58 protein-coding genes (2 of these 58 cut by a window edge) are annotated in these 55,694 nt (G+C 70.6%); 46 read left to right on the top strand and 12 right to left on the bottom strand.

The window, feature by feature from the left end:
* A protein-coding gene (locus tag ACFVJX_RS15220) for a DUF4188 domain-containing protein (RefSeq protein ID WP_384133426.1) crosses the window boundary here: on the top strand, positions 1 to 325 show its 3' portion. Its footprint begins 173 nt before the window's first position; 325 of the gene's 498 nt are visible here — the last part of the coding sequence; its start codon lies off the left edge, out of view; the stop codon is at positions 323 to 325.
* Positions 326 to 387: 62 nt separating this feature from the next.
* On the opposite strand, the gene ndgR is transcribed toward ACFVJX_RS15220, so the two are convergent.
* The gene (gene ndgR, locus ACFVJX_RS15215) at positions 388 to 1,104 is read right to left on the bottom strand and encodes an IclR family transcriptional regulator NdgR (protein ID WP_024490257.1); all 717 of its coding nucleotides are present in this window, start codon (positions 1,102 to 1,104) and stop codon (positions 388 to 390) included.
* A 174-nt stretch (positions 1,105 to 1,278) separates the two neighbouring features.
* Between ndgR and leuC the strand changes: the two genes are divergently transcribed.
* The 4 genes from leuC to ACFVJX_RS15195 all read left to right on the top strand — a co-directional run bounded on the left by leuC (position 1,279) and on the right by ACFVJX_RS15195 (position 4,491).
* Positions 1,279 to 2,742 (top strand): 3-isopropylmalate dehydratase large subunit, encoded by a 1,464-nt coding sequence (gene leuC / locus ACFVJX_RS15210; protein WP_384133429.1) that lies wholly within the window; start codon positions 1,279 to 1,281, stop codon positions 2,740 to 2,742.
* Positions 2,743 to 2,747: 5 nt separating this feature from the next.
* On the top strand, positions 2,748 to 3,341 hold the full coding sequence (gene leuD, locus ACFVJX_RS15205) for a 3-isopropylmalate dehydratase small subunit (protein WP_384133432.1): 594 nt from the start codon (positions 2,748 to 2,750) through the stop codon (positions 3,339 to 3,341).
* A 104-nt stretch (positions 3,342 to 3,445) separates the two neighbouring features.
* On the top strand, positions 3,446 to 3,673 hold the full coding sequence (locus ACFVJX_RS15200) for a hypothetical protein (RefSeq protein WP_145765789.1): 228 nt from the start codon (positions 3,446 to 3,448) through the stop codon (positions 3,671 to 3,673).
* 143 nt (positions 3,674 to 3,816) lie between these two features.
* Positions 3,817 to 4,491, top strand: coding sequence for an HU family DNA-binding protein (locus ACFVJX_RS15195; protein WP_384133436.1), 675 nt, complete (start codon positions 3,817 to 3,819; stop codon positions 4,489 to 4,491).
* Between the two features lie 89 nt (positions 4,492 to 4,580).
* Here ACFVJX_RS15195 and ACFVJX_RS15190 read toward each other — a convergent pair whose 3' ends face one another.
* Both ACFVJX_RS15190 and cofC read right to left on the bottom strand, forming a co-directional pair.
* Entirely contained in the window at positions 4,581 to 4,784 is a 204-nt protein-coding gene (locus tag ACFVJX_RS15190; protein WP_384133439.1) for a hypothetical protein, read from the bottom strand.
* A gap of 10 nt (positions 4,785 to 4,794) precedes the next feature.
* Positions 4,795 to 5,412, bottom strand: coding sequence for a 2-phospho-L-lactate guanylyltransferase (gene cofC, locus ACFVJX_RS15185; RefSeq protein WP_384133442.1), 618 nt, complete (start codon positions 5,410 to 5,412; stop codon positions 4,795 to 4,797).
* Between the two features lie 225 nt (positions 5,413 to 5,637).
* Here cofC and ACFVJX_RS15180 point away from each other — a divergent pair, with 225 nt between their 5' ends.
* From ACFVJX_RS15180 to ACFVJX_RS15170, 3 genes are all read left to right on the top strand, one after another.
* Entirely contained in the window at positions 5,638 to 6,390 is a 753-nt protein-coding gene (locus ACFVJX_RS15180; protein WP_384133445.1) for a lysophospholipid acyltransferase family protein, read from the top strand.
* Positions 6,387 to 7,397: an NAD(P)H-dependent glycerol-3-phosphate dehydrogenase gene (locus ACFVJX_RS15175; RefSeq protein WP_384133448.1), complete on the top strand. Its 1,011-nt coding sequence runs from the start codon at positions 6,387 to 6,389 to the stop codon at positions 7,395 to 7,397. The genes ACFVJX_RS15180 and ACFVJX_RS15175 overlap by 4 nt, the downstream gene beginning before the upstream one ends.
* Before the next feature lie 70 nt (positions 7,398 to 7,467).
* Positions 7,468 to 8,625, top strand: coding sequence for a D-alanine--D-alanine ligase family protein (locus ACFVJX_RS15170; RefSeq protein ID WP_384133451.1), 1,158 nt, complete (start codon positions 7,468 to 7,470; stop codon positions 8,623 to 8,625).
* Positions 8,626 to 8,673: 48 nt separating this feature from the next.
* Here ACFVJX_RS15170 and ACFVJX_RS15165 read toward each other — a convergent pair whose 3' ends face one another.
* Both ACFVJX_RS15165 and ACFVJX_RS15160 read right to left on the bottom strand, forming a co-directional pair.
* A complete protein-coding gene (locus tag ACFVJX_RS15165; RefSeq protein WP_384133454.1) occupies positions 8,674 to 9,162 on the bottom strand; it encodes a DUF3515 domain-containing protein in 489 nt (162 codons plus the stop codon).
* A 20-nt stretch (positions 9,163 to 9,182) separates the two neighbouring features.
* Positions 9,183 to 9,416, bottom strand: coding sequence for an Lrp/AsnC family transcriptional regulator (locus tag ACFVJX_RS15160; RefSeq protein ID WP_064070330.1), 234 nt, complete (start codon positions 9,414 to 9,416; stop codon positions 9,183 to 9,185).
* Positions 9,417 to 9,736: 320 nt separating this feature from the next.
* On the opposite strand from ACFVJX_RS15160, the gene ACFVJX_RS15155 reads away from it, so the two are divergent.
* Together ACFVJX_RS15155 and thiD are read left to right on the top strand one after the other, a co-directional pair.
* Complete coding sequence (locus ACFVJX_RS15155; RefSeq protein ID WP_024490269.1) at positions 9,737 to 10,708, top strand: thiamine-phosphate kinase; 972 nt, start codon at positions 9,737 to 9,739, stop codon at positions 10,706 to 10,708.
* A 10-nt stretch (positions 10,709 to 10,718) separates the two neighbouring features.
* Positions 10,719 to 11,528, top strand: a complete 810-nt coding sequence (gene thiD, locus ACFVJX_RS15150; RefSeq protein WP_384133457.1) for a bifunctional hydroxymethylpyrimidine kinase/phosphomethylpyrimidine kinase — start codon at positions 10,719 to 10,721, stop codon at positions 11,526 to 11,528.
* Positions 11,529 to 11,621: 93 nt separating this feature from the next.
* Here thiD and rpmB read toward each other — a convergent pair whose 3' ends face one another.
* Positions 11,622 to 11,807 (bottom strand): 50S ribosomal protein L28, encoded by a 186-nt coding sequence (rpmB, locus tag ACFVJX_RS15145; protein ID WP_003965989.1) that lies wholly within the window; start codon positions 11,805 to 11,807, stop codon positions 11,622 to 11,624.
* A gap of 259 nt (positions 11,808 to 12,066) precedes the next feature.
* On the opposite strand from rpmB, the gene ACFVJX_RS15140 reads away from it, so the two are divergent.
* The 9 genes from ACFVJX_RS15140 (at position 12,067) to mutM (ending at position 21,328) form a co-directional block, all read left to right on the top strand.
* Positions 12,067 to 13,701 (top strand): DAK2 domain-containing protein, encoded by a 1,635-nt coding sequence (locus tag ACFVJX_RS15140; RefSeq protein WP_384133459.1) that lies wholly within the window; start codon positions 12,067 to 12,069, stop codon positions 13,699 to 13,701.
* A 174-nt stretch (positions 13,702 to 13,875) separates the two neighbouring features.
* Positions 13,876 to 16,092 carry an ATP-dependent DNA helicase RecG gene (gene recG, locus ACFVJX_RS15135; RefSeq protein ID WP_384133462.1) on the top strand — a complete coding sequence of 739 codons (2,217 nt, stop codon included), beginning with the start codon at positions 13,876 to 13,878 and terminating at the stop codon, positions 16,090 to 16,092.
* A 108-nt stretch (positions 16,093 to 16,200) separates the two neighbouring features.
* Entirely contained in the window at positions 16,201 to 16,785 is a 585-nt protein-coding gene (rsmD, locus tag ACFVJX_RS15130; protein ID WP_384133464.1) for a 16S rRNA (guanine(966)-N(2))-methyltransferase RsmD, read from the top strand.
* Positions 16,786 to 16,811: 26 nt separating this feature from the next.
* Positions 16,812 to 17,291: a pantetheine-phosphate adenylyltransferase gene (gene coaD / locus ACFVJX_RS15125; protein ID WP_384133522.1), complete on the top strand. Its 480-nt coding sequence runs from the start codon at positions 16,812 to 16,814 to the stop codon at positions 17,289 to 17,291.
* A 98-nt stretch (positions 17,292 to 17,389) separates the two neighbouring features.
* Positions 17,390 to 18,469, top strand: a complete 1,080-nt coding sequence (locus ACFVJX_RS15120) for a cell division initiation protein (RefSeq protein WP_384133467.1) — start codon at positions 17,390 to 17,392, stop codon at positions 18,467 to 18,469.
* A gap of 159 nt (positions 18,470 to 18,628) precedes the next feature.
* Positions 18,629 to 19,294: a YceD family protein gene (locus ACFVJX_RS15115; RefSeq protein WP_384133470.1), complete on the top strand. Its 666-nt coding sequence runs from the start codon at positions 18,629 to 18,631 to the stop codon at positions 19,292 to 19,294.
* A 2-nt stretch (positions 19,295 to 19,296) separates the two neighbouring features.
* Positions 19,297 to 19,470, top strand: coding sequence for a 50S ribosomal protein L32 (gene rpmF, locus ACFVJX_RS15110; RefSeq protein WP_003965982.1), 174 nt, complete (start codon positions 19,297 to 19,299; stop codon positions 19,468 to 19,470).
* A gap of 19 nt (positions 19,471 to 19,489) precedes the next feature.
* Positions 19,490 to 20,314: a ribonuclease III gene (rnc, locus tag ACFVJX_RS15105; RefSeq protein ID WP_384133473.1), complete on the top strand. Its 825-nt coding sequence runs from the start codon at positions 19,490 to 19,492 to the stop codon at positions 20,312 to 20,314.
* 150 nt (positions 20,315 to 20,464) lie between these two features.
* Positions 20,465 to 21,328, top strand: a complete 864-nt coding sequence (gene mutM / locus ACFVJX_RS15100) for a bifunctional DNA-formamidopyrimidine glycosylase/DNA-(apurinic or apyrimidinic site) lyase (protein WP_384133476.1) — start codon at positions 20,465 to 20,467, stop codon at positions 21,326 to 21,328.
* A 48-nt stretch (positions 21,329 to 21,376) separates the two neighbouring features.
* On the opposite strand, the gene ACFVJX_RS15095 is transcribed toward mutM, so the two are convergent.
* Complete coding sequence (locus ACFVJX_RS15095) at positions 21,377 to 21,799, bottom strand: winged helix-turn-helix transcriptional regulator (RefSeq protein WP_384133478.1); 423 nt, start codon at positions 21,797 to 21,799, stop codon at positions 21,377 to 21,379.
* A 108-nt stretch (positions 21,800 to 21,907) separates the two neighbouring features.
* Positions 21,908 to 22,885 carry a CAP domain-containing protein gene (locus ACFVJX_RS15090; protein WP_384133481.1) on the bottom strand — a complete coding sequence of 326 codons (978 nt, stop codon included), beginning with the start codon at positions 22,883 to 22,885 and terminating at the stop codon, positions 21,908 to 21,910.
* Between the two features lie 145 nt (positions 22,886 to 23,030).
* Here ACFVJX_RS15090 and ACFVJX_RS15085 point away from each other — a divergent pair, with 145 nt between their 5' ends.
* The 4 genes from ACFVJX_RS15085 to ACFVJX_RS15070 all read left to right on the top strand — a co-directional run bounded on the left by ACFVJX_RS15085 (position 23,031) and on the right by ACFVJX_RS15070 (position 29,672).
* Positions 23,031 to 23,312: an acylphosphatase gene (locus ACFVJX_RS15085; RefSeq protein WP_384133484.1), complete on the top strand. Its 282-nt coding sequence runs from the start codon at positions 23,031 to 23,033 to the stop codon at positions 23,310 to 23,312.
* A 440-nt stretch (positions 23,313 to 23,752) separates the two neighbouring features.
* A complete protein-coding gene (locus tag ACFVJX_RS15080; RefSeq protein ID WP_024494492.1) occupies positions 23,753 to 23,965 on the top strand; it encodes a hypothetical protein in 213 nt (70 codons plus the stop codon).
* A gap of 324 nt (positions 23,966 to 24,289) precedes the next feature.
* On the top strand, positions 24,290 to 28,045 hold the full coding sequence (locus ACFVJX_RS15075) for an AAA family ATPase (RefSeq protein WP_384133488.1): 3,756 nt from the start codon (positions 24,290 to 24,292) through the stop codon (positions 28,043 to 28,045).
* Positions 28,046 to 28,253: 208 nt separating this feature from the next.
* Complete coding sequence (locus tag ACFVJX_RS15070) at positions 28,254 to 29,672, top strand: sugar porter family MFS transporter (RefSeq protein WP_384133491.1); 1,419 nt, start codon at positions 28,254 to 28,256, stop codon at positions 29,670 to 29,672.
* Between the two features lie 72 nt (positions 29,673 to 29,744).
* On the opposite strand, the gene ACFVJX_RS15065 is transcribed toward ACFVJX_RS15070, so the two are convergent.
* Entirely contained in the window at positions 29,745 to 30,710 is a 966-nt protein-coding gene (locus ACFVJX_RS15065; protein WP_384133494.1) for an LLM class flavin-dependent oxidoreductase, read from the bottom strand.
* 76 nt (positions 30,711 to 30,786) lie between these two features.
* Positions 30,787 to 32,178 carry a cytosine permease gene (locus tag ACFVJX_RS15060; protein ID WP_384133497.1) on the bottom strand — a complete coding sequence of 464 codons (1,392 nt, stop codon included), beginning with the start codon at positions 32,176 to 32,178 and terminating at the stop codon, positions 30,787 to 30,789.
* A 139-nt stretch (positions 32,179 to 32,317) separates the two neighbouring features.
* Here ACFVJX_RS15060 and ACFVJX_RS15055 point away from each other — a divergent pair, with 139 nt between their 5' ends.
* Positions 32,318 to 32,593 carry a hypothetical protein gene (locus ACFVJX_RS15055; protein WP_384133500.1) on the top strand — a complete coding sequence of 92 codons (276 nt, stop codon included), beginning with the start codon at positions 32,318 to 32,320 and terminating at the stop codon, positions 32,591 to 32,593.
* A gap of 72 nt (positions 32,594 to 32,665) precedes the next feature.
* Positions 32,666 to 33,844 (top strand): signal recognition particle-docking protein FtsY, encoded by a 1,179-nt coding sequence (gene ftsY / locus ACFVJX_RS15050; RefSeq protein ID WP_384133503.1) that lies wholly within the window; start codon positions 32,666 to 32,668, stop codon positions 33,842 to 33,844.
* A gap of 99 nt (positions 33,845 to 33,943) precedes the next feature.
* Here the strand turns inward: ftsY and ACFVJX_RS15045 are convergent, their stop codons facing one another.
* Positions 33,944 to 34,603, bottom strand: coding sequence for a bifunctional DNA primase/polymerase (locus tag ACFVJX_RS15045; RefSeq protein ID WP_384133506.1), 660 nt, complete (start codon positions 34,601 to 34,603; stop codon positions 33,944 to 33,946).
* 426 nt (positions 34,604 to 35,029) lie between these two features.
* On the opposite strand from ACFVJX_RS15045, the gene ACFVJX_RS15040 reads away from it, so the two are divergent.
* The 5 genes from ACFVJX_RS15040 to ffh all read left to right on the top strand — a co-directional run bounded on the left by ACFVJX_RS15040 (position 35,030) and on the right by ffh (position 42,783).
* Positions 35,030 to 36,505, top strand: coding sequence for a hypothetical protein (locus tag ACFVJX_RS15040; protein WP_384133509.1), 1,476 nt, complete (start codon positions 35,030 to 35,032; stop codon positions 36,503 to 36,505).
* Between the two features lie 432 nt (positions 36,506 to 36,937).
* Entirely contained in the window at positions 36,938 to 38,290 is a 1,353-nt protein-coding gene (locus ACFVJX_RS15035) for an ammonium transporter (RefSeq protein ID WP_384133512.1), read from the top strand.
* A complete protein-coding gene (locus tag ACFVJX_RS15030; RefSeq protein WP_136330688.1) occupies positions 38,287 to 38,625 on the top strand; it encodes a P-II family nitrogen regulator in 339 nt (112 codons plus the stop codon). Before ACFVJX_RS15035 ends, ACFVJX_RS15030 begins: the two co-directional genes overlap by 4 nt.
* A 31-nt stretch (positions 38,626 to 38,656) precedes the next feature.
* A complete protein-coding gene (locus ACFVJX_RS15025) occupies positions 38,657 to 41,110 on the top strand; it encodes a [protein-PII] uridylyltransferase (protein ID WP_384133516.1) in 2,454 nt (817 codons plus the stop codon).
* Between the two features lie 131 nt (positions 41,111 to 41,241).
* Positions 41,242 to 42,783: a signal recognition particle protein gene (ffh, locus tag ACFVJX_RS15020; RefSeq protein ID WP_384133519.1), complete on the top strand. Its 1,542-nt coding sequence runs from the start codon at positions 41,242 to 41,244 to the stop codon at positions 42,781 to 42,783.
* 84 nt (positions 42,784 to 42,867) lie between these two features.
* Here ffh and ACFVJX_RS15015 read toward each other — a convergent pair whose 3' ends face one another.
* Positions 42,868 to 43,722: a methyltransferase domain-containing protein gene (locus ACFVJX_RS15015; protein ID WP_384136855.1), complete on the bottom strand. Its 855-nt coding sequence runs from the start codon at positions 43,720 to 43,722 to the stop codon at positions 42,868 to 42,870.
* A gap of 526 nt (positions 43,723 to 44,248) precedes the next feature.
* Here ACFVJX_RS15015 and ACFVJX_RS15010 point away from each other — a divergent pair.
* The 16 genes from ACFVJX_RS15010 to dprA form a co-directional block, all read left to right on the top strand.
* Entirely contained in the window at positions 44,249 to 44,842 is a 594-nt protein-coding gene (locus ACFVJX_RS15010) for a hypothetical protein (protein WP_148021155.1), read from the top strand.
* A gap of 158 nt (positions 44,843 to 45,000) precedes the next feature.
* On the top strand, positions 45,001 to 45,444 hold the full coding sequence (gene rpsP, locus ACFVJX_RS15005; RefSeq protein ID WP_384136853.1) for a 30S ribosomal protein S16: 444 nt from the start codon (positions 45,001 to 45,003) through the stop codon (positions 45,442 to 45,444).
* A gap of 2 nt (positions 45,445 to 45,446) precedes the next feature.
* Positions 45,447 to 45,686: an RNA-binding protein gene (locus ACFVJX_RS15000; RefSeq protein ID WP_024492228.1), complete on the top strand. Its 240-nt coding sequence runs from the start codon at positions 45,447 to 45,449 to the stop codon at positions 45,684 to 45,686.
* Between the two features lie 79 nt (positions 45,687 to 45,765).
* Entirely contained in the window at positions 45,766 to 46,347 is a 582-nt protein-coding gene (gene rimM / locus ACFVJX_RS14995) for a ribosome maturation factor RimM (RefSeq protein ID WP_384136851.1), read from the top strand.
* The gene (gene trmD / locus ACFVJX_RS14990) at positions 46,347 to 47,168 is read left to right on the top strand and encodes a tRNA (guanosine(37)-N1)-methyltransferase TrmD (protein WP_384136849.1); all 822 of its coding nucleotides are present in this window, start codon (positions 46,347 to 46,349) and stop codon (positions 47,166 to 47,168) included. The genes rimM and trmD overlap by 1 nt, the downstream gene beginning before the upstream one ends.
* Positions 47,169 to 47,295: 127 nt before the next feature.
* Positions 47,296 to 47,646: a 50S ribosomal protein L19 gene (rplS, locus tag ACFVJX_RS14985; RefSeq protein ID WP_384136847.1), complete on the top strand. Its 351-nt coding sequence runs from the start codon at positions 47,296 to 47,298 to the stop codon at positions 47,644 to 47,646.
* A 45-nt stretch (positions 47,647 to 47,691) separates the two neighbouring features.
* Positions 47,692 to 48,462 carry a signal peptidase I gene (gene lepB, locus ACFVJX_RS14980; RefSeq protein WP_384314384.1) on the top strand — a complete coding sequence of 257 codons (771 nt, stop codon included), beginning with the start codon at positions 47,692 to 47,694 and terminating at the stop codon, positions 48,460 to 48,462.
* Positions 48,455 to 49,531: a signal peptidase I gene (gene lepB / locus ACFVJX_RS14975; protein ID WP_384131429.1), complete on the top strand. Its 1,077-nt coding sequence runs from the start codon at positions 48,455 to 48,457 to the stop codon at positions 49,529 to 49,531. The genes lepB (ACFVJX_RS14980) and lepB (ACFVJX_RS14975) overlap by 8 nt, the downstream gene beginning before the upstream one ends.
* Positions 49,428 to 50,330: a signal peptidase I gene (lepB, locus tag ACFVJX_RS14970; RefSeq protein ID WP_384131537.1), complete on the top strand. Its 903-nt coding sequence runs from the start codon at positions 49,428 to 49,430 to the stop codon at positions 50,328 to 50,330. Before lepB (ACFVJX_RS14975) ends, lepB (ACFVJX_RS14970) begins: the two co-directional genes overlap by 104 nt.
* 145 nt (positions 50,331 to 50,475) lie before the next feature.
* The gene (gene lepB, locus ACFVJX_RS14965; RefSeq protein WP_384131540.1) at positions 50,476 to 51,384 is read left to right on the top strand and encodes a signal peptidase I; all 909 of its coding nucleotides are present in this window, start codon (positions 50,476 to 50,478) and stop codon (positions 51,382 to 51,384) included.
* Between the two features lie 49 nt (positions 51,385 to 51,433).
* Complete coding sequence (lepB, locus tag ACFVJX_RS14960) at positions 51,434 to 52,183, top strand: signal peptidase I (RefSeq protein ID WP_384131431.1); 750 nt, start codon at positions 51,434 to 51,436, stop codon at positions 52,181 to 52,183.
* A complete protein-coding gene (locus ACFVJX_RS14955; protein WP_384131434.1) occupies positions 52,173 to 52,661 on the top strand; it encodes an NUDIX hydrolase in 489 nt (162 codons plus the stop codon). Before lepB (ACFVJX_RS14960) ends, ACFVJX_RS14955 begins: the two co-directional genes overlap by 11 nt.
* 63 nt (positions 52,662 to 52,724) lie before the next feature.
* Entirely contained in the window at positions 52,725 to 53,033 is a 309-nt protein-coding gene (locus tag ACFVJX_RS14950) for a DUF2469 domain-containing protein (protein WP_003965949.1), read from the top strand.
* 84 nt (positions 53,034 to 53,117) lie between these two features.
* Entirely contained in the window at positions 53,118 to 53,477 is a 360-nt protein-coding gene (locus tag ACFVJX_RS14945; RefSeq protein ID WP_384131437.1) for a YraN family protein, read from the top strand.
* The gene (locus ACFVJX_RS14940) at positions 53,477 to 55,108 is read left to right on the top strand and encodes a YifB family Mg chelatase-like AAA ATPase (RefSeq protein WP_384131439.1); all 1,632 of its coding nucleotides are present in this window, start codon (positions 53,477 to 53,479) and stop codon (positions 55,106 to 55,108) included. The genes ACFVJX_RS14945 and ACFVJX_RS14940 overlap by 1 nt, the downstream gene beginning before the upstream one ends.
* Positions 55,105 to 55,694, top strand: the beginning of a protein-coding gene (gene dprA / locus ACFVJX_RS14935; protein ID WP_384131442.1) for a DNA-processing protein DprA. The gene runs 685 nt beyond the window's last position; the window shows 590 of its 1,275 coding nt (coding positions 1-590); its start codon is at positions 55,105 to 55,107; the stop codon falls past the right edge of the window. Before ACFVJX_RS14940 ends, dprA begins: the two co-directional genes overlap by 4 nt.

Genomic DNA, 55,694 nt, shown 5'->3' with positions numbered 1-55,694 from the left:
GCTCGGCTACACCCTGCTGTCCGGCTCACCGCGGACGTACTACGTCGTCCAGTACTGGGAGTCGAAGGAGAAGCTGTACGCGTACGCGTCGGCGCCCGACATGTTCCACCGCAAGGCGTGGGCGATGATCAACCGCAAGGAGAAGAAGTCACGTCAGCACGTGGGGCTCTGGCACGAGAGCTACATCGTGCCCGAGGGCGGCTACGAGTCCATCTACGCCGATATGCCGCTGTACGGACTGGCCGCGGCGACCGGGTCGCTGCCGATCGAGAAGCGGGGGCGCCGGGCGGCGGACCGTTTCGCGCACCGCTCGCCGGCGAAGTGAGGTTCTGAAGGGGGCCGCCACGGCGCTGGGGCGGCCGGTCGGGAACAGGCGGGGGAGCAGGGTCAGCCCGTGCGGCGCAGTGCCTCGCTCAGCCTGGCGGCCGAGTCGATGATGGCCTGGGCGTGCATCCGGCCCGGGTGGCGGGTCAGCCGTTCGATCGGACCGGAGACCGAGACCGCCGCGACCACCCGGTTCGAGGGGCCGCGCACCGGTGCGGAGACCGAGGCGACGCCCGGCTCGCGCTCACCGATCGACTGGGCCCAGCCCCGGCGCCGGACTCCGGAGAGCGCGGTCGCGGTGAACCGGGCGCCCTGGAGGCCGCGGTGCAGGCGCTCCGGCTCCTCCCAGGCCATCAGGATCTGGGCGGAGGATCCCGCCTTCATGGTGAGCGTCGAGCCGACCGGCACGGTGTCCCGCAGACCGGACAGCCGCTCCGCCGCCGCCACGCAGATCCGCATGTCGCCCTGCCGGCGGTAGAGCTGAGCGCTCTCGCCGGTGATGTCGCGCAGGTGTGTGAGCACCGGTCCCGCCGTGGCCAGGAGCCGGTCCTCGCCCGCCGCCGCCGCGAGTTCCGACAGCCGGGGGCCGAGAATGAAACGGCCCTGCATGTCCCTCGCCACCATGCGGTGGTGTTCCAGTGCCACGGCCAGTCGATGTGCCGTGGGTCTTGCGAGCCCTGTCGCCGCGACCAGCCCGGCGAGGGTGGCCGGACCGGACTCCAGGGCGCTCAATACCAGAGCTGCCTTGTCGAGAACGCCGACGCCGCTAGAGTTGTCCATACGACGATACTCGCGTCTCACTCTGTGAAACGCAAGTTCAATTTTCCGGGGAAGTTGCGAACCTGTGGGGGCGGCCCCACAACGGCCCGTAGCCACCGCCCCGCACGGGGGTCCGGACGGGGGCGCACCGAATCTCTAGTTGGGCCGGCGACGACGCCGGCCGGAGGGAAAGCGATGGGTAGGACACTCGCGGAGAAGGTTTGGGACGACCATGTCGTCCCCAAGGTCTCGACTTCGATCGACCAGGGGAGCTCCGAGGGGCGCGCCGAAGGTGAGCCCGACCTCCTCTTCATCGATCTGCACCTGCTGCACGAGGTGACCAGCCCGCAGGCCTTCGACGGTCTGCGCCAGGCCGGACGCCCGGTGCGGCGCCTCGACCTCACCATCGCCACCGAGGACCACAACACCCCGACCCTCGACATCGACAAGCCGATCGCCGACCCGGTCTCCCGCGCCCAGCTGGAGACCCTGCGCAAGAACTGCGCGGAGTTCGGCGTCCGGCTGCACCCGCTCGGCGACGTCGAGCAGGGCGTCGTGCACGTGGTCGGCCCCCAGCTGGGGCTGACCCAGCCCGGCACCACGGTCGTCTGCGGCGACTCCCACACCTCCACACACGGTGCCTTCGGCGCGCTGGCGTTCGGCATCGGCACCAGCCAGGTCGAGCACGTACTGGCGACCCAGACGCTGCCGCTGGCACGCCCGAAGACGATGGCGATCACCGTCGACGGCGAACTGCCCGACAGCGTCACCGCCAAGGACCTGATCCTCGCCATCATCGCGCGGATCGGCACCGGCGGCGGCCAGGGCTACATCCTCGAATACCGCGGTTCCGCCATCGAGAAGCTCTCGATGGAGGCCCGCATGACCATCTGCAACATGTCGATCGAGGCCGGTGCGCGGGCAGGCATGATCGCCCCCGACAGGACCACCTTCGACTACCTGCAGGGTCGCGACCACGCCCCGCAGGGCGCCGACTGGGACGCCGCAGTGGCCTACTGGCAGACGCTGCGTACCGACGACGACGCCGTCTTCGACGCCGAGGTGGTCATCGACGCCGCCGAACTGGCGCCGTTCGTCACCTGGGGCACCAACCCCGGACAGGGCGCGCCGCTGTCGGCCAACGTCCCCGATCCCGCTTCGTACGAGGACGCCTCGGAGCGCTTCGCCGCCGAAAAGGCCCTGGAGTACATGGGGTTGACCGCCGGACAGCCGCTGCGCGAGATCAACGTCGACACCGTCTTCGTAGGTTCGTGCACCAACGGCCGGATCGAGGACCTGCGCAACGCGGCCGCGATCCTGGACGGCCGCAAAGTCGCCGACGGTGTGCGGATGCTGGTCGTCCCCGGTTCCGTCCGGGTCGCCCTGCAGGCCGTCGAGGAGGGCCTGGACAAGGTCTTCAAGACCGCCGGCGCCGAATGGCGGCACGCGGGTTGCTCGATGTGTCTGGGTATGAACCCCGACCAGCTGGCCCCCGGCGAGCGCTCCGCCTCCACCTCGAACCGTAACTTCGAGGGCAGGCAGGGCAAGGGCGGCCGTACGCACCTGGTCTCCCCGCAGGTCGCCGCCGCCACCGCCGTGCTGGGCCATCTGGCCTCGCCGGCCGACCTGTCCGACGACCGCACGCCCGCCGGAGTCTGAGAATCATGGAAGCTTTCACCGCACACACCGGCCGGGCCGTCCCGCTGCGCCGCAGCAACGTCGACACCGACCAGATCATCCCCGCCCACTGGCTGAAGAAGGTCACCCGGGACGGCTTCGAGGACGGTCTCTTCGAGGCCTGGCGCAAGGACGAGAACTTCGTCCTCAACCGCCCGGAGCGCAAGGGCGCCACGGTGCTGGTGGCCGGGCCCGACTTCGGCACCGGCTCGTCCCGCGAGCACGCCGTCTGGGCCCTGCAGAACTTCGGCTTCAAGGCCGTCGTCTCCTCCCGGTTCGCCGACATCTTCCGCGGCAACTCGCTGAAGAACGGGCTGTTGACCGTGGTCCTGGACCAGAAGGTCGTCGACGCCCTCTGGGAGCTGACCGAGGCCGACCCCACGGCCGAGATCACGGTCGACCTGGAGAAGCGCCAGGTCCTCGCCGAAGGCATCACCGCCGACTTCGAGCTCGACGAGAACGCCCGCTGGCGGCTGCTGAACGGGCTGGACGACATCAGCCTCACCCTGCAGAACGAAGCGGACATCGCGGCTTACGAGGCCACCAGGCCGGCCCACAAGCCACGCACAATTAACGTCTGAGCAGCACGTTTCCAGCACTGCGCCCCCTGCCTTCTGGTAGGGGGCGCAGTCGCTTGTTGAGACCCCGTCGGGCGACAACTCGCCCCAGATGGCACAATCGGTGCATGGAACGCGACAGCCAACTCAAGCTTTACGGCCAAGTCGCCGACCGATTGAAGGAAGCGCACTCGCGAGTGCGTGCACTGCAAGTCCCGGAGGGCGTAAGGATGGCGCTGTCCCGGAAGCTGCTGGTCGTCACGGCCGCGGCGAAGCACGATCTCCCAGATGCAGCAAGGCGTCTGGACCGGTTGATGAAGGACCTCGATGAGGGCCGATTCCCCGAAGGTGACTGACTCTGCGGAACTGCGCAGCGGTCGACTTCGTTGCGGCACTAGGGTGATTAGCCCGTTTCGTGTTTGATTTGCGGTATATATCTGCCTAACGTGCGAAAAAGCTTGAACACTTTCGTTCTGGCTATGTCTCCGAAGGGGAAGACGTGAACAAGGCGCAGCTCGTAGAAGCGATTGCCGACAAGGTCGGCGGCCGTCAGCAGGCCGCGGACGCCGTCGACGCGGTGCTCGACGCGGTCGTCCGCGCAGTCGTCGCAGGTGACCGCGTTTCGGTCACCGGCTTCGGCTCGTTCGAGAAGGTCGACCGCCCGGCCCGCTACGCCCGCAACCCGCAGACGGGTGAGCGCGTGCGGGTCAAGAAGACCTCCGTGCCCCGTTTCCGTGCGGGACAGGGGTTCAAGGACCTGGTCAGCGGCTCGAAGAAGCTCCCCAAGAACGACGTGGCCGTGAAGAAGGCGCCCAAGGGCAGCCTGTCGGGCGGTTCTTCCACCCGTACGACGGCCAAGGCCGCCGCCAAGAAGGCGACCGCGAAGAAGGCCGTGGCGAAGAAGGCCACCGCGAAGAAGACCACGGCAGCGGCCAAGAAGACCACGGCCCCCGCCAAGAAGACCACCGCGAAGAAGACGTCCGCGGCGGCCAAGAAGACCACCACGGCGGCCGCGAAGAAGGCGACCCCCGCGGCGGCGAAGAAGACGACCGCCAAGAAGGCCGTCGCCAGCAAGACCGCGCCCGCCAAGAAGACCACGGCGAAGAAGGCGCCCGCGAAGAAGACCACGGCGCGCAAGACCACGGCCAAGAAGGCCACTGCACGGAAGAAGTGAGACCGAGCAGCACAGGGCTCCTCACACGCGCCGGGCCGGGCTCCCCTCGGGGAGCCCGGCCCGCGGGCTGTTCAGGAGGTGCCGCGGGCTCAGAAGGTCTGTAGCGTCACCAGGCTGATCCGCAGCCCGGCCCCCTCGCCCCGGCCCTCGATCCGCACCCGCTGGCCCGGACGCAGCAGCCGCAGGCCGCCGGCGTCGAAGGCCGCGGCGTCGAAGTCCACCGGGGTGCCGTCGTCGAGCAGCACGCTGCCGGTGCGGGTATCGGGGTCGTACGTGTACGAGGTCGCCTGCATGAGCGGCAGCCTATCGGTCCATCGAGGGGACCCCGGCGGCCCAGCGCCCCGCCGTGTACGGGCCCACTCCCAGCGCCAGAGCGGCCCGCAGATCATCGCCGGTGTCCACGTCCTGGCGGACGGAATCGATGCCGGCGAGCATGATTTCCGCGGCGCCGGACGCGAGATGCGCGGCCCTGGACGGACCGCCGAAAACGGGGCGCAATTCCACTCCTGGCCCAGCGGACAGAAATGTCGTTCCGATTCCCGCCGCATCGGTCACGAATGCGCGGGGAAAATCGGCCGAGGATTCGAGGACCCGGGCCAATTCCGTGGGGCGCAATGCGGGCAGATCCGCGTTGAGCGCGGCGACCGCCGCCCGGGGCCGGGTCGCACGCACCGCCCGCTCACCGTGCGCGAGGGCGGCGTTGAGCCCGGCGGCGGGGGAGTCGGGCACGATGCGGGCGCCGAGCGCCGTCAGGGCGGCCCCGGCCGTCCTGTCGTCCGTGACGACCACCACATCGGCCACCGCCGGGCAGGCCAGCGCGGCGTGCACGGTGTCCTGGGCGAAGGCCAGGGCCAGCCGGGGCCGCAACAGGGCGCCCGAGGCGGGCATCAGCCTGCTCTTGGCCCGCGCCAGGGGCTTCAACGGGACGACCAGGGACCAGCGGCCGGTCGGGTCGGTGTTCGTGGCGGTCTCCCCCTCGATGTGCGTGGCCGCCTATTCTCGCCTGCCGGTGCGACAACCCGGAGGGTCCCTCCCGATGGCGAGGCGTACGGTGTTCTCGACAGAGCAGGGGCCTGGGGCGAGACTTGACCGTCGGTAGTCAGGCAGTACAGCTCCACCGTCAGGTCCATAGAGGAAGGTGTCCGGGTGTCCCGCCGCAGAATCGGCTTCTGGTACCGCTTGGCAGCGGTCATCGCGAAACCGCCGCTGGTGGTTCTGTTCAAGCGCGACTGGCGGGGAATGGAACACATTCCGGCCGACTGCGGATTTATCACTGCGGTCAATCACAACTCTTATCTGGACCCGCTCGCGTACGGGCACTTCCAGTACAACACCGGCCGGGTGCCGCGGTTCCTCGCCAAGGCCGGCCTCTTCAAGGCCCCCTTCGTCGGAATGATGCTGCGAGGCACCGGCCAGATCCCCGTGTACCGCGAGACGACCAACGCGCTCGACGCGTTCCGGGCGGCCGTCGCCGCCATCGAGCGCGGCGAGTGCGTCGCCTTCTACCCGGAGGGCACCCTCACCAGGGACCCCGAGATGTGGCCGATGGGCGGAAAGACCGGCGCCGCCCGCGTCGCGTTGTTGACCAGGGCCCCGGTCATCCCCGTCGCCCAGTGGGGCGCCAACCTCGCGATGCCGCCCTACGCCACGGACAAGAAGCTCCGGCTCTTCCCCCGCAAGACCCTCCGGGTCCAGGCCGGTCCGCCCGTCGACCTCTCCCGGTTCTACGACAAGGAGGCGACGCCCGAGGTCCTGCGCGAGGCCACCGAGGTCATCATGCACGCGGTAACCGAGCAGCTGGCCCAGATCCGCGGACAGCAGGCCCCCACCGAGCTCTACGACCACCGCAAGGCCCGCGCGGAACAGCGGCGCAAGTCCGAAGGAGAGGGACCCAAGTGACGCACCCCGTAAAAGCAGCCGTCTTCGGAACCGGCTCATGGGGTACGGCCTTCGGCATGGTCCTCGCGGACGCCGGCTGCGACGTCACCCTCTGGGGACGCCGCGCCGAGGTCGCCGAGGCCGTCAACACGACCCGTACCAACCCCGAGTACCTCCCGGGCATCGAACTCCCCGCATCGGTCCGGGCGACCACGGACGCCGCCGAGGCGCTGCGCGGCGCCGACTTCGCCGTGCTCGTCGTGCCCTCCCAGACGCTCCGCGCCAACCTCGCCGACTGGGCCCCGCACCTGGAGTCGCAGACGGTGCTGGTCTCCCTGATGAAGGGCGTCGAACTCGGCACCGCGAAGCGGATGAGCGAGGTCATCAGGGACGTCACCAAGGTCTCCGCCGACCGCATCGCCGTCATCACCGGACCGAACCTCGCCAAGGAGATCGCCGAACGCCGCCCCGCCGCGGCCGTCGTCGCCTGCCAGGACGAGTCCGTGGCCCGCCGCCTCCAGGCCGCGTGCCACACCCCGTACTTCCGCCCGTACACCAACACCGACGTGGTCGGCTGCGAGCTCGGCGGCGCGATCAAGAACGTCATCGGGCTGGCCGTCGGTATCGCCGACGGCATGGGGCTCGGCGACAACGCCAAGGGCTCGCTCATCACCCGGGGCCTCGCCGAGACCACCCGGCTGGGCCTGGCCATGGGCGCCGATCCGCTGACCTTCGCCGGACTCGCCGGACTCGGCGACCTGGTGGCGACCTGCTCGTCGCCGCTCTCGCGCAACCACACCTTCGGCACCAACCTCGGCCGCGGCATGACCCTCCAGGAGACGATCGCGGTCACCAAGCAGACCGCGGAGGGCGTCAAGTCCTGCGAATCGGTGCTCGATCTGGGACGCCGGCACGGTGTCGACATGCCCCTCACCGAGACGGTCTTCGGCATCGTCCACGAGGGAAAGCCCCCCATGGTCGCGCTCAAGGAGCTCATGTCGCGCAGCGCCAAGGCCGAGCGGCACTGAGCGGGTTCACCCGGCGGACGGCACCGCTGACGCTGACGCGACCCGTACCAGCAGGTACGCTCATCGCGATATGAGCAGCGAGAACCTCCCCCAGAACACGGAGCACCAGCTCCGCAAGCCGCGCGTGGCCGTCGTGTTCGGCGGCCGCAGCTCCGAACACGGCATTTCGGTGGTCACGGCCGGTGCCGTCCTGAGCGCCATCGACCGGACGAAGTACGACGTCCTGCCGATCGGCATCACGACGGACGGCCGCTGGGCGCTCACCGCCGACGAACCCGAACGCATGGCCATCACGGACCGCAGGATGCCGGACGTGGCCCAGCTGGCCGAGTCCGAAGAGGGCGGCGTGGTGCTCTCCGTCGACCCCGGCAGCCGTGAAGTGGTCTACAGCGAGCCCGGCTCCGTCCCCAAGGCGCTCGGCGAGGTCGACGTCGTCTTTCCCGTCCTGCACGGCCCCTACGGCGAGGACGGCACGCTACAGGGCCTTCTGGAGCTCTCCGGCGTGCCGTACGTCGGCGCGGGTGTACTCGCATCGGCGGTCGGCCAGGACAAGGAGTACATGAAGCGCGTCTTCACCTCCTTCGGCCTGCCCGTCGGCCCGTACGCCGTCGTGCGCCCCCGGGAGTGGGACCAGGACCCCGGGGCCGCCCGTAAGCGCATCGTCGACTTCGCCGGCGAACACGGCTGGCCGCTCTTCGTGAAGCCGGCCCGGGCCGGCTCGTCGATCGGCATCACCAAGGTCGAGGACGCCTCCGGCCTCGACGGGGCGATCGAGGAGGCCCGCCGCCACGACCCCAAGTTCCTCGTCGAGTCGCTGCTGCGGGGCCGCGAGATCGAGTGCGGGGTGCTGGAGTTCGAGGACGGACCGCGCGCCAGCGTGCCGGCCGAGATCCCGCCCGTCACCGCACACGACTTCTACGACTTCGAGGCCAAGTACATCGACTCGGCGTCCGGGATCGTGCCCGCCCCGCTCACCCCCGAACAGACCGCCGAGGTGCAGCGGCTCGCCGTGGACGCCTTCGAGGCGGCCTCCTGCGAGGGCCTGGTGCGCGCCGACTTCTTCCTCACCGATGACGGCGGCTTCGTCATCAACGAGATCAACACCCTGCCGGGCTTCACCCCGATCTCGATGTACCCCCGGATGTGGCAGGAGAGCGGCGTCAACTACCAGCAGCTCGTGGACCGGCTCATCCAGGCGGCATTGGACCGGCCGACCGGACTGCGCTGAAACGGACCGACGGCCGGGGGGCGTGTGCTCCGCTCCGGAACACACGCCCTACAGGCTGTTGGGAATCGTCTTCCTGACCGCCGGGGCGAAGGCCGCCAGCGGGCTCGCGTCATGCGCGTACGCCTCCGACAGCGTCACCTCGACGTACGCCTTGCGGAAGGTGGTCGTGAAACGCGGACCGTCGTCCTCCCGTTGCTCCAGCATCCACTTGACGCCGCTCGCGTCGATCGCCTTCGACTGGGCGTCGTCCATCTTCGCGGGGCGCGGGACACCGCAGCGCAGTACGATCGCCCCGTCCCCCCACCCGGCGGTCAGCTCCGAGCCGGGCCCGGGGTCACTGCGCCTCTGACCGGCGACGGAACTCGGCAGCTTCGCGTGCAACGCACGGCAGTAGGCTGCGGCTTCCGGCGACGGGGTGGGAACCGCGACCGATGCCGAGGCGTCACCGGAGGAGCAGCCCGCCGCGGCCATGAGCAGCAGGGCAGCGGACGGACCGAGGAACACGGGGCGGGGGAGCCGGCGGCGGATGAACGTCACCGGCCCAGCGTAGACGGGGGTTACAGGTGCACGACCGGGCAGGTCAGCGTTCTGGTGATGCCGTCCACCTGCTGGACCTTGGCGACCACCATGCGTCCGAGTTCGTCGACCGTGTCGGCCTGCGCGCGCACGATCACATCGTAGGGGCCGGTGACGTCCTCTGCCTGGATCACTCCCGGGATCTTGGCGATGGTCTCGGCGACTGTCGACGCCTTGCCCACCTCTGTCTGAATAAGGATGTACGCCTGTACCACGGAACCTCCAGGGCGGCCACGAGGATCATGTGGGGGAAAGGGACGCCACGGTATCGCGTTGCCGCGGGCCGCGGGGAGACCTGCGGGCCGGATGCCGCCCACAGCGTGGCGTACAGCACACACAAGTTGACGTATCTCTTGACAGTACCGACAGCAGTGACGGCCCGCGACCGCAAGCTCAGCGGTGCGGACGGGGGACAGGCATGCCTGTGACCACCAGGACGGACGGCCCCGCGGGGCGGGTCCGCTGCCGGGACGCCGGCGGGCCGACGGAACAGGCCGGACGCCCGTCCGGCGCGATAGATGAGGGGTGAGACTCGGTGAAGGGAACCGTGGGCGAGTTGGGGGAGTTCGGCCTCATCAGAGAGCTGACGTCCCGGCTCACCACCACTCCGGCGGTACGGCTGGGGCCCGGCGACGACGCCGCGGTCGTGACCGCTCCCGACCGCAGGGTCGTGGCCAGTACCGACATCCTGCTGGAGGGACGGCACTTCCGGCGTGACTGGTCGACGGCGTACGACGTCGGCCGCAAGGCCGCCGCGCAGAACCTCGCCGACATCGCCGCCATGGGAGCCGTGCCCACCGCGCTGCTCCTCGGCCTCGTCGTCCCCGCCGAACTTCCGGTGACCTGGGCCGGGGAGCTCATGGACGGCATCCGTGACGAGTGCCAGGTCGCGGGGGCGGCCGTGGTCGGCGGGGACGTGGTGCGGGGCGACACCATCACCGTCGCGATCACCGCGCTCGGCGATCTGCGCAACCACGAACCCGTCACCAGGGCAGGCGCCCAGCCCGGCGACGTCGTCGCGGTCACCGGCTGGCTCGGCTGGTCCGCCGCCGGATACGCGGTGCTCTCCCGCGGTTTCCGCTCGCCGCGCGCCTTCGTCGAGGCCCACCGGCGGCCCGAACCGCCGTACCACGCGGGCCCCGCGGCCGCCGGGCTCGGTGCCACCGCGATGACCGACGTCAGCGACGGGCTCGTCGCCGACCTCGGGCACATCGCCGAGGCGAGCAAGGTCCGCATCGACCTGCGCTCGGGACGCATCGACATCCCGTCCCAGATGTCCGACATCGGACAGGCCGTCGGCGTGGACCCCCTCCAGTGGGTGCTCACCGGGGGAGAGGACCACGCGATCGTCGCGACGTTCCCGCCGGACGTGAAGCTGCCGGCCCGCTGGAAGGTGATCGGCGAGGTCCTCAATCCCTCGGCGCTGCCGCAGGTGACGGTCGACGGGGCGCCCTGGACCAGCAGACACGGCTGGGACCACTTCGGGGACATCGAGGACGCCCAGTAGATTGCGGGTCATGCCCATACCCTCCGACGTACCTCCCCGTGTGCTCACCGTCGCCGGATCCGACTCCGGCGGCGGTGCGGGCATCCAGGCCGACCTGAAGACGATGCTGGCACTCGGCGTGCACGGCATGAGCGTGCTGACAGCCGTCACCGCCCAGAACTCCCTGGGGGTGCAGGGCGCCTGGGAACTGCCGGTGGAAGCCGTACGCGCCCAGTACCGCAGCGTCGTCGACGACATCGGTGTGAACGCGGTCAAGACCGGCATGCTGTCCTCGGCCGTACTCGTCGAGACGGTCGCCGCGCTCATCGCCGCGACGGACGCCCCCGCCGTCGTGGACCCGGTGGGTGTCTCCAAGCACGGCGATCCGCTGCTCGCCGCCGAGGCGCTGGACTCCGTACGCACGAAGCTGCTGCCCGTCGCGACCGTGGCGACCCCGAATCTCGACGAGGTGGCGCAGATCACGGGGGTCACGGTCACCGACGAGGCCGGGATGCGGCGGGCCGCCGCCGAGATGCTCGGCCACGGGCCGCGCTGGGTGGTCATCAAGGGCGGGCACCTGCCCGGCGACCCCGTCGACCTGCTGACGGACGGCTCCGAGGAGCACTGGCTGCGCGCCCCCCGCCACGACAACCGCCACACGCACGGCACGGGCTGCACCCTCGCCTCCGCGATCGCCTGCGGGCTGGCCCGGGGCGAGGACGTGCCGACAGCGGTACGGGCCGCGAAGGCCTACGTCACCGGGGCGGTCGCGGCGGGCTTCCCGCTCGGCGCGGGGATCGGCCCGGTCGACCACGGGTGGCAGCTGCGCGGGACCCCCTGACCACCCGGCCCGGAACGGGCACAGCAAAAAGCCGGTCCACCGAGGTGGACCGGCTTTTTGGGCAACCGGTAAGGCTGCGCTACGACGGGAACGTCAGCGCGCGACCTTGCCGGCCTTGATGCACGAGGTGCAGACGTTGAGCCGCTTCGGCGTCCGCCCGACCACGGCACGCACGCGCTGGATGTTGGGATTCCAGCGACGGGACGTACGGCGGTGCGAGTGCGAAATGCTGTTGCCGAAGCTCGGCCCCTTGCCGCAAACGTCGCAGTTGGCAGCCACGGGTCACTCCAAAGACTTCAGGTGCACTTACAGTGAATTCCGGCACGCCGGATTCAATGTCTGAAGTGGCGGTACCGGGGGAATGTCCCGACTCTCGTCGGGCAACCGAAGCAGCATACAACGGCTGCGTCGGAGATACGAAACTACCATGGGTTCCACTACCGCCTGCCCCGCCCCTGACCCCGCCGGGCCCGACCGGCCCGGTCTACCCTGCGGTGCAGCCCGCCGCCCCGGGCCCCGTTCCGAGGAGGACCATCAGGTGCCGCAGACCGCCGACGACCTGGACGCCGTCGCGGTGCGTACCTGGTGCTCACTGGCGCTGGACGCACTCGGCCGGGAGCGCGAGGCGATCGACGCGATCAACGTCTACCCCGTCGCCGACGGGGACACCGGCACCAACCTCTACCTGACCGTGGAATCCGCGGCGGCGGCGGTCGAAGCGGTGTTCGCCGCCCACGAGACCGGTACCTCGGTGCCCTCCACCGCCGACGCGGTGCGCGCCATGGCGCACGGGGCGCTGATCGGGGCCCGCGGCAACTCCGGCACGATCCTGGCCCAGCTGCTGCGCGGAATGGCCGGGGTGCTGGCCGACGAGGCCGGTACGGACCGGCTGGGCCTCGCTCTGACCCGGGCCGCCGCCTCGGCACGCGAGGCGGTCGCGCACCCCGTCGAGGGCACGGTCCTGACGGTGGCCACCGCCGCCGCCGAAGCCGCTGGTCGCGCGGTGGGCGGCGCCGGTGCGGCCGTGGTGGCGCAGGCGGCGTACGAGGGGGCGCGCACCGCCCTGGACGCGACCCCCGGACAGCTCGCCGTCCTCGGCAGGGCCGGGGTCGTGGATGCCGGGGGGCGCGGACTGGTCGCGGTTCTCGGCGCGCTGGTCGAGGCCGTCTCGGGACGGGCGCCGGAGCACGTGTACGAGCCACCGGCCGCACCCGTTCCGTTCGTCGCCGCGGTGGGGGACTGCCCCGCTGCGGACGATCCCGAGGGCGGACCGGCCTTCGAGGTCATCTACCTGCTGGAAGCCGTGGACGAGGCCGTGGAACGGCTGCGAACCCGGCTGGACGCCCTGGGCGACTCCCTCGTGGTGGTGGGGGGCGACGGACTCTGGAACGTCCATGTGCACGTCGACGACGCGGGAGCTGCGGTGGAGGCCGGCGTCGAGGCGGGACGCCCGTATCGCATCCGGATCACCCACTTCGCCGCCGACCGGGTGCACGCCCGCCCCGAACCGGCGCAGCGCGCGGTGGTCGTGGTGGTCCCGGGCGACGGCCTCGGCGGCCTGTGCACGGAGGCCGGGGCTACGACGGTGCTCGCGCGCCCCGGGGAGCCGCCCGCCAGCGGCGAACTGGTCGACGCCATCCGCCGCGCGCACGCCCGCGAGGTGGTGCTCCTGCCCAACGACGGGGAGCTGCGCCACACGGCCGCGGCCGCCGCCGAACAGGCCCGCGCCGAGGGCGTCCGGGTCGCCCTGATCCCCACCCGCGCCGCGGTCCAGGGCGTCGCGGCCCTGGCCGTCCACGAACCGGACCGCAGCTTCGACGAGGACGTGGTCGCGATGACCGCGGCGGCCGGCGCCACCCGCTACGCCGAACTGGCCGTCGCCGAGCGGCAGTCCTGGACCATGGCGGGGATCTGCCAGGCCGGCGACATCCTGGGCCTGATCGACGGCGATGTGGCCGTCATCGGCGAGAACGTCCTGGAGACGGCCCGCAAGGTACTGGACCGGATGCTGGCGGCCGGCGGTGAACTGGTCACCCTGGTCCTGGGCGAGGACGTCCCCGACGCACTTGCCGCGACGCTGGAGGAACACGTCCGCGAGGGCTACCTCGCGGTGGACACGGTGATCTACCGAGGCGGCCACCAGCGCGCCCCGCTCCTGATCGGCGTGGAATAGGACGGGCCGGCCAAACCACGGGCCGTGCGGGCAGAACCACGGGCCGGGCCGGCGAAATCGAGCCCGTCCGGCGATCGAGGACGAGGCGGCGCGCCGGACGACCCCGGCGCCTCGCCCCCCGTACGGCCCCAGAACCGCGGCCGCGCCGGACAACTGTCAGTGGCATGGTGTGCAATGGACCGCGTGTCTGCGTTCGACGAACCCCTCAAGAAGCTGCTCGGCGGCGCCACCGCGAAGGTGATGGCCGAGCACCTCGACCTGCACACGGTCGGCGATCTGCTTCACCACTACCCGCGGCGGTACGAGGAGCGCGGCCGGCTCACCGCGCTGACCGACCTCCCGCTCGACGAGCACGTGACGGTCGTCGCCCAGGTCGCCGACGCCCGCGTCATGGCGTTCAACAACGGCCGGGGCAAGCGCCTGGAAGTGACCCTCACCGACGGCCACGGCCGGCTCCAGCTGGTCTTCTTCGGCCACGGCGTCCACAAGCCGCACAAGGAACTCCTGCCGGGCCGCCGCGCCATGTTCGCCGGCAAGGTCTCCGTCTTCAACCGGAAGATGCAGCTGGCCCACCCCACGTACCAGCTCCTGGACGCCGAGTCCACGGACGAGGCCGGTGCCGCCGAGGCGGTGGACGCCTTCGCCGGCAAGCTGCTGCCGATCTACCCCGCCTGCAAGCAGCTCGACTCCTGGCGCATCGCCAAGGCGGTCGACGCGGTGCTGCCCAGCGCCCAGGAGGCCGTCGACCCGCTGCCGCCGGCGCTGCGCGAGGGCCGCGGATTCACCCCGCTCCCCGAGGCGCTGCTGAAGATCCACCGCCCGCAGACCAAGGCCGACGTCGCGGCGGCCAGGGACCGGCTGAAGTGGGACGAGGCCTTCGTCCTCCAGGTAGCCCTGGCCCGCCGCCGGTACGCCGACACCCAGCTGCCGGCCGTGGCCCGCAGACCCGCCCCCGGCGGGCTGCTCGACGCCTTCGACGCCAAGCTCCCGTTCACCCTCACCGACGGCCAGCTCAAGGTCTCCAAGGAGATCTTCGACGACCTGGCGACCGAGCACCCGATGCACCGGCTGCTCCAGGGCGAGGTGGGCAGCGGGAAGACCATGGTCGCGCTGCGCGCCATGCTCGCGACGGTCGACGCGGGCGGTCAGGCCGCCATGCTCGCGCCCACCGAGGTGCTCGCCCAGCAGCACCACCGCTCCATCACCGAGATGATGGGTGAGCTCGCCGAGGGCGGCATGCTGGGCGGGTCCGACCAGGGCACCAAGGTCGTCCTGCTCACCGGCTCGATGGGCACGGCCGCCCGCCGTCAGGCACTCCTGGACCTGGTCACCGGCGAGGCCGGGATCGTGATCGGCACGCACGCGCTGATCGAGGACAAGGTGCAGTTCCACGAGCTGGGCCTGGTCGTGGTCGACGAGCAGCACCGCTTCGGAGTGGAGCAGCGTGACGCCCTGCGCTCCAAGGGGAAGCAGCCGCCGCACCTGCTCGTCATGACCGCCACCCCCATCCCGCGCACGGTCGCCATGACCGTCTTCGGCGACCTGGAGACCTCAGTCCTGGACCAGCTGCCGGCCGGCCGTTCGCCGATCGCCAGCCATGTCGTCCCCGCCAAGGACAAACCGCACTTCCTCAGCCGGGCCTGGGAGCGGGTCCGCGAAGAGGTGGAGAACGGGCACCAGACGTACGTGGTCTGCCCCCGCATCGGTGACGACGAGGACGAGGCGGCCAAGAAGAAGGGGAAGAAGGCTGCCGAGGCGGAGGAAGGCGGGGACAAGCGCCCGCCGCTCGCGGTTCTGGACACCGCCGAACAGCTCGCCAAGGGGCCACTGAGCGGTCTGCGTATCGAGGTGCTGCACGGCAGGATGCACCCCGACGACAAGGACGACGTGATGCGCCGCTTCGCCGCCGGTGACGTCGACGTCCTGGTCGCCACCACCGTCATCGAGGTCGGGGTCAACGTCCCCAACGCCACCGCGATGGTGATCATGGACGCCGACCGGTTCGGTGTCTCCCAGCTGCACCAACTGCGCGGCCGGGTCGGCCGGGGATCGGCCCCCGGGCTCTGCCTGCTGGTCAGCGAGGCCCATGAGGCGAGCCCCGCCCGCGCCCGGCTCTCCGCGGTCGCCGCCACGCTCGACGGCTTCGAGCTGTCCCGGATCGACCTGGAGGAGCGCCGCGAGGGCGACGTCCTCGGACAGGCCCAGTCCGGCGTCCGCTCCTCGCTCCGCGTCCTCAGCGTCATCGACGACGAGGAGGTCATCGCGGCCGCCCGCGAGGAGGCCGTCACCGTCGTCGCCGCCGACCCGGAGCTGGAGCGCCTGCCCGAGCTGCGCCTCGTCCTGGACGCACTCCTGGACAAGGAACGGGAGGAGTACCTCGACAAGGGGTGAAGTGCGGGGCGTCCGCCCCGGGGAGCCCCGTCGGCGACGACGCCATATCGTGGGTGGTACGGCGCCGCAGCACCCTGTGCGCCGCCCCGACCCGAGGATCAGACACCCATGACCCGCGTGATCGCAGGCGTGGCCGGTGGACGCCGTCTGGCCGTCCCGCCCGGCACCGGCACCCGCCCCACCTCCGACCGCGCGCGCGAGGGACTGTTCTCCACCTGGCAGGCGCTCCTCGGCACGCTCGACGGCATCCGGATCGCCGACCTCTACGCGGGCTCGGGCGCCGTCGGCCTCGAAGCGCTGTCCCGGGGCGCGGCCCACGCGCTGCTCGTCGAGGCCGACGCCAAGGCGGTCCGCACCGTCCGGGACAACGTCCGCACCCTCGGTCTGCCGGGCGCCGAGGTCCGTACCGGCAAAGCCGAACAGATCGTGACGGTTCCGGCGCCCGCGGACCCCTACGACGTGGTGTTCCTGGACCCGCCGTACGCCGTCACCGACGAGGATCTTGGCGAGATACTGCTCACACTCCGTGCCCAGGGGTGGCTCTCCGCGGACGCGCTCGTCACCGTGGAGCGCAGCACCAGAGGCGGAGAATTCAGCTGGCCCAAGGGATTCGAGCCATTGCGGGCCCGTCGCTACGGCGAGGGAACGCTTTGGTACGGTCGCGCCGCCGCTACGTGCGAAGACGCACGATGACCGGACCGGAGAGCGAGGGAATCAAGTTGCGCCGCGCCGTCTGCCCGGGGTCGTTCGACCCCATCACCAATGGACATCTCGACATCATCGGTCGTGCCTCGAAGCTGTACGACGTCGTACATGTCGCGGTGATGATCAACCAGTCCAAGAAGGGACTGTTCACGGTCGACGAGCGGATCGACATGATCCGCCAGGTCACCGCGGACTTCGGCAACGTCCAGGTCGAGTCCTTCCACGGACTGCTGGTCGACTTCTGCAAGCAGCGCGACATCCCGGCGATCGTGAAGGGCCTGCGGGCCGTCAGCGACTTCGACTACGAACTGCAGATGGCCCAGATGAACAACGGCCTCTCGGGCGTCGAAACGCTCTTCGTGCCGACCAACCCGACCTACAGCTTCCTGTCGTCCTCCCTGGTCAAGGAGGTGGCGACCTGGGGCGGCGACGTCTCGCACCTGCTGCCGCCACTGGTCCAGGAAGCACTGGCGAAACGTCTCGCCCGGAGTTGAGGCGCTGACGGACCGTCACCAGGTGTCGGACGGGCGCCGACTGGCCGTACAGTCGTTCCGTCCGTCTCCAATCGGCAGTAGAGAGTGGCGAGCACACGGTGGACGTGCAGAAGAAGCTCGACGAGATCGTCGAAGCGGTCGGGAACGCCCGGTCGATGCCCATGTCGGCGTCCTGCGTGGTCAACCGCGCCGAACTGCTCGCGATGCTCGAAGAGGTGCGCGAGGCCCTGCCCGGCTCGCTCGCACAGGCCGCGGAGCTCATCGGCGGCCATGAGCAGCTGGTCGAGCAGGCCCGCCAGGAGGCGGGGCGGATCATCGAGACCGCCCACGCCGAGCGCGGCTCCCTGATCTCCGACACCGAGATCGCCAGGCGCTCCCAGGCCGAGGCGGACCGGATCCTCGGTGAGGCCCGCAAGGAGGCCGACGAGATCCGCGCCGAGGCCGACGAGTACGTCGACAGCAAGCTCGCCAACTTCGAGGTCGTCCTCACCAAGACCATCGGCTCCGTCGACCGGGGCCGCGAGAAGCTCCTCGGCCGCGGTCAGGGCTTCGACGAGCAGGGCTACGAGGACCCGGACTTCGCCGAGGCCCCCGAGCGCAGCGCCGACCCGGCCACGCTCCAGCGCCGGGCCGACGAGTACGTGGACACCAAGCTCGGCGCCTTCGAGGCGGTGCTCGCCAAGACGCTGGAGGCGGTCGGCCGTGGCCGGCAGAAGCTGCACGGCCGGGTCGCCACCGACGACCTGGGCGCACACATCGCCGCCCAGGACGCCGCGGGCGGCCAGGGCCACACCAGTGACGAGGACCACTGGGCGGGACTGGCCGAGATCGCCACCCCGGAGCCGCTCCAGGTGCCCTATCAGCCGACCGAGCCCCAGTACCCCGCGCAGGCGGAGCCGCAGTACGCGCAGACGTACGCCTACCAGGACCAGTCGCACCAGGACGTGTACGGCTACCAGCAGCAGCCCGATCCGTACGCGGCGTACCAGCAGCAGGGCTACGACCAGGGCCAGGTCCAGATGCCGGCGCAGGGCTACGACACCTGGCAGCAGCAGCCGGTGCAGGCCCAGCAGCAGCCCCTCCAGCAGCACGGCGAGGGTTCCCTGGACGAGACCAGTCTGTTCGACACCGGCATGATCGACCTGGAGCAGCTCCGCCGGTACGAACAGGAGCGCTGACCGGCCGGGACCGCAGGGGGACAACCACTCACAGGACCGGATTGGGAGCTGAGCGGTGCGTCAAGTATCCTGGTTCTTCGGTCGCGCGTATGTCCGCGATCCAGGCTGCCCGCTTCGGCTCCGAAGCCGGTCGGCCCTTCCCCACCACGCGTGATGCGCATGATTTCGAAAGCAGGAAAAGCCCTGAACGGCCACCTCGACCACCGAAACCCTCTCGTGTTCGATACGCACGAGCTGGGTCGGCGTCCCGGTGCCATGAAGCGGCTGACCCGCTCGGTGGATGCCCCCAAGGACTTCGGTATCGACGGGGTCGTGGGTGTGCCGGAAGGCGCACCCGTGGAGCTGGACGTCCGCCTCGAATCGGTCATGGAAGGTGTGCTTGTCACAGGCACCGCCCGTGCATCGGCCGAGGGGGAGTGCGTAAGGTGTCTGGAGCCGCTGAGCCTTGAGGTCGAGGCGGACTTCCAGGAGATGTTCTCGTACCCTGACGCCGATGACCGGAACCGCAGCAAGACGGCGGACCCGGTCGACGACGCCGAGGACGACGAGGACAGGTTCTTCCTCGAGGACGGACTGTTCGACCTCGAGTCGGTGCTGCGTGATGCGGTGGTGCTCGCACTGCCGATGCAGCCGGTGTGCCGGGAGACCTGTGCCGGTCTGTGCTCCGAATGCGGAGTCAGGCTGGACGAGAACCCCGGTCACCACCACGAAGCCCTCGACATCCGTTGGGCGGCATTGCAAGGACTCGCCGAGACCGTTCAGGACGGCGAGAAGGACAACATGGGCGGCGCCGAACCTGGCGTCGACGAGAAGCAGGAGAAGTAGCCGTGGCTGTTCCGAAGCGGAAGATGTCGCGCAGCAACACGCGCCACCGCCGGTCGCAGTGGAAGGCTGCGGTCCCCACCCTGGTTTCGTGCGAGCGTTGCCAGGAGCCGAAGCTGCAGCACATCGCGTGCCCCAGCTGCGGCACGTACAACAAGCGCCAGGTCCTCGAGGTCTGAGCGGCTGGTGAGAGGCCCGATGTCTGAGTTGTCCCACGCCAAGAAGCAGGCAGACAACGTCAACACAGCCTCGTCCCACACGCTTCTGGAAGGGCGGCTCGGGTACCACCTCGAGTCCGCCCTTCTGGTGCGTGCGCTGACCCATCGTTCGTACGCGTACGAGAACGGCGGTCTGCCCACCAACGAGCGGCTCGAATTCCTCGGGGATTCGGTGCTCGGCCTGGTGGTCACGGACACGCTGTACCGCACCCACCCGGACCTGCCTGAAGGCCAGCTGGCCAAATTGCGGGCCGCGGTGGTCAACTCGCGTGCGCTTGCGGAAGTGGGCCGCGGCCTCGAACTCGGCTCCTTCATCCGGCTCGGCCGCGGTGAAGAGGGCACGGGTGGCCGGGACAAGGCTTCCATCCTCGCCGACACCCTTGAAGCGGTGCTCGGAGCGGTCTATCTCGATCAGGGCCTCGGCGCGGCCTCGGAGCTGGTTCACCGGCTCTTCGACCCGCTGATCGACAGGTCCTCGAACCTCGGCGCCGGCCTGGACTGGAAGACCAGTCTCCAGGAGCTCACCGCGAGCGAGAGCCTCGGAGTTCCCGAGTACCTCGTCACGGAGACCGGCCCGGACCACGAGAAGACCTTTACTGCTGCTGCTCGCGTCGGTGGTGTCTCGTACGGCACCGGCACCGGCCGTAGCAAGAAGGAAGCGGAGCAACAGGCGGCGGAGTCCGCCTGGCGCGAGATCACTGCCGCCGCGGAGGCGCGGGAGGCTGTGGCCAAGGCCGCAGCCGACGGAGGGGCCGCCGACACCCCTGCCGACCCGCCGTCGTCCACGGACGTCGCTCCGGCCTGACCCGAGAACCCCTCGGTGCCCAGCGCACCGGGGGGTTCTCCCTGTCCGGAACCAGAGCCGGACAATGACAGACCCAGAACCGGACAGACCCGGATCCGGACCAGATCAGACCCGGATCCGGAACCCGGATCCAGAGCCAGGAGCGACACCGTGCCCGAGCTGCCCGAGGTCGAAGTCGTACGACGCGGTCTGGAGCGCTGGGTGACCGGGCGAACGGTCGATGAGGTCGAGGTCCTGCACCCGCGGGCGGTCCGCCGCCATCTCGCGGGGGGCGTGGACTTCGCGGCCCGGCTGGCCGGCATCCGCTTCGGACCGGCGATGCGCCGCGGCAAGTACCTCTGGGTGCCGCTGGACGACACCACCAGCTCCCTCCTCGGCCACCTCGGCATGAGCGGTCAGCTGCTCGTCCAGCCGCAGGACGCCGCCGACGAGAAGCACCTGCGGATCAGGATCAGGTTCGACGACGCACTCGGCACCGAACTCCGCTTCGTCGACCAGCGCACCTTCGGCGGGCTCTCGCTCCACGCGTGCGCGGCCGACGGCAAGGACGGGCTGCCCGACGTCATCGCGCACATCGCCCGCGATCCGCTGGACCCGGAATTCGACGACTCGGCGTTCCACACGGCACTGCGGCTGCGCCGCACCACGGTCAAGCGCGCCCTGCTCGACCAGACGCTGATCAGCGGTGTCGGCAACATCTACGCGGACGAGGCGCTGTGGCGCGCCAGGCTGCACTACGACCGGCCGACCGCCACCCTGACCCGCCCCAAGTCGGCCGAGCTGCTCGGCCATGTCCGCGACGTGATGAACGCGGCGCTGGAGCAGGGCGGCACCAGCTTCGACAGCCTCTACGTCAACGTGAACGGTGAGTCCGGCTACTTCGACCGCTCCCTCGACGCCTACGGCCGCGAGGACGAGCCCTGCCACCGCTGCGGTACGCCGATGAGGCGCCGCGCCTGGATGAACAGGTCCAGCTACTTCTGCCCGCGCTGCCAGCGCCCGCCGCGGCCCTGAGAGCTTGCCCGCAGTGCCTGTTTCGAAGCGGTCGGGCGCGGCTGGCGGCTAAGGGCTGTCCCAGCCCGCTCGGGCCTCGTCGTAACGGGCGCGGGCGGCGAGGACCTCGTCCATCCGGCCCTCGACGAGGTGGATCAGTGCGAGCAGTTGCTCGGCGACCTGCTGTCCCAGAGCGGTGAGCTCGTAGTCGACGCGGGGCGGATTGGTGGGCTGGGCCTCGCGGTGCACCAGACCGTCCCGTTCCAGTGAGTGCAGTGTCTGGGACAGCATCTTCTCGCTGACCCCGTCGACCCGGCGGCGCAGCGCGTTGAAGCGGAGGCTGCCCTCGTACAGGGCGCCGAGCGTCAGGCTTCCCCAGCGGCCGGTCGCGTGCTCCAGGGTGCCGCGCGAGGGGCACCGCTTGGAGAACACGTCGAAGGCCAGTTCCTCGTCCGGACAGCCGTCCGTCCCGCTGTCACCGTTCTCGTCCATGAAAACCAGCGTACGCCCGCACCGCGCTTTCCCACGGGTTGCGCAATCCGTGGGAAAGCCAGTGGGGCGTACGAGGCAGGAGCGGGTGGTGATGCGGGTGGGTACGGCTCAGAAGCCGAAGTCCTGCGTCCACCAGGGGCCGCCGGCGCCGGTGTGGACACCCACTCCGAGCGTCTTGTAGTCGCAGTTGAGAATGTTTGCGCGGTGGCCTTCGCTGTTCATCCAGGCGTCCATCACAGCCTGGGCATCGGCCTGGCCGCGGGCGATGTTCTCCCCGCCGAGGTTGTCCACGCCGGCCTTGGCGGCACGGTCCCAGGGACTGTTCCCGTCGGGGTCCGTGTGGTCGAAGAAGCCGCGGGCCGCCATGTCGTCGCTGAAGTTCTGGGCGAGTGAGGCCAGCGAACTGCTTGCCGTCACCGGGCTGCAGCCGACCTTGGCGCGCTCCTGGTTGACCAGGGAGAGCACGGCGGCCTGGGCCGAGGTGTCGGCGGGCGGTGTCGTGGTCCTGCTGGGGGCCGGGGCGGAGGTCGAGGGCGCCGGCGCGGCTGCCGCGGAGGTCCTGGCTCCTGAGGTGGGGCTCTTCGACGTGGTCCCGGACGCGGGAGCCTTCGAAGTGGAAGCCCGCTGGGAAGGTGCCTTCGTCCTCGCTTCCTCCGTCTCCTTCGCCTTCGCCGACTTGGTCGGCGCGGACGTCCTGGAGGGGGACGAGGACGGCTTGCCGTCGGCGGAGGCGCCGGGCTTCGTGGGCCCGTCCGTACGGTCGGTGCCGCGGCTGGCCGTGTCCGACACGGTTCCCCGGTCGGCCGGCGGGGTGGTGGAGCCGCCCTGCGTCAGCAGATCCGGAGCGGCCTGGGAGCGCACCTGGTCGGCGGCCGAACCGCCGCCGAGGTAGTTGTCACCACCGGGCAGCAGACCCGAGGCCACCGCGACGGCCCCGACGGCCATGGCCGCGGAGACGCCGAGGAGTCCCGTACGTACCGGCATACCGGACCGCTTCTTGCGGCGGTCTCCACGGCTCCGGCCCGCGTCCCATTCCGCGTGCTGTTCAGCGGCGGGAGCTGCGGCGGAGCGTCGATGGCGTCCCATCTGCTGTGCCCTTCTGACGACCTGGACGCCGTTTTCGACGCCACGGTGACTCACCCGATCGAGTGAAGCTTTTGCGAGGGGACTGTACGCCATGGCCTTTCGGCGAGAAGTGCTCCGAGAGCAATTGGCCGGTTAGCGTTCGGGCATGAACGAAGATGTACGGCTCACCGCCTGGGTACGCGGCCGAGTACAGCAAGTAGGGTTCCGCTGGTTCACCAGGGCAAACGCTCTGGAGATCGGCGGCCTCACCGGATTCGCCCTCAATCTGGAAGACGGCAGGGTGCAGGTTGTCGCCGAAGGGCGGCGTGAGAATTGCCACCGCCTGCTGGACTGGCTGCGCTCCGACGACACACCCGGCCGCGTTGACGGTGTCACTGAGATCTGGGACACCCCGCGGGGTGGATACGAGAGCTTCGCGATCCGCTGATCCGGTCCTTGCGGGGGGTGGGAACGCGGCCCGTGTTCGGGCCGTGTTCGAGACGCGGCGGGGGGTGACCGCGAGGCCGCCTTCGTGACGTACACATGAAATGACCTGCGCAATAACCCGGTGGTTGCCAAGTTTGGGTTGCCGTGCAAGGCTGCGGCGAGACGGATGATCTCCGTGCCCCCTGAGGGCCCCGCTGGAGAGTCGCGCCGCAAGATCGCCAAGCCGCGCACCCCCGGGACGCCCGCCTCTACAGGGTGTGATCGTGTTGACCGTCAAACTTTTTGGTGAGACGCTGAAAACCCCGCGCACCTTAGCTGTTCGGCAGAGCTGTTTGGCAGCAGAACAGCAGTGAACACATGGCACTGCCGAGCACCGCGGGTGCGATTCCCTCACGACCCACACCGCATCGGTCGGTCACTCAGTGTGGAGGACCACTCATCATGGCAAAGGCGCTTCTCGGTTACGTCGGCGGTTCCGACCCGCGACTCCTCGCCGAGATGCGACGGCTCCAGCAGCGCGTCCAGGATCTTGAATCCGAGATCGTACGGATTCAGGACGAGAACGACGCGCTCAACGCCGCCGCTCAGCACCAAGAGTCGCTGCTCGACAGCATCGACATCGACGTACCTCAGGCGGAGCCGGCGCTGACCTGACCCATGGCCTCAGGGCCGGTCGGGCCGCACGCGGCAACCGCACGGAACATCGCCGGATCGTCACCGGATCATTGAAGATCGATTGCGCTTGATCTGCGCCTTCGTCTGTCCTGTCATTGATCCGGCACGCGCGTCTCCTCGGAGGCGTCCGATCCGTCGACGCGGCATTGCACAAGATTTGCAAGGGACGCTTCGGCGTCCCTTCTTTCTTTTCCCCTCCGAAACCCGCCCGTCCCGCCCCGGACGTACACCCCTTCCCTTACCGTCTGATGTGCCCTGCACCTTCATCAGCGAAACCGAGAGCGAAAGGTAGAGTCCGGCGGCGTGCACCTCAAGGCCCTGACCCTGCGTGGTTTCAAATCGTTCGCCTCCGCCACGACCCTGCGGTTCGAACCCGGGATCACCTGCGTGGTCGGTCCCAATGGGTCGGGCAAGTCCAATGTGGTGGACGCGCTCTCCTGGGTCATGGGGGAACAGGGCGCCAAATCTTTGCGCGGCGGCAAGATGGAGGACGTGATCTTCGCCGGTACCACCGGGCGGCCTCCGCTCGGCAGGGCCGAGGTCTCGCTGACCATCGACAATTCCGACGGCGCCCTGCCCATCGAGTACGCCGAAGTGACGATCACGCGGATCATGTTCCGCAACGGCGGCAGCGAATACCAGATCAATGGCGACACCTGCCGGCTGCTGGACATCCAGGAACTCCTCTCGGACTCCGGTATCGGCCGCGAGATGCACGTCATCGTCGGCCAGGGCCAGCTGGACTCCGTACTGCACGCCGACCCCATGGGGCGCCGCGCCTTCATCGAGGAGGCCGCCGGTGTACTGAAGCACCGCAAGCGCAAGGAGAAGGCGCTGCGGAAGCTGGACGCGATGGGGGCGAACCTGGCCCGGGTCCAGGACCTCACCGACGAACTGCGACGCCAGCTGAAGCCGCTCGGCCGGCAGGCGGCGGTGGCGCGCCGCGCCGCCGTCATCCAGGCCGATCTGCGCGACGCCCGGCTGCGGCTGCTCGCCGACGACCTGGTGCGGCTGCACACCGCGCTGCGCAGCGAGATCGCCGACGAGGCGGCGCTGAAGCAGCGCCGGGAGGCGGCCGAGGCGGAACTCAAGGCGGCACTGGGGCGCGAGGCGGAACTCGAGGACGAGGTGCGGCGGCTGACACCGCGGCTCCAGCGCGCCCAGCAGACCTGGTACGAGCTCTCGCAGCTGGCCGAGCGGGTACGCGGCACGATCTCGCTGGCCGACGCCCGGGTGAAGAGCGCCACCGCCCCGCCGGACGAGGAGCGGCGCGGGCGCGACCCGGAGGACATGGAGCGCGAGGCCGCCCGGATCCGTGAGCAGGAGGCCGAGCTGAGCGCGGCGCTCGAAGCGGCGGAACACGCCCTGGAGGACACCGCCTCGCACCGGTCCGAGCTGGAACGGGAACTGGCGGCCGAGGAACGCCGGCTGAAGGACGCGGCCCGCGCCCTGGCGGACCGCCGCGAGGGACTCGCCCGGCTGAGCGGTCAGGTCAACGCGGCCCGCAGCCGTGCCGGTTCGGCGCAGTCGGAGATCGACCGGCTTGCCGCGTCGCGGGACGAGGCGCAGGAGCGCGCGGTCGCGGCCCAGGAGGAGTACGAGGAGCTCAAGGCGGAGGTCGAAGGGCTGGACGCCGGTGACGCCGAGCTCGGCGAGCGGCACGAGGCGGCCAGGACCGACCTGAAGGAGGCGGAGGGTGCGCTCTCCGCCGCCCGGGAGGCCGCCACCGCCGCCGAGCGCGAGCGCGCAGCGGTCGCGGCCCGCCATGACGCACTGGCCCTCGGGCTGCGCAGAAAGGACGGCACCGGTGCGCTGCTCGGTGCCCGGGACCGGTTGACGGGACTGCTCGGACCGGCCGCGGAGCTGCTCACGGTGGCCCCGGGACACGAGGTCGCGGTGGCCGCCGCCCTCGGAGCCGCGGCGGACGCGGTCGCGGTGACCGACCCGGCCACCGCGGCCGAGGCGATCCGGCTGCTGCGGAAACAGGACGCGGGACGGGCGGCGCTGCTGCTCGGGGCCGTGGCGGGAGCCGGAAGCGGCGGCGGGAACGGGGGCGGCTCCGCCACCGGTGGGGCCGATGGGCCGGTACACGTACCCGGTCAGGCGGGGGAGACGCAGACGGTCTCCCCGGACGGGGTCGCCCATGTACCGGGGCAGGGGGCGGAGCGCGTGCCGGTCCCGCAGGGCCCGGAGGGGACCGGGGTGGCGGAGTCCGGCCGTCCGGCCCTGCTGGCTCTCGAAGGCCGGGGAAATCCCGCCGTGGCCGATCTCCTCAACGGTCCCGTCGAACTCATGGCCGCCGTGCGCAGGCTGGTGCGGGACATGGTGGTCGTCGGAACGCTGGAGGACGCCGAGGACCTGGTGGCCGCCCACCCGGAACTGACTGCGGTGACCGGTGAGGGGGACGTCCTCTCGGCGCACTTCGCGCACGGCGGCTCCGCTGGGGCGCCCAGCCTCCTCGAAGTCCAGGCGTCCGTCGACGAGGCAGCCGCCGAACTGGCCGAACTGGCGGTGCGGTGCACGGAGCTGGCCGAGGCGCAGCAGCTCGCGGTGCGGAGGCGCGGCACCGTCGCGGCTCTGGTCGAGGAACTGGGGGAGCGGCGCCGGGCCGCCGAGCGGGAGAAGTCCGGAGTGGCCCAGCAGCTCGGGCGGCTGGCCGGTCAGGCACGGGGTGCGGCGGGCGAGGCCGAGCGGATGGCCGCCTCCGCGGCCCGCGCCCAGGAGGCGCTGGAGCGCGCGACCCAGGACGCGGAGGAGCTCGCGGAGCGGCTGCTCGTCGCCGAGGAGGCGTCCGGCGAGGGAATGGACGAGGAGCCGGACACCGCCGTGCGCGACCGGCTCGCCGCCGACGGTGCCAACGCCCGGCAGACCGAGATGGAGGCCCGGCTCCAGGTCCGTACCCACGAGGAACGGGTCAAGGCGCTGGCGGGCCGCGCCGATTCCCTCGACCGCGGCGCCCGTGCCGAACGGGAGGCCAGGGCACGCGTCGAGCAGCGCAGGGCGCGGCTGCGTCACGAGGCCGCGGTGGCCGAGGCCGTGGCGTCCGGCGCCCGCCAGCTCCTGGCCCATGTCGAGGTGTCCGTCGTACGGGCCGAACAGGAGCGGGTCGCCGCCGAGGCCTCGAAGGCCGAGCGGGAGCGGGAGCTGGCGGCCGAACGGCACCAGGGCCGCGAGCTCAAGGGCGAGTTGGACAAGCTGACGGACTCGGTCCACCGCGGCGAGGTGCTCGGTGCCGAGAAGCGGCTGCGGATAGAGCAACTGGAGACGAGGGCCCTGGAGGAGCTGGGTGTGGAGCCGGCCGGTCTGGCCGCGGAGTACGGGCCCGACCAGCTCGTCCCGCCGTCCCCGGCCGCGGAGGGCGAGGAGTTGCCGGAGGATCCGGAGCACCCGCGCAACCAGCCGAAGCCGTTCGTCAGGGCCGAGCAGGAGAAGCGGCTGAAGTCGGCCGAACGGGCGTATCAGCAACTCGGGAAGGTGAATCCGCTGGCCCTGGAGGAGTTCTCGGCGCTGGAGGAGCGGCACAAGTTCCTCTCCGAGCAGCTCGAGGACCTGAAGAAGACCCGGGCCGATCTGATGCAGGTCATCAAGGAGGTCGACGAGCGGGTCGAGCAGGTCTTCAGCGAGGCCTACCGGGACACGGCCCGTGAGTTCGAGGGCGTCTTCTCGCGCCTCTTCCCGGGCGGTGAGGGACGGCTCATCCTGACCGATCCGGACAACATGCTCGCGACCGGAGTGGACGTCGAGGCCCGGCCGCCCGGCAAGAAGGTCAAGCGCCTCTCCCTGCTGTCCGGTGGTGAACGGTCGCTGACGGCAGTTGCGTTGCTGGTCTCGATCTTCAAGGCCCGGCCGAGTCCGTTCTACGTGATGGACGAGGTCGAGGCGGCGCTCGACGACACCAACCTCCAGCGACTGATCCGGATCATGGAGGAGCTCCAGGAGAGCTCCCAGCTCATCGTGATCACTCACCAGAAGCGGACGATGGAGGTCGCCGACGCGCTCTACGGCGTCTCGATGCAGGGTGACGGGGTCTCCAAGGTCATCAGCCAGCGGCTGCACTGATCCTTCACCCAATCTTTAAGGCTTCAACGTACCTTTTGGGTGGTCCTGGGTAGATGTCAACGCTGGACAGGATGTTGACTTCAAAGACTGAACGCATAATCTCTGAAACGTAGATTTTACGTTCAAGTGGTGGCGACCATGAACTTATGCGCCACTGGGAACAGCTCACCCCCCACGCCTGCGTTGCGGCCAGGCACCAGGAGTTCACGTGACCAGCACATCGCAGGGACCAGAGTCCGGAGCCCGGGCGGCCCATCCGGATCACCTCGGCCATGTCATCTTCATCACGGCAGCCGCTGCGATGGGTGGCTTCCTCTTCGGTTACGACAGCTCCGTGATCAACGGGGCCGTCGAGGCGATCCGCGACAGGTACGACATCGGCTCCGGCACGCTGGCCCAGGTCATCGCCATCGCCCTGATCGGCTGCGCGATCGGCGCGGCCACCGCGGGGCGCATCGCCGACCGCATCGGCCGCATCCGCTGCATGCAGATCGCCTCGGTCCTCTTCACGATCAGTGCCGTCGGCTCGGCTCTCCCGTTCGCCCTCTGGGACCTGGCGATGTGGCGCATCATCGGTGGCTTCGCCATCGGCATGGCCTCGGTGATCGGCCCGGCGTACATCGCCGAGGTCTCACCGCCCGCCTACCGAGGCCGTCTCGGCTCCTTCCAGCAGGCGGCGATCGTCATCGGCATCGCCATCTCCCAGCTGGTCAACTACGGCATCCTGCAGATCGCCGACGGTGACCAGCGCGGCAAGATCGGCGGCCTCGAGGCCTGGCAGTGGATGCTCGGCGTGATGGTCCTGCCCGCGGTCCTCTACGGGCTGCTGTCCTTCGCCATCCCCGAGTCGCCCCGGTTCCTGATCTCGGTCGGCAAGAAGGACCGGGCCCGCCAGATCCTGGCCGAGGTCGAGGGCAAGGGCGTCGACCTCGACGCCCGGGTCACCGAGATCGAGACCGCGATGCACCGCGAGCACAAGTCCTCCTTCAAGGACCTGCTCGGCAGCCGTTTCGGATTCCTGCCCATCGTCTGGGTCGGTATCGGGCTGTCGGTCTTCCAGCAGCTCGTCGGCATCAACGTGGCCTTCTACTACTCGGCGACGCTGTGGCAGTCCGTCGGCATCGACCCGACCGACTCGTTCTTCTACTCGTTCACCACCTCGATCATCAACATCATCGGTACGGTCATCGCGATGATCCTGGTGGACCGGGTGGGCCGCCGCCCGCTCGCCCTCGTCGGCTCGTGCGGCATGGCCATCGCCCTCGCCTTCGAGGCCTGGGCATTCTCCGCCGATCTGGTCGACGGGAAACTCCCCAACACCCAGGGGACGGTCGCGCTCATCGCGGCCCATGTCTTCGTGCTCTTCTTCGCCCTGTCGTGGGGTGTCATCGTCTGGGTCTTCCTCGGCGAGATGTTCCCGAACCGGATCCGCGCCGCCGCCCTCGGGGTCGCCGCCTCCGCCCAGTGGATCGCCAACTGGGCGATCACCGCGAGCTTCCCGAGCCTCGCCGACTGGAACCTCTCGGGCACGTACATCATCTACGCCTGCTTCGCCACGCTCTCGATCCCCTTCGTCATCAAGTTCGTCAAGGAGACCAAGGGCAAGGCGCTGGAGGAGATGGGCTGATCCCCGCTGCCCCTCTCCTCGAAGCCGTACGGCCCCCGGCCCGCATCCGCGAGCAGGGGGCCGTACGCCCGTTCACCCCCCGGCCGCCCCGCAGAACAGCCGCAGGCTGCGCCACCCCTCCTCCACCGGCATCCCGCCGCACAGTGGATGCAGCACCAGACTGTCCGACCGCCCGGCCAGCTCCGCGCACTCCTGCGGGGTGACGATCCGGTAGACGCCCTCTGCCCGCAGCTCCGCCACCGTGGTCGCAGCCGAACGGACCGCCGAGCGGATGTCCTTGGACTGCCAGGAGGCGTACGTGCGCGCCTCGTGCAGGAAGTGCTCCCCGTACTCGTCCCACGCGCGGTCCGGATCCTCGGAGACGTGCAGCAGGGGCGTCCGGGCCGCGGGCATCATGCAGAAGCCCTCCGTGCCGTGCTCCGCGCGCTGCTCGTGGTAGTAGGCCTCCAGCTCCGGAAGGTGCGCGCTCGGGAACAGCGGCAGACCCAGCCTGGCCGCCCGCCGCGCCGCCGCCCGTGAACTGCCGCCCACCAGCAGGAGCGGATGCGGCCGGGTGGAGGGCCGCGGGGTGACGGTGACCCTGCGGCCGCGGAACTCGAAGGGCTCCCCGGTCCACGCCCGCAGCAGCGTCTCCAGCAGCTCGTCCTGGAGCCGGCCGCGCCTGCCCCATTCGACGCCCGCCCGTTCGTACTCCTCGGGCCGGTAGCCGATCCCGGCGACCGTGACCAGGCGGCCCGCGCTCAGCAGGTCCAGCACCGCGATGTCCTCCGCCAGCCGCAGCGGGTCGTGCAGCGGCCCGATGATCGCGGAGACCGTGACCGCGATCCGGCCGGTGGCACCGAAGACGGCACCGGCGAGGACGAACGGCGAGGGCAGCCAGGAGTTGGCGGCCCCGTGGTGCTCCTCGGTCTGCACGGTGTCGATGCCGTGCTCGTCGGCGTACGCGGCCATGTCCAGGGCGGCGCGGTAGCGGGCCGAGAGCGAGGCGGGCGTGGCATCGGGCTCTACGAGGTTGAACCGGACGACTGTGAAGGCCATGACGCTGTCCCCCTGGGTCCTGTCTGGAGTCCGCCGCCGGGCGGGCCGACGGGGCCGGACAGTAACTGACAGGGCGTCAGAAGTGTAGGGATGCGTCACGACGCCGTGCGCGCGGGCGCGGCAGGGCCGCGTACAGGCCGCCCGAGACGGCGATCGTGACGGCCCAGCCGAGCCCGTTGCGCCCCGGCCAGGTGGAGGCCAGAGGGCCGGTGAACCACTCCACGCCGGTGAGGAGCAGCCCCACCGCCAGACCCGCGGCCCAGGCCGCGACGGCCGGCCAGGCGAAGCCGCCCGAGTACCAGTAGGCACTGGTGGGGGTGGTGTCCATGAGTGCCACGGGGTCGTATGCGCGCCCCCGTAACTGGTCCACGCCGAAGACGCCGATCCAGGCGGAGAACGTCACCGCGAGCAGGTTCAGAAAGGAGACGAACGAATCGATGAAACTGGTCGCCACCATCATCAGCAGCGACCCCAGGAACAGGCTGATCGCGGCATTCACGCCGACCGCCCAGGCGCGCGGGACGCGGAATCCCAGCGTCTGCGCGGTGAATCCCGCCGAATACATCGACATGGCATTGATCAGCACCATGCCGAGCACGGCGATGAGCAGATACGGGACCGAGATCCAGTCCGGCAGCAATGCGCCGATGAAGGAGACCGGATCACGGGTCACGGCCAGCCCCGGTGTCCCCACCGCCATCACCGCCCCCATCAGCACCATCGGCAGGAACACGATTCCCGCGCCGCCCATGGTCGTCGCGACCATCGCCCGGCCGGAGGCGCTGCGGGGCAGGTAACGGGTGAAATCCGGACCGGTGGGTGCCCAGCTGATGCCGCCCGCCGCGAGGGTGCCGATGCCCGCGACCATCAGCGAGGTCGGTCCGGCCGGCCTGTCCAGGACGGCCCGCCACGGGGCCGCACCGGCCAGATGCACCAGGACGAGGACGCTGAACCCGCCGAAGAGGCAGGCGGACCACGTGGAGCACACCCGCAGCGCCCGCAGGCCCAGCCCCGACAGGAGGAAGCCGGCCGCGACGAAGCCCGTCAGCGTCACCATGATCAGGGTGGTGGTGCTGCGGATCCCGAACAGCAGGTCGAGCACGGCCAGCACTGCGTATGCGCCGGTGACGGCGTTCACCGTCTCCCAGCCCCATCGGGCGACCCAGATCAGGGTGCCGGGCGCCAGGTTCCCCCGCTGCCCGAAGACGGCCCGGGAGAGCGCCATGCCGGGCGCGCCGCCACGCTTCCCGGCGACGGAGATGAGCCCGACCAGCCCGTACGCGACGACGGGCGCGGCGACCGCGACGACCAGCACCTGCCAGAAGCTCAGCCCGTTGTAGACGATCAGTCCCGCGCCCGTGGTGAGCAGCAGCACGGTCATGTTGGCCGCGACCCAGGTGGAGAAGAGGCTGCGGACCCGGCCGGTGCGCTCACTGTCGGGCACGGGGTCCAGGCCACGGGTCTCCACGGCCAGGATCGTACCTTTACCGACATACGGCACATTGCTCCCGGCTGAATTCGGCGGCGCCGCCGTACCCCGGCTGACACACTGACCGGGCTCCGGGCGGCGGACGCCGTCCGGACCGGAACCGGAGGATGCCGTGGAGATGACCCTGTCCCGCGTGGTGCAGACGTGCGGCGGGTACCCCGCCCAGTGGGACGCCTGGACGACCGACGGTCAGTACCTGTACCTGCGCTACCGGCACGGCATCGGCTCCGTCGAACGCCAGCCGGGCCCGGACCCCGACACCTGGCACGACGACCCGGACGAGACCGTGACGGAATGGGACGACGACACCGAGCTGGGGGAGATCGAACTCCTCGACTTCCTCGCCCGCGCCGGGCTGCGGCTGGCGCCGGGGGCCGAGATCCTGAAGGCCTGAACAGAAGGGTCCGACCCCGCCGGACCGCGCGTTCCCCGATTGTCCTCGCACGTGACCGATACTGGGTGGGTTATGGAATTCGTCATCCTTGCTGTAGTCATCGCCCTGGTCGCGGTCGGCGTGATCAGCGGGCTCGTGGTCAGCAGCCGCAAGAAGAAGCAGCTGCCCCCGGCACCGTCGAGCACGCCGACCATCACTCCTCCCGCCGAGCCCCGTGTCGGCGAGGAGGCCGAGACGCCGCGCGACGAATCGCGCCGCACCATCGAGGAGGTCGGGCTCCCGCCTGCCGAGGAGCAGGCGCCCTCGGCTCCCGCGCTCGACGTCCCCGAGCCCACCGCCGGCCGGCTCGTCCGGCTGCGGGCCCGGCTCGCCCGCTCGCAGAACTCCCTCGGCAAGGGGCTGCTCACGCTCCTGTCCCGGGACAACCTCGACGAGGACACCTGGGAGGAGATCGAGGACACGCTCCTCACCGCCGACGTCGGCGTCGCCCCCACCCAGGAACTGGTGGAACGGCTCCGCGAGCGGGTCCGGGTCCTCGGTACACGTACCCCCGACGACCTGCGCACACTGCTGCGCGAGGAGCTCATCACCCTGCTCGGCACCGACTTCGACCGTGCCGTCAAGACGGAGAGCGGCGTCGACACCCCCGGCGTCGTGATGGTCGTCGGTGTCAACGGCACCGGGAAGACCACCACCACCGGCAAGCTGGCCCGGGTGCTCGTGGCCGACGGCCGCAGCGTCGTGCTGGGGGCGGCCGACACCTTCCGTGCCGCCGCCGCCGATCAGCTCCAGACCTGGGGCGAGCGCGTCGGTGCTCGTACCGTGCGCGGGCCCGAGGGCGGCGATCCGGCGTCGATCGCCTTCGACGCGGTCAAGGAGGGCATCGCCGAGGGCGCCGACGTCGTACTGATCGACACGGCGGGCCGGCTGCACACCAAGACCGGTCTGATGGACGAGCTCGGCAAGGTCAAGCGGGTGGTCGAGAAGCACGGACCGCTCGACGAGGTCCTGCTGGTGCTCGACGCCACCACCGGGCAGAACGGCCTGGTGCAGGCTCGCGTCTTCGCCGAGGTCGTCGACATCACCGGCATCGTCCTCACCAAGCTCGACGGAACCGCCAAGGGCGGCATCGTCATCGCCGTCCAGCGCGAGCTGGGCGTACCGGTGAAGCTGATCGGGCTCGGCGAGGGGCCGGACGATCTGGCCCCGTTCGAACCTGAGGCGTTCGTGGACGCCCTGATCGGCGACTGAAGACCCGCCCGAAACCGTGGAGCAGGAAGGAGCCCGGCCGCATGACACATGCGGCCGGGCTCCTCGCTGTCACGGAACGCCGGGCGGTCCCGGAGCAGTTCAGCCGCAGGGTGCCCAGCGGTGGCAGGTGTACGCCAGCGTGCCCAGCAGCAGCCGTGCCTCCGGCGGTGACGCCGCGGTGTCCAGGGCGGGCGGCCGGAGCCAGCGGACCGGGCCGCGGCCGCCCTCGTCCGAGGGCGGTGCCGTGATGTGGGAGCCGAGGCCGAGGGCCCGCAGATCCAGACCCGCGTCGTCCCAGCCCATCCGGTACAGCAGCCCGGGGAGCCCGGCGGCGGCGCCCGGGGCGACGAAGAACTGGGCCCGTCCGGCCGGGGTCACCGCGACCGGCCCCAGCGGCAGCCCCATCCGTTCCATCCGTACCAGCGCCCGGCGCCCGGAGGTCTCGGTGACGTCGAGCACATCGAAACTGCGGCCCACCGGCAGCAGCATCGAGGCGCCCGGCACCTCGGCCCACGCACGCGCCGCCGTGTCGAGCGTCGCCCCGGCCGGCACCTCCCGCGCGAAGTCCAGCGGGTGGGCGCCGGGGGAGGGGCAACCGGCCTCCCCGCACGAGCAGTTGCCGTCCGAGGCCCGCGCTCCCGGCGCGACGGCCCAGCCCCACAGTCCCGTGTACTCGGCCACCGCGGTGCCCTCGGCCGCACGGCCGCGTCGCCGTGCCCCGGATCGCAGTTCGCGGATGCCGCCGATCGTGAAGCCCATGCCCCCTCCAACGGGTCCAACTCGCCGGTGGTTACGTACCGGAGTCCAATCGTGACACTCCGGCGTCCCTGGCGATCCGGCCGGGCGCGGGGCGTGTTCCGGGGTGCTCGACCTCATTCGCGCGCCCCCGAATGCGCCTACGCGCCTCCCGCTGATCGCTGTCTGTCAAGTGAATCGCGCCTCGTCGAGGTGGCGTTCATCCGAAGGGGTGGCGAATGGTGGCGTTTCTGCAATCACCCTCACCCGGGGGGTGATCGTAGGATTACCGTCGGTACACGAACCATGGAAGTATGTGCTCCCATGGGTATGCCGGAGGCAACCCGATTTTCTGTTCGACGGTGTGCAACCTCCGTACGGGAAGCATCGGTTCACGGCATTCTGATAGTGGTTCGCGGCGACAGTTATCGGCGGGATGGGGGCGTTCCAGTGAGTGGCAGCGGCGCAGGCGATTCGAATGCCGGTAAGCGCCCGAACGGGCAATTGGGATCATGGTTCGTGCGCAGCGGCTGGTCGAAGGGCGAGCTCGCGCGCCAGGTGAACCGCAGGGCGCGCCAGATGGGCGCCCACCACATCAGCACCGACACCTCCCGGGTGCGGCGCTGGCTCGACGGCGAGCAGCCGCGCGAACCGATCCCGCGCATCCTGTCCGAGCTGTTCTCGGAACGCTTCGGCTCCGTCGTCGCCGTCGAGGACCTCGGGTTACGCGCGGCGCACCAGGCGCCGTCGGTGGCCGGGGTCGATCTGCCCTGGGCCGGACCCCAGACCGTCGCCCTGCTCAGCGAGTTCTCCCGCAGCGACCTGATGCTCGCCCGGCGCGGATTCCTCGGCAGCTCCCTCGCCCTCGCCGCCGGCCCCGCCCTCATCGAACCCATGCAGCGCTGGCTGGTGCCCGTCGTGTCCGCCGCGGCCGCGGAGCCGGATCCGGCCGGCGCCGACCGCCGCCCCTCGCGGCTCTCCGGCCCTGAGCTCGACCTGCTGGAGTCCACCACCGCGATGTTCCGCCAGTGGGATGCGCAGTGCGGCGGCGGACTGCGCCGCAAGGCCGTCGTCGGCCAGCTCCACGAGGTCACCGACCTGCTCCAGGAACCGCAGCCGTCCGCCACCGCCAAACGGCTCTTCCGCTGCGCCGCCGAACTGGCCGAGCTCGCGGGCTGGATGAGCTACGACGTCGGCCTCCAGCCCACCGCCCAGAAGTACTTCGTCCTCGCCCTGCACGCCTCCAAGGAGGCCGGCGACAAGCCGCTCGGCTCGTACGTGCTGTCAAGCATGAGCCGCCAGATGATCCACCTCGGCCGCCCGGACGACGCCCTCGAACTGATCCACCTCGCGCAGTACGGCAGCCGGGACTGCGCCACCCCGCGGACCCAGGCCATGCTGTATGCGATGGAGGCCCGCGCCTACGCAAACATGGGCCAGCCCAGCAAGTGCAAACGAGCCGTCCGGATGGCCGAGGACACCTTCCTCGACGCGGGCATCGACGGCGAGCCCGAGCCCGACTGGATCCGCTTCTTCTCCGACGCCGAGCTCAACGGAGAGAACTCGCACTCCTACCGCGACCTGGCCTATGTGGCCGGCCGCAGCCCCACGTACGCCTCGCTCGCCGAGCCCGTCATGCAGAAGGCCGTCCAGCTCTTCGGCGAGGACGACGAGCACCAGCGGTCGTACGCCCTCAACCTGATCGGGCTCGCCACGGTCCACCTCCTCAAGCGCGAGCCCGAGGAGTCCACCGTGCTGGCCGAGAAGGCGCTGCGCGTCGCCAAGAAGGTCCGCTCCGAGCGCGTCAACACCCGGCTGCGCAAGACGGTCGACACCGCGGCCAGGGACTTCGGGGACATTCCCGAGGTCGCCCGGCTCACCGATCTCCTCACCGAACAGCTGCCCGAGACCGCCGAAGCGGTCTAGGGCGTGTTTTGAAAGTCCCGCCTGCCCTCCGGGCGGACGACGCTACTTTCAAAACACGCCCTAGCAGCCCCTCAGCCCCGGCCACGACGGCCACCCCGTACAGACCGACTTCGGCTCCCCCAATTGCCAGGTCAGCGGGTGGTCGCCGTGGCCGGTTCGTGTGGTCGTTCCCGTAGCGGAGCGTCGTAACCGCACCGTATGCGGCCCCGGCCGCAGAGTAGGCCCGAGCGCGGGTACACCACGGGCGGTTCATGGGGACGTAACACGTCGCTCCCCTTCGTCACTGCGGCGAAACATCGTGCGGCATCGGCCGAAACGGCGCTGGGCGAATCTCATGGCGCATAACCGGCCCGCACCTTTTCCCCAGTGGTCCCGCACGTGGTTGTGCCCCCATCGCCCGCACGCGGCCGCACCGACGACGAGGAGACGCCGATGCCCCCAGGCATCACGACGCTTGCAGCAGACGCCCCGACGCTGTCTGCCGCCAACACCGGGTTCATGCTCATCTGCTCGGCCCTGGTGATGCTCATGACCCCGGCCCTCGCCTTCTTCTACGGAGGCATGGTCCGCGTCAAGAGCACCCTCAACATGCTGATGATGAGCTTCGTCAGCCTCGGGATCGTCACGATCCTGTGGGTGCTCTACGGATTCAGCCTCACCTTCGGCACCGACGCCGGCTCGATCATCGGATGGAGCCAGGACTACGTCGGACTCAGCGGAATCGGCGTCACGGAGCTCTGGGACGGCGCCACCATCCCGGTCTACGTCTTCGCCGTGTTCCAGCTGATGTTCGCCGTGCTCACCCCGGCCCTGATAAGCGGTGCCCTCGCCGACCGGGTCAAGTTCACCTCCTGGGCCCTCTTCATCACCCTCTGGGTCACCGTCGTCTACTTCCCGGTCGCGCACTGGGTCTGGGGCGCGGGCGGCTGGCTGGCCGAGCTCGGCGTCATCGACTTCGCCGGTGGTACCGCCGTCCACATCAACGCCGGTGCCGCGGCCCTCGGCGTGATCCTCGTCATCGGCAAGCGCGTCGGCTTCAAGAAGGACCCGATGCGGCCGCACAGCCTGCCGCTCGTGATGCTCGGCGCCGGCCTCCTCTGGTTCGGCTGGTTCGGCTTCAACGCCGGCTCCTGGCTCGGCAACGACGACGGCGTGGGCGCGGTCATGTTCGTCAACACGCAGGTCGCCACCGCCGCCGCGATGCTCGCCTGGCTCGGCTACGAGAAGCTGCGCCACGGCTCCTTCACCACCCTCGGAGCCGCCTCCGGCGCCGTCGCCGGACTCGTCGCGATCACCCCGGCGGGCGGCGCTGTCAGCCCGCTCGGCGCGATCGCGGTCGGCGCCGTCGCCGGTGTGGTGTGTGCCATGGCCGTCGGCCTCAAGTACAGGTTCGGCTACGACGACTCCCTGGACGTCGTCGGCGTCCACCTCGTCGGCGGCATCATCGGCTCCCTGCTCATCGGCTTCTTCGCCACCGGCGGCGTCCAGTCCGATGCCAAGGGCCTCTTCTACGGCGGCGGACTCGACCAGCTCGGCAAGCAGGCCGTCGGCGTCTTCGCCGTCCTCGCGTACTCTCTGGTCGTCTCCGCGATCCTCGCGTTCCTGCTCGACAGGACCATCGGAATGCGGGTCGACGAGGACGACGAGGTCTCCGGCATCGACCAGGTCGAGCACGCCGAGACCGCGTACGACTTCAGTGGCGCGGGCGGCGGTTCGTCCACCCGCTCCACGACCCCCGGGCCCGGCAGTGCGGCAGCCCCGACAAACAAGAAGGTGGACGCATGAAGCTCATCACCGCAGTCGTGAAGCCGCACCGGCTTGACGAGATCAAGGAGGCCCTCCAGGCCTTCGGCGTCCAGGGCCTCACGGTCACGGAAGCCAGCGGCTACGGGCGTCAGCGCGGCCACACCGAGGTCTACCGGGGCGCCGAGTACACCGTCGACCTCGTCCCCAAGATCCGCATCGAGGTCCTCGTCGAGGACGAGGACTCCGAACAGCTCATCGACGTCGTCGTGAAGGCCGCCAGGACCGGCAAGATCGGTGACGGCAAGGTGTGGAGCGTGCCGGTCGAGACCGCGATCCGGGTCCGCACCGGTGAACGCGGCCCGGACGCACTCTGACCGACGGTTCCGTGAACGGAAAGGCAGCTGGGTGACGAGTACCGAAGTGACCACCGAATCCGACGACTCGGGACCCAGCGGCTATGCGGCGGCCCGGCTGCGCCTCCTCCAGGAGAAGGCACAGTCCGGGCCGCCGCGCCGTGCGGCCCTCGCCGCCCTCACCGACGGATGGCTGACCGCCCTCTTCTCCTCCGCGGCCGAGCACGCGGGGGCCCGCGGCGCCGCCCTCGTCGCCGTGGGCGGCTACGGCCGGGGCGAACTCTCCCCGCGCAGCGATCTCGACCTGCTGCTCCTGCACGACGGCAGCGCCGACGCCGGAGCCGTCGCCGCACTCGCCGACCGCATCTGGTACCCCGTCTGGGACCTCGGCCTGGCCCTCGACCACTCCGTACGCACCCCGGCCGAAGCCCGAAAGACGGCCGGCGAGGACCTCAAGGTCCAGCTCGGGCTGCTCGACGCCAGGCCCGTCGCCGGGGACCTCGGACTCGTCGCGTCCCTTCGCACCGCGATCCTCGCCGACTGGCGCAACCAGGCCCCCAAACGCCTGCCTGCCCTCGACGAACTCTGCCGCGAACGGGCCGAGCGCCAGGGCGAGCTGCAGTTCCTCCTGGAACCCGACCTCAAGGAGGCCCGCGGCGGACTGCGTGACGCCACCGCCCTGCGCGCCGTCGCCGCGTCCTGGGTCGCCGACGCACCCCGCGAGGGCCTCGCCGAGGCCCGCCGCGTCCTCCTCGACGCCCGCGACGCCCTCCACCTCACCACCGGCCGCGCCACCGACCGCCTCGCCCTCCAGGAACAGGACCAGGTCGCCGCCGCCCTCGGCCTCCTCGACGCCGACGCCCTGCTGCGCCAGGTCTACGAGGCCGCCCGCACCGTCTCGTACGCCACCGACGTCACCTGGCGCGAGGTCAACCGGGTGCTGCGCGCCCGCTCGGTCCGCCCCCGGCTGCGCGCCATGCTGGGCGGCGGCAGGGCCCCGGTCGTCGACCGCAGCCCGCTCGCCGACGGCGTGGTGGAGGCCGATGGCGAGGTCGTCCTCGCCCGCACCGCCCGACCGGAACGCGATCCGGTGCTCGTCCTGCGGGCCGCGGCCGCTGCCGCCCAGTCCGAACTCCCGCTCTCCCGCCACGTCGTACGCCACCTCGCAGGCTCCGCCAAGCCGCTGCCCGTGCCCTGGCCGGCCGAGGCAAGGGAGGAGCTCGTCACCCTGCTCGGGGCCGGTGAGGCCACCGTCCCCGTCTGGGAGGCCCTGGAGGCCGAAGGGCTGATCACCCGCCTCCTGCCCGACTGGGAGCGGGTCCACTGCCGGCCCCAGCGCAACCCCGTACACACCTGGACCGTCGACCGCCACCTCGTCGAGGCGGCCGTGCGCGCCTCCTCGCTCACCCGCCGCGTCGGCCGCCCCGACCTGCTGCTCGTCGCCGCGCTGCTGCACGACATCGGCAAGGGCTGGCCCGGCGACCACTCCGTCGCCGGTGAGGTCATCGCCCGCGACATGGCCGCCCGGATCGGCTTCGAGCAGCACGACGTCGGCGTCATCGCCACCCTCGTACGCCACCATCTGCTGCTCGTCGAGACCGCCACCCGCCGCGACCTCGACGACCCGGCGACCGTCCGCTCGGTGGCCACCGCCGTCGGCACCGCCTCCACCCTGGAGCTCCTGCACGCGCTCACCGAGGCCGACGCCCTCGCCACCGGGCCCGCGGCCTGGTCCGCCTGGCGCGCCTCCCTCGTCACCGACCTGGTCAAGCGCGTCGCGGCCGTCCTCGCCGGCGAGACACCCGAGGAACCCGAGCCCGCCGCTCCCGGCGCGGAACAGGAACGCCTGGCCATCGAGGCCCTGCGCACCGGCGAACCGGTCCTCGCGCTGCACGCCCAGACCGAGACCCCGCACGAGGACGGCGCCCCCGAACCCGTCGGCGTCGAACTCCTCATCGCCCTCCCGGACCGGCCCGGCGTCCTGCCCGCCGCCGCCGGGGTCCTCGCCCTGCACCGCCTCACCGTCCGAGCCGCCGACCTGCGGGCCGTGGAGCTCCCCACCGAGCTGGGCGACACCGCCGACGTACTGCTGCTCAGCTGGCGGGTCGCGGCCGAGTACGGGTCCCTGCCCCAGGCCGCCCGGCTGCGCGCCGATCTCGTACGCGCCCTGGACGGCTCGCTCGACATCCGGTCCCGGCTGGCCGAGCGCGAGGCGGCGTACCCGCGCCGCCGCGGGGTGAAGGCCCCGCCGCCGAGGGTGACGGTCGCGGCGGCGGGCTCACAGCTGGCCACGGTGATCGAGGTGCGCGCCCAGGACGCCCCCGGACTCCTGCACCGCATCGGCAGGGCGCTGGAACAGAGCGCGGTACGGGTCCGCAGCGCGCATGTGTCGACGCTCGGGGCCAACGCGGTGGACGCCTTCTACGTCACGGATCGGGACGGCCGGCCCCTTGCCGCGGGCCGGGCGGCGGAGCTGGCCCAGGAGGTCGAGAAGGCGCTCGGCTGACCTCGTCCACCCCGTGAGGCCGCCCTCGTCCGTCACGAGAACCGGGCGAGGGCTTTGCGTTCCACGGCGTCCGGATACCCTGGGGAACGACTGACCCATACCGCCCCCGACCCTGAGGACCGACGAGCGCCGTGTTCGATACTCTCTCCGACCGCCTTGCCGCGACTTTCAAGAACCTCAGGGGCAAGGGCCGCTTGTCCGAGGCGGACATCGACGCCACGGCTCGCGAGATCCGTATCGCCCTGCTCGAGGCCGATGTCGCGCTGCCCGTGGTCCGCTCCTTCATCGCCAACGTCAAGGAGCGGGCGCGCGGCGTCGAGGTCTCCCAGGCGCTGAACCCCGCGCAGCAGATGATCAAGATCGTCAACGAGGAGCTCGTCTCCATCCTCGGTGGCGAGACCCGGCGGCTGCGGTTCGCCAAGAACCCGCCGACCGTCATCATGCTCGCCGGGCTCCAGGGCGCCGGTAAGACGACCCTCGCCGGAAAGCTCGGCCTCTGGCTCAAGAGCCAGGGCCACTCCCCGCTGCTCGTCGCCTGTGACCTCCAGCGCCCCAACGCCGTCAACCAGCTGAGTGTCGTCGCCGAGCGCGCCGGTGTCGCGGTCTTCGCCCCCGAGCCGGGCAACGGGGTCGGCGACCCGGTCCAGGTCGCCAAGGACTCGATCGACTTCGCCCGCGACAAGCAGTACGACGTCGTGGTCGTCGACACCGCGGGCCGCCTCGGCATCGACCAGGAGCTGATGCAGCAGGCCGCGGACATCCGCGACGCCGTCAGCCCCGACGAGATCCTCTTCGTCGTCGACGCGATGATCGGCCAGGACGCGGTCAACACCGCCGAGGCCTTCCGCGACGGCGTCGGCTTCGACGGTGTGGTGCTCTCCAAGCTCGACGGCGACGCCCGCGGTGGTGCGGCCCTGTCGATCGCCCACGTCACGGGCAAGCAGATCATCTTCGCGTCGAACGGTGAGAAGCTCGAGGACTTCGACGCCTTCCACCCCGACCGGATGGCCTCGCGCATCCTCGACATGGGTGACCTGCTCACCCTGATCGAGCAGGCGGAGAAGACCTTCAGCCAGGACGAGGCCGCCAAAATGGCCTCCAAGCTGGCGTCCAGCAAGGGCAAGGACTTCACGCTCGACGACTTCCTCGCCCAGATGGAGCAGGTCCGCAAGATGGGCTCCATCTCCAAGCTGCTCGGGATGCTGCCCGGCATGGGGCAGATCAAGGACCAGATCAACAACATCGACGAGCGCGACGTCGACCGCACCGCCGCGATCATCAAGTCGATGACGCCGAAGGAGCGCGCCGAGCCGACGATCATCAACGGCTCCCGCCGCGCCCGTATCGCCAAGGGCTCCGGTGTCGACGTCAGCGCCGTGAAGAACCTGGTCGAGCGGTTCTTCGACGCCCGCAAGATGATGTCGAAGATGGCGCAGGGCGGCGGCATGCCGGGGATGCCCGGGATGCCGGGCATGGGTGGCGGCCCCGGCCGGCAGAAGAAGCAGGTCAAGCAGGCCAAGGGCAAGCGCAAGAGCGGTAACCCGATGAAGCGCAAGGCCGAGGAGCAGGCCGCGGCGGCCCGTCGCGAGCAGGCGGCGCAGGGCGGCCTGCCGGCCGGTCAGGAAGACAAGAACTTCGAGCTTCCGGACGAGTTCAAGAAGTTCATGGGCTGACGCACGGCCCACGTCCCGTCCCCGAGGGGGCGCCCGCTTCACGGCGGGCGCCCCCTCGGGCGCTCCGGACGTCCGGGCTCCGGCCTACGTCGTGCAGACGAGGTAGCGGAAGACGTTGGGCATCCAGATGGTCCCGTCCCGGCGCCGGTGCGGATGCAGTGCCTCCGCCACCTCCTTCTCCACCTGGGACCGGTCCGTCGCCCGCACCGCCGCGTCGAAGAGCCGGGTCGAGAGCAGACCGCGGACCGCGCTGTCCAGGTCCGCGTAGCCGAACGGGCACGCCACCCGCCCGGAGCCGTCGGGTTTCAGCCCGGCCCGGAACGCCACGTCCTCCAGATCGTCCCGCTGGGCGCCGAGCCAGCCGCCCGACCCGGGGGAGCGCGTTCCCTCCGCGAGCCGGGACGCCACCCGCAGCACGGCCGCGGTGGCGCACCGCTCGGGCGGTCCCCAGCCGGTCAGTACGACCGTGCTGCGCCGGCTCGCCAGCGGCACCGCCGAACCCAGCGCGCCCACCAGCTCCCCGGCGTCGTCGACAGAGCAGCCGATCGGGGTGAACGCGGTGATCAGGTCGTAGGGCTCGTCAGCGGTCGCGGTGGCCGGCACGCCCTCCAGCAGCCGGTGTCCGGTGGTGGACGGGCCGGCGCCGCCGTCGGTGTCCGGGAGCAGCCGGGCCCGGGCCAGCGCGAGACGGTCGGTATCGGCGTCGACACCGGTGACGTGCGCTCCGCGGCCCGCCGCGATCAGCAGCGCCAGACCGGAGCCGCAGCCGAGGGAGAGCATCCGGGTGGCGGCCCCGACCTCCAGCCGCCGGTACACCGCCTCGTACAGCGGCGCGAGCATCCGTTCCTGGATCTCGGCCCAGTCGCGGGCTCGGGAACCGCTGTCCACGGAGGCGGTCGCCTCCGTGTACGGGTGGTGCCGGACGAGCGTTGGTGTCATGGAATGCGCCCCAATCCGCCGAGATGCCGGTCATGTCGATCGGTCGTGTCCTAGTGGACGTTTCCCCGTGCCTGTGCGGCCGCGCTTCCCCCGTATGCCAGAGAACTGCGCATCCGCCGCCGCGTCCAGGGGTCTACGGGCAATGGTTGCCTCCGCTGCCGCTCGCCGGTCCAGTCTCACCCGACATGCGGGGGCGGGCACGTCGAGAAGGCGGGAGCGGGGTGGCGACGCGCCGGGGGAGAGGCGGCCGGTGCGGGTCGCGGGCCCGGTACTGTCGGTGCCGAGCGCCGCGCGCGCCGAGGTTCCGGGCGCCCGGGTGGTGCGGTTCCCAGGGGGCGTACGCGCCGTCTACGCGCTCGGGCGTACACGTCGCTACGTACCACCTTGGTGTGAGCTGTGAGACTTCTCCGCAGATCAGCGCACCCGCCCTCGTCAGGACGCATCAAGGGCAACTGACTGGTACGTGCAAATTATTTGGGATGGCCCGGAATCGGAACACCGGGGCACTCACGCTCGTTGTCACGACGTGAGCACGACACCACCTGTACTTGCCGCAGAGCTGGCACAGGCGTGGGCCGACATTCAGCGGTACCACCCCGAGCTGCCCGATCTTGCCGCGCCCGAGTCCCTGATCGGAGAGTCCTCGTCCGCCTGTGGCGCCGAGCTCTCCTTCGAACGGCTGCTCCATGAGGCAGTCCATGGCATCGCCGCCGCGCGAGGTGTCCGCGACACCTCACGCGCCGGCCGTTACCACAACCGTCGATTCCTCGCGATCGCCGAGGAGCTGGGCCTCGATCACGCCGAGGAGCCCCACCCCAGCAGTGGCTTCTCGCTGGTCACGCTCAACCCCGAGGCCAAGCGCCGGTACCGGCCGACGACGGAACGGCTGCAGCGCGCCCTCAAGGCGCACACCGTGGCCACCGCCGCCGACACCAAGCGCTCCTTCCGCGGCCCGGCCGCCCGGCACGGCTCCTCCGGAGGGGGCGTGCGGGTCAAGGCCGTCTGTGACTGCGGTCGCAACGTGCGCGTCGTCCCGTCGGTCCTCGCACAGGCCCCGATCGTCTGCGGCGGCTGCGGAAAGCCGTTCCGGATCCCGGAAGCAGTGGTCGCGGTGGGGTGAGCCGATGTGGTGTGGCACAATGGCTAGCTGTACTCGACAGTCGCACAGGACCCCTCTCTCCTCCGGCTGACGCGTCCATCGGGCACCCCGAGTACCGCAACCCCACGTGGCATCTTCGTTGTGCCCAACCACGTCATAGACCAGGAGACACCACTTCCGTGGCAGTCAAGATCAAGCTGAAGCGTCTGGGCAAGATCCGTTCGCCTCACTACCGCATCGTCGTCGCCGACTCCCGTACCCGCCGTGATGGCCGGGCCATCGAGGAGATCGGCCTGTACCACCCGGTGCAGAACCCCTCGCGCATCGAGGTCAACGCAGAGCGCGCGCAGTACTGGCTGTCCGTCGGCGCCCAGCCGACCGAGCCGGTTCTCGCGATCCTGAAGCTGACCGGTGACTGGCAGGCCCACAAGGGCCTTCCGGCCCCCGCGCCGCTGCTGCAGCCGGAGCCCAAGGCTGACAAGCGCGCCCTCTTCGAGGCCCTGACCAAGGACTCCGGCGAGGAGTCCAAGGGCGAGGCCATCACGCAGAAGGCGAAGAAGGCCGACAAGAAGGCGGACGAGGCTGCTGACGCAGCCGCGCCCGCCGAGTCGACCGAGGCCTGAGCATGCTCGAGGAGGCTCTCGAGCACCTCGTGAAAGGCATCGTCGACAACCCCGAGGACGTGCAGGTCGCCTCGCGCACCCTGCGTCGTGGCCGTGTGCTCGAGGTTCGGGTCCACCCCGATGACCTCGGCAAGGTGATCGGCCGCAACGGCCGCACCGCACGCGCGCTGCGTACCGTCGTCGGCGCCATCGGCGGCCGTGGTATCCGTGTCGACCTCGTCGATGTGGATCAGGTTCGCTGACAGAGTTGAACACCGGCACGGGCCGGGGAGGGCCATGCGCCCGCCCCGGCCCGTCGTCGTACGACAGGAGAGACACAAGGTGCAGTTGGTAGTCGCGCGGATCGGTCGCGCCCACGGCATCAAGGGCGAGGTCACCGTCGAGGTGCGCACGGACGAGCCGGAACTCAGGCTCGGACCCGGCGCCGTACTGGCCACCGAACCGGCCTCGACGGGACCGCTGACGATCGAGACCGGCCGGGTGCACAGCGGTCGGCTGCTGCTGCGTTTCGAGGGCGTACGGGACCGTACGGGCGCCGAGGCGCTGCGCAACACGCTCCTGATCGCCGACGTCGACCCGGCCGAGCTCCCGGAGGACCCCGAGGAGTTCTACGACCATCAGCTGATGGACCTGGACGTGGTTCTCGCCGACGGCACCGAGATCGGCCGGATCACCGAGATCACGCATCTGCCGTCCCAGGACCTCTTCATCGTGGAGCGCCCCGACGGCACCGAGGTGATGATCCCGTTCGTCGAGGAGATCGTCACCGAGATCGACCTCGACGAGCAGCGCGCGGTGATCTCCCCGCCCCCGGGTCTGATCGACGAGAGCGAGGCCGTCGTGGTCTCCACGCGCGACGAGGAAGCTGCGGCCGACGCCGCCGAGGGCGGGAAAGACGCCTGATGCGCCTCGACGTCGTCACGATCTTCCCCGAGTACCTGGAACCGCTGAACGTCTCGCTCGTCGGCAAGGCCCGCGCCCGCGGCCGGCTCGACGTGCACGTGCACGATCTGCGGGAGTGGACGTACGACCGCCACAACACGGTCGACGACACCCCCTACGGCGGTGGCCCCGGCATGGTCATGAAGACCGAGCCGTGGGGCGACGCCCTGGACGAGACCCTGGCCGGCGGTTACGAGACCGGGGCGCACTCCCCGGTGCTCGTGGTGCCCACGCCGAGCGGCCGGCCGTTCACCCAGGAACTCGCCGTCGAACTCTCCGAGCGGCCCTGGCTGATCTTCGCCCCGGCCCGCTACGAGGGCATCGACCGGAGGGTCACCGAGGAGTACGCGACCCGGATACCGGTCGTCGAGGTGTCCATCGGCGACTACGTGCTGGCGGGCGGGGAAGCCGCGGTGCTGGTCATCACGGAGGCGGTGGCCCGGCTGCTGCCCGGCGTGCTCGGCAACGCCGAATCGCACCGGGACGACTCCTTCGCCCCCGGCGCGATGGCCGATCTGCTGGAGGGGCCCGTCTACACCAAGCCGCCCGAGTGGCGCGGACGCGGGATCCCGGACGTGCTGCTCAGCGGCCACCACGGCCGCATCGCGCGCTGGCGCCGGGACGAGGCCTTCCGTCGTACCGCGCTCAACAGGCCCGATCTGATCGAGCGGTGCGAGGCCTCCGCCTTCGACAAGAAGGACCGCGAGATGCTCTCGATCCTCGGCTGGTCACCGGAGCCGGGCGGCCGATTTTGGCGCAGGCCCGCAGCCGTGGAAGAATAGGCCGCTGCTGTACGTCCGACGCGCGCCCCTGCCACAGGGGGAACGACGCCCGCCCGACGCGATCAGCACCCCGAACTCATCACTCTCCCGTCGATGACCTGTGGCATCGGCGAAGAAAGCAGACATCATGACTTCCCTGCTCGATGGCGTCAACGCCGCCTCGCTGCGCACCGACGTCCCGGCGTTCCGCCCCGGTGACACCGTCAACGTTCACGTCCGCGTGATCGAGGGCAACCGCTCCCGTATCCAGCAGTTCAAGGGCATCGTCATCCGCCGCCAGGGCGCGGGCGTCGGCGAGACCTTCACGGTCCGCAAGGTCTCCTTCCAGGTGGGCGTCGAGCGCACCTTCCCGGTGCACAGCCCGATCTTCGAGAAGATCGAGGTCGTCACCCGCGGTGACGTCCGTCGCGCCAAGCTGTACTTCCTCCGTGAGCTGCGCGGCAAGGCCGCGAAGATCAAGGAGAAGCGCGACCGCTGAGCTGGCTCCCAGGTCCACAGCCAGGCCGGATAAACTCTGGCCCCGATGGACACGGAAGCAAGACCCACGGAGCGCGACCGCTCCTCCGCTGCCCCTTCGGGGCCGGAGGACCGGTCGCGCTTTTCGCGTATCCCGCACCGTTTCGCGGCGTCGATGTCGTGGCGGCGCACCCTCGCGCTCGGCGCCGTCTGCGCCGCCTGCGTACTGCTCTTCAGCGCCTTCGTGGTGCAGCCCTTCCTGATTCCCAGCGGCTCGATGGAGACCACGCTGCGGATCGGGGACCGGGTGCTGGTCAACAAACTGGCGTACCGTTTCGGCTCCGTACCCCGGCGCGGCGACGTGGTGGTCTTCGACGGCACCGGCTCCTTCATGCAGGAGGCGCCGCAGGAGAACCCGGTCACCGGACTGCTGCACGGGGCGGCGGCTTCCCTGGGGCTCGCGGAGCCCGCCGAGACCGACTTCGTGAAGCGGGTGGTGGGCGTGGGGGGCGACCGGGTGGTCTGCTGCGACAAGCGGGGGAGGGTCGAGGTGAACGGCCGGCCGGTGGACGAGGACTACCTGTTCGCCGGTGATGTGCCGTCGCGGGTGCCCTTCGACATCGTCGTGCCGGACGGCTCGCTCTGGATGATGGGTGATCACCGCAGCCGGTCCCGGGACTCCCGTGACCACCTCGGTGAACCAGGGGGCGGCATGGTGCCCGTCGACAGGGTGATCGGCCGGGCCGACTGGATCGGCTGGCCGCTCGGCCGGCTGGGCTCGCTGCCGGGCACCGGAGCCTTCGACGGCGTACCGGCGCCGGGGGCGACGCATGGGTAACCACGGGCGGCGGCACGGCGCTGCCGACCCCGGGAGACCGCTGCCCACCGGCACCGGGCCGACCGTCGCCCGCTCGCTGCCCACCCGGGCGGAGCGGCGCAAGCTGGCCCGCAAGGTGAAGCGGAAGCGGCGCAGATCCGCGATGAAGGAGATACCCCTCCTCATCACCTTCGCGCTGCTGATCGCACTGGTCCTCAAGACCTTCCTGGTGCAGGCCTTCGTGATCCCGTCCGGATCCATGGAACAGACCATCCGGATCGGCGACCGGGTCCTGGTGGACAAGCTGACCCCCTGGTTCGGATCCCGGCCGCAGCGTGGTGACGTGGTCGTGTTCAACAACCCCTCCGACTGGCCGCCGCCGAATCCGGTGACGGCTAAAAAGTCACCTGTCGTCGTCAAGCAGGTGAAGGAGGTGCTGACCTTCATCGGGCTGCTGCCGTCCGACGACGAGCAGGACCTGATCAAACGTGTGGTCGCCGTCGGCGGTGACACGGTGAAGTGCTGCGACAAGGACGGCCGGCTCATGGTCAACGGCCAGGCCGTCGACGAGCCCTATCTTTTCCCCGGCAATCCCCCCTCCACGATCAAATTCGAGGTAAAGGTTCCAGCCGGACGAATCTTCGTGATGGGTGACCATCGCTCCAATTCCGCCGATTCACGTTTCCACCTGGACAAGACGGCCGACGGCACGGTTTCCGAGGATGCCGTAGTGGGACGAGCCGTGGTGATCGCCTGGCCCTTCGGGCACTGGCGGAAACTGGAGGAACGTTCGTCGTTCTCCTCGGTCCCGGACCCGCGCGCCGGGACGGCGGCTGCCCCCGGACCGTCGAATAGTGTGTCCCAGGATCCCAACGGAATGATCCGGCTCCCGACCCCTGCGGAACTCCCGCTCGTTATGGGAGTGGTTGGCCTGCACCGGCTAGGGCGCAGGCGGTGGCACGGAATAAGGAGCAGATGTGGGGGATTTGGCGGTGGGCGCACGATCCGGACACGACGAACCCGAGGACCGGCCGGACATTCCGGTGAACGCCGAGGCGGCCGGGACGACGGAGGATCGTACGGAGAGTGACGGCGACTCCCCGAGCGACAGCGGGAGTACGGCCCGGAAGAAGCCCCGCTCCTTCTGGAAGGAGCTTCCTCTTCTCATCGGTATCGCTCTGGTTCTGGCGTTGCTGATCAAGACGTTTCTGGTGCAGGCGTTCTCGATTCCGTCGGATTCGATGCAGAACACCCTTCAGCGGGGTGACCGGGTGCTGGTCGACAAGTTGACGCCGTGGTTCGGTTCGGAGCCGGAGCGCGGTGAGGTCGTCGTCTTCCACGACCCGGGCGGTTGGCTGGAGAACACCCCGGCCGCCGATCCGAACGCGGTGCAGAAGTTCCTCAGTTTCATCGGTCTGATGCCGTCGGCCGAGGAGAAGGACCTGATCAAGCGGGTCATCGCGATCGGCGGCGACACGGTGGAGTGCAAGGCGAACGGTCCGGTCAAGGTCAACGGCAAGGCGCTGGACGACAAGTCCTTCATCTTCAAGGGCAACACCCCTTGTAACGACGAGCCGTTCGGCCCGGTGAAGGTCCCCAAGGGCCGGATCTGGGTGATGGGCGACCACCGTCAGAACTCCCTCGACTCCCGCTATCACCAGGAGCTGCCGGGCGGCGGGACCGTTTCCACGGACGAGGTGGTCGGCCGGGCCGTGGTGGTCGCATGGCCGATCAACCGCTGGGCCACCCTGCCGGTCCCGAAGACCTTCGACCAGCCGGGGCTGAATGCCGCGGCGGCGATGACGCCCGGTGCGCTCGGCTTCGCGGGCGCCCTGCCGATCGTGCTCTGGCGCAGGCGGCGCCGTGGCGGGCCGGTGCGGCAGAAGTAGGGACGCGGAGCCGCCCGTGGGGCCGCTGTCCCGGCAGGGGCAGTAGCCCCGGGGAACCCCCGCTCGTTGTGCAGGGGGGCGGGTTAGTGATGGGCAGGCCCGGTGGGCAGGCGTTGGTGCAGAGTGAGGAATGAATGTGAGCGACGTGGCAGGCGGAGCGCGATCCGGACACGAACGGTCCACGGAGAGGCTCGAGCAGCCCGCTGCCCCCGCCTTCGATCCGGTGGGCGGGGCCGGTGTCCCCGGAGCGCCGGACGACGCGCACGTTTCGGAACGGGCCGGAAGGAAGCGGTCGAAGAAACCGCGCCCCTTCTGGAAGGAGCTTCCTCTTCTCATCGGTATCGCTCTGGTTCTGGCGTTGCTGATCAAGACGTTTCTGGTGCAGGCGTTCTCGATTCCGTCGGATTCGATGCAGAACACCCTTCAGCGGGGTGACCGGGTGCTGGTCGACAAGTTGACGCCGTGGTTCGGTTCGGAGCCGGAGCGTGGCGAGGTCGTCGTCTTCCACGACCCGAGCGGCTGGCTGGACGGGGAGCCCACCCCTGAGTCGAACGCGGTGCAGACCTTCCTGAGCTTCATCGGTCTGATGCCGTCGGCCCAGGAGAAGGACCTGATCAAGCGGACGATCGCGGTCGGCGGTGACACCGTGTCGTGCAAGAAGGGCGGCCCGGTCGTGGTCAACGGGAAGGAACTCGACGAGCCGTACATCTTCCCCGGCAACACCGCGTGCGACGACATGCCCTTCGGGCCCTTCAAGGTGCCCGACGGCAAGATCTGGGTGATGGGCGACCACCGCCAGGACTCCGCGGACTCCCGCTATCACACCAACGACGCGAACAAGGGCTTCGTGCCGGTCGACGACGTCGTGGGCCGCGCCGTGCTGGTGGCCTGGCCGGTCGGCCGCTGGGCGACCCTGCCGGTCCCGGACACCTTCGACCAGCCGGGCATCAGCGCCGCGGCGGCGCTCGCACCGGGTGCGCTCGGCATGGCGGGAGCCCTGCCCTTCGTGATCCTGCGCAGGCGGAGGCTGACCAGCGGGCGTACCGCCGGGTAGGGTGCCGACTCGGATCAGCGATTGTCGATCTCCGATGGGGGACGCTGGGATGAGTGGAACAGGACGTACGGATGACGGCCGCGGCCGTCTCGGCAGCAGGCTGTCGGGGCTGGCGGTGGCCGTCGGCTGTGTGCTCTTCCTCGGCGGCTTCGCCTGGGCGGCAGTGGTGTACCGGCCGTACACGGTGCCGACCGGCTCGATGACACCGACGGTGAACGCGGGCGACCGGGTCCTCGCGGAGCGGGTGGACGGCAGCGAGGTGCGCCGGGGCGATGTGGTGGTCTTCACCGATCCGGAGTGGGGCGACATGCCGATGGTGAAGCGCGTCGTCGGGATCGGCGGCGACAAGGTCGCCTGCTGCGAGAAGGACGGCAGGCTCACGGTCAACGGCATATCCGTCGAGGAACCGTATCTGCAGTCGACGGACCCCGCATCGGCGAACGACTTCACGGCGAAGGTGCCCAAGGGACAGCTGTTCCTCCTGGGCGACGACCGCCGGGTCTCGCTGGACTCCCGGGTCCATCTGGAGGACAGCGAACACGGCTCGGTACCCCGCAGCGCCGTGACGGCCCGGGTGGACGCCGTCGCCTGGCCGCTGGGCAGCATGGTCGCACGCCCGCAGGCCTTCGCCGCGCTGCCGGGCGGGGTGTCCTCCGAGGGGCCGCTCAAGCTTCAGCTCGGGGTCGTGGTCGGGGGTGTGGTGCTCATCCTGGCCGGTGCCGTGTACGGGCCTGTCGCCGCCCGCTCGGCCAGGTCCAGGCGGAACAAGCAGGAGAGGGCCGTCGCCGGTGTCCGCTGAGAAGCGCAAGGTCGCCCGCCTGGTACTCCTCGATCCGGACGACCGCGTTCTGCTGATGCACGGGTACGAACCGGAGGACCCCGCCAGCACCTGGTGGTTCACCCCCGGCGGAGGGCTGGAGGGCGACGAGACCCGGGAGCAGGCCGCGCTGCGCGAACTGGCAGAGGAGACCGGGATCAGGGACGCCGTACTGGGCCCGCTGCTCTGGAAGCGGATGTGCTCCTTCTCGTTCGACGGCCGGCGCTGGGACCAGGACGAGTGGTACTTCCTCGCCCGTACGGCACAGACCCTGACGGACACCAGTGGGCAGACCGGGCTGGAACGGCGCAGTGTCGCGGGTCTGAGGTGGTGGACCTCCGCCGAACTGTCGGCGACGCGTGAGACGGTGTACCCGACCAGACTCGCCGGGCTGCTTCGCACGCTGCTCGACGACGGTCCCCCGCGTACGCCGTTGGTTCTTGCTCCCGAAATCGCCTGAGCGTCCGGGGCGCCGGGGCCTGGCGCACAATGGGGGAACGCACGGCTGAAGGGGAACATGCCAATGAGCGCCGAGGACCTCGAGAAGTACGAGACCGAGATGGAGCTGAAGCTCTACCGGGAGTACCGCGATGTCGTCGGTCTGTTCAAATATGTGATCGAGACCGAACGGCGCTTCTACCTCACCAATGACTACGAGATGCAGGTGCACTCGGTCCAGGGCGAGGTGTTTTTCGAGGTGTCCATGGCGGATGCCTGGGTGTGGGACATGTACCGCCCCGCACGGTTCGTCAAGCAGGTGAGGGTGCTGACGTTCAAGGACGTCAACATCGAAGAGCTCAACAAGAGCGATCTCGAACTTCCGGGTGGCTGAGTTGTCCACATTCCCCGGCTTGTCCACCAAGATCCACTAAAGCCGGGCGGACGCGTCAGAGTCGGTGCCGGAGGTGGTGCCGATATGAACGCACGGGGGGCACTCGGGCGGTACGGCGAGGATCTGGCGGCGCGGCTGCTGACCGACGCCGGCATGTCCGTACTGGAGCGGAACTGGCGCTGTCGCGCCGGCGAGATCGACATCGTCGCGCGGGACGGCGACGCGCTCGTCATCTGTGAGGTGAAGACGCGCAGGGCGGGTGCGTTCGAGCATCCGATGGCCGCCGTCACCCCGGCCAAGGCGGACCGGCTGCGCCGGCTGGCCGAGCTCTGGCTCGACCGGCACGGCGGTCCGCCGCCGGGCGGGGTCCGGATCGACCTGGTCGGCGTGGTGCTGCCCAGGCGCGGTGCGCCGCTGGCCGAGCATGCGCGGGGGGTGGCCTGATGGGGTTCGCGCGTGCCTGCTCGGTGGCCCTGGTCGGCGTCGAGGGCGTGGTGGTCGAGGTCCAGGCGGACCTGGAGCCAGGGGTGGCGGCCTTCACACTGGTGGGGCTGCCCGACAAGAGCCTGGTGGAGAGCCGGGACCGGGTGCGGGCCGCCGTGGTCAACTCCGGCGCGGAGTGGCCGCAGAAGAAGCTCACCGTGGGCCTGTCCCCGGCCTCCGTACCCAAGGGTGGTTCGGGGTTCGACCTCGCCGTCGCCTGTGCGGTGCTCGGCGCGGCCGAGCGGATCGACCCCGCAGCGATCGCCGATGTGGTGATGATCGGGGAGCTGGGACTCGACGGCCGGGTGCGGCCGGTGCGCGGGGTGCTGCCCGCCGTCCTGGCCGCGGCGGAGGCGGGCTACCGCCAGGTGGTCGTCCCCGAGCAGACGGCGGGCGAGGCGGCCCTGGTGCCCGGTGTCTCCGTGCTCGGGGTGCGAAGCCTGCGACAGCTGATCGCCGTGCTCTGCGACGAGCCCGTGCCCGGCGAACAGGAGCCGCACGACCAGGGGCGCCCCGACACCATGCTGGCCGGGCTGATGGTGCCCGGCGCCGGTATGGGCACCGGCATCGCCCGCGGTCCGGCGCAGGGCGAGGGGCACCGGCCCGACCTGGCGGACGTCGCGGGTCAGGAACGGCCGCGCAAGGCCCTGGAGGTGGCCGCCGCGGGTGGCCACCACCTCCTGCTGTCCGGACCACCGGGAGCGGGCAAGACCATGCTCGCCGAACGGCTCCCCGCGATCCTCCCGCCCCTGTCCAGGCAGGAATCCCTCGAGGTGACGGCGGTGCACTCGGTGGCCGGCATCCTGCCGCCGGGCGAACCCCTGGTCTCCCGGGCGCCGTACTGCGCACCGCACCACTCGGCGACCATGCAGTCGCTGGTCGGCGGGGGAAACGGGCTGCCGCGGCCCGGAGCGGTGTCGTTGGCTCATCGCGGCATCCTCTTTCTCGACGAGGCGCCGGAATTCTCCGTGCGGGCGCTGGACGCGCTGCGCCAGCCGCTGGAGTCGGGGCACGTGGTGGTGGCGCGCAGCGCCGGGGTGGTGCGGCTGCCGGCCCGGTTCCTGATGGTGCTGGCGGCCAACCCGTGCCCGTGCGGGCGGCACACCCTGAGCGGGGCGGGCTGCGAGTGTTCGCCCTCCTCGGTCCGGCGCTACCAGGCGCGGCTCTCCGGCCCGTTGCTCGACCGGGTTGATCTGCGGGTGCTCGTGGACCCCGTCAGGCGCGCGGACCTGATGGGGCAGGGCGGCCGGGGCGAATCGACCGCGTCGGTGGCCGCACGGGTCCAGGAGGCCCGGGGAAGGGCGGCGGAGCGACTGGCGGGCACGCCGTGGACCACCAACAGCGAGGTGCCGGGACACGAGCTGAGGACCCGGCTGACGGCGGCACCCGGGGCGTTGATGGCGGCCGAGCGGGACATGGAAAGGGGCCTGCTCACCGCGCGCGGCCTGGACCGGGTGCTGCGGGTGGCGTGGACCGTCGCGGATCTGCGCTCCGCCGACCGGCCGGACGCCTCGGACATCGCGGTGGCACTTGAGCTGCGGACCGGGATCCCACGAGGGGCCCCGATGGGGGCGGGGGCGGGAACGACATGACGGGGCGAGGGGCCGGGGGAGCCGGGGCGACAGGGGGCGCCGGGGTGAGCGCTCTGCTGCCCGGCTCCGGGTACGGGCGGGCGGCCGGGGAGTGTGCCGGGCCGCACTCCGGTGGGGTGAGCGATCGGGTGCGGCTGGCGCGGGCCGCGCTGACCCGGATCCTGGAACCTGGGGACGAGCGCGGCGGCCGCTGGCTACGGGAGTGCGGCCCGGTGGAACTGCTGCGGCGGATCACCGCCGGGGACGGATCGGCCGAGCGACTGCACGGCATGACGGCGAAACGGCTGGCCGGCTACCGACTCCGGGCGGAGACGGCCGAGCCCGGGCGGGATCTGGCGTCGGTGGCCGCGGTCGGCGGACGCTTCGTCTGCCCCGGCGACCGGGAGTGGCCGAGCCAGCTGGACGACCTGGGTGACACCAGACCGACCGGGCTCTGGGTGCGGGGGAGGCCCGATCTTCGGCTCTGGGCGCTGCGCTCGGTCGCGGTGGTCGGCGCCCGGGCCTGCACACCGTACGGGGCGCACATGGCCACGACCCTCGGCGCGGGTCTCGCGGAGCGGGGGTGGGTGGTCGTCTCGGGTGCGGC

Origin of the sequence: Streptomyces sp. NPDC127177, assembly GCF_042672475.1 — a bacterium.
GTDB lineage: Bacteria > Actinomycetota > Actinomycetes > Streptomycetales > Streptomycetaceae > Streptomyces.
Note: the sequence above shows the minus strand (reverse complement) of the source record. Positions and strands in the feature narration are given on the sequence as shown.

Excerpts from the sequence above, each read along its gene's own strand:
- ndgR (WP_024490257.1), bottom strand. The coding sequence starts at position 1,104 with ATGGACAACTCTAGCGGCGTCGGCGTTCTCGACAAGGCAGCTCTGGTA.
- leuC (WP_384133429.1), top strand. The coding sequence starts at position 1,279 with ATGGGTAGGACACTCGCGGAGAAGGTTTGGGACGACCATGTCGTCCCC.
- leuD (WP_384133432.1), top strand. The coding sequence starts at position 2,748 with ATGGAAGCTTTCACCGCACACACCGGCCGGGCCGTCCCGCTGCGCCGC.
- ACFVJX_RS15200 (WP_145765789.1), top strand. The coding sequence starts at position 3,446 with ATGGAACGCGACAGCCAACTCAAGCTTTACGGCCAAGTCGCCGACCGA.
- ACFVJX_RS15190 (WP_384133439.1), bottom strand. The coding sequence starts at position 4,784 with ATGCAGGCGACCTCGTACACGTACGACCCCGATACCCGCACCGGCAGC.
- ACFVJX_RS15170 (WP_384133451.1), top strand. The coding sequence starts at position 7,468 with ATGAGCAGCGAGAACCTCCCCCAGAACACGGAGCACCAGCTCCGCAAG.
- thiD (WP_384133457.1), top strand. The coding sequence starts at position 10,719 with ATGCCCATACCCTCCGACGTACCTCCCCGTGTGCTCACCGTCGCCGGA.
- recG (WP_384133462.1), top strand. The coding sequence starts at position 13,876 with ATGGACCGCGTGTCTGCGTTCGACGAACCCCTCAAGAAGCTGCTCGGC.
- rsmD (WP_384133464.1), top strand. The coding sequence starts at position 16,201 with ATGACCCGCGTGATCGCAGGCGTGGCCGGTGGACGCCGTCTGGCCGTC.
- ACFVJX_RS15115 (WP_384133470.1), top strand. The coding sequence starts at position 18,629 with ATGATTTCGAAAGCAGGAAAAGCCCTGAACGGCCACCTCGACCACCGA.
- rnc (WP_384133473.1), top strand. The coding sequence starts at position 19,490 with ATGTCTGAGTTGTCCCACGCCAAGAAGCAGGCAGACAACGTCAACACA.
- ACFVJX_RS15095 (WP_384133478.1), bottom strand. The coding sequence starts at position 21,799 with ATGGACGAGAACGGTGACAGCGGGACGGACGGCTGTCCGGACGAGGAA.
- ACFVJX_RS15090 (WP_384133481.1), bottom strand. The coding sequence starts at position 22,885 with ATGGGACGCCATCGACGCTCCGCCGCAGCTCCCGCCGCTGAACAGCAC.
- ACFVJX_RS15085 (WP_384133484.1), top strand. The coding sequence starts at position 23,031 with ATGAACGAAGATGTACGGCTCACCGCCTGGGTACGCGGCCGAGTACAG.
- ACFVJX_RS15080 (WP_024494492.1), top strand. The coding sequence starts at position 23,753 with ATGGCAAAGGCGCTTCTCGGTTACGTCGGCGGTTCCGACCCGCGACTC.
- ACFVJX_RS15065 (WP_384133494.1), bottom strand. The coding sequence starts at position 30,710 with ATGGCCTTCACAGTCGTCCGGTTCAACCTCGTAGAGCCCGATGCCACG.
- ACFVJX_RS15055 (WP_384133500.1), top strand. The coding sequence starts at position 32,318 with ATGACCCTGTCCCGCGTGGTGCAGACGTGCGGCGGGTACCCCGCCCAG.
- ftsY (WP_384133503.1), top strand. The coding sequence starts at position 32,666 with ATGGAATTCGTCATCCTTGCTGTAGTCATCGCCCTGGTCGCGGTCGGC.
- ACFVJX_RS15045 (WP_384133506.1), bottom strand. The coding sequence starts at position 34,603 with ATGGGCTTCACGATCGGCGGCATCCGCGAACTGCGATCCGGGGCACGG.
- ACFVJX_RS15035 (WP_384133512.1), top strand. The coding sequence starts at position 36,938 with ATGCCCCCAGGCATCACGACGCTTGCAGCAGACGCCCCGACGCTGTCT.
- ACFVJX_RS15030 (WP_136330688.1), top strand. The coding sequence starts at position 38,287 with ATGAAGCTCATCACCGCAGTCGTGAAGCCGCACCGGCTTGACGAGATC.
- ACFVJX_RS15015 (WP_384136855.1), bottom strand. The coding sequence starts at position 43,722 with ATGACACCAACGCTCGTCCGGCACCACCCGTACACGGAGGCGACCGCC.
- ACFVJX_RS15000 (WP_024492228.1), top strand. The coding sequence starts at position 45,447 with ATGCTCGAGGAGGCTCTCGAGCACCTCGTGAAAGGCATCGTCGACAAC.
- trmD (WP_384136849.1), top strand. The coding sequence starts at position 46,347 with ATGCGCCTCGACGTCGTCACGATCTTCCCCGAGTACCTGGAACCGCTG.
- rplS (WP_384136847.1), top strand. The coding sequence starts at position 47,296 with ATGACTTCCCTGCTCGATGGCGTCAACGCCGCCTCGCTGCGCACCGAC.
- lepB (WP_384314384.1), top strand. The coding sequence starts at position 47,692 with ATGGACACGGAAGCAAGACCCACGGAGCGCGACCGCTCCTCCGCTGCC.
- lepB (WP_384131429.1), top strand. The coding sequence starts at position 48,455 with ATGGGTAACCACGGGCGGCGGCACGGCGCTGCCGACCCCGGGAGACCG.
- lepB (WP_384131431.1), top strand. The coding sequence starts at position 51,434 with ATGAGTGGAACAGGACGTACGGATGACGGCCGCGGCCGTCTCGGCAGC.
- ACFVJX_RS14950 (WP_003965949.1), top strand. The coding sequence starts at position 52,725 with ATGAGCGCCGAGGACCTCGAGAAGTACGAGACCGAGATGGAGCTGAAG.
- ACFVJX_RS14945 (WP_384131437.1), top strand. The coding sequence starts at position 53,118 with ATGAACGCACGGGGGGCACTCGGGCGGTACGGCGAGGATCTGGCGGCG.
- ACFVJX_RS14940 (WP_384131439.1), top strand. The coding sequence starts at position 53,477 with ATGGGGTTCGCGCGTGCCTGCTCGGTGGCCCTGGTCGGCGTCGAGGGC.